This window comes from Phenylobacterium sp. (assembly GCF_016124325.1).
Classification (GTDB): Bacteria; Pseudomonadota; Alphaproteobacteria; order Caulobacterales; family Caulobacteraceae; genus Phenylobacterium.
Map to the genome: position 1 here is coordinate 56,137 of NZ_WGNY01000041.1, position 43,490 is coordinate 99,626.

Genomic DNA, 43,490 nt, shown 5'->3' on the forward strand with positions numbered 1-43,490 from the left:
GCAAGGCCCGCGCGCTCAAGGCCTATTTCGAGTGGATGCCGATCCGCGAGCCGGCCGGCGGCGGCCTGGCCGAGGCCGCCATGCGCAGCTTCGACTTCGGCGACCTCGCCACCCTGATCATGGTCGAGACGCGCCTGACCGCGCGCACCCACCAGCTCAGCCTGAAGACCGACCTGCCGGTGGTCGACGGCAAGCCCGACGTGGCCGCCTTCAAGGCCAGGCTCGACGACCCCTCGCGCCGGATGATGAGCGACCAGCAGGAGGCCTGGATCGGCGCCGAGGCCGCCCGCTCGGTGAAGTCCGGCCGCGCCTGGCAGGTGCTGGGCAACCAGGTGGTCATGGCCCGGGTCATGCCGTTCAGCCCCAAGGCGGTGCTCACCCCCGACCAGCTCGCCGCCATCACCTCGGAATATCCTGAACGCGTGAAGGCGATGGAGCAGGCCGCCGCCCTCGGCGTGCCGACCGCGCTCGACATGTGGCAGGGCTATCCCGTCGATCGCGAGCGCCTCTACCGCGCGCTCGACCAGGCCAACGCCCGGCCCATCGTGGTCTCCGGCGACAGCCACTCGTTCTGGGCCAACGAGCTCAGCGACGCGTCCGGCAAGCTGATCGCCGCCGAGTTCGGCACGACGGGGATCACCAGCCCGGGCGCCGGCATGATCGCCGGCGGCCTCAACGTCGGCGTGCCCGTCGCCAAGGCGAACCCGGAGGTGCTGTTCAACGACCAGGTGGCCAAGGGCTTCGTGCTGCTCACCCTCACCCGCGACAAGGCGCGCGCCGACCTGATGGCCGTGTCCACCATCGTCTCGCGCGACTTCACCACCGCCCCGGTGAAGAGCTTCGAGGTCACGCCCCAGGGCGCGGGCGTCTCGCGGGTGAAGGAGGTCTGAGGGGGCGTCCCGTCGACCCTCTCGCGTGTCATCCCGGTTTCCGCCGGAGGCGGAAGACCGGGACCCATGAACACCGGATCGCTGTCGGTCCGGCGCCGCGCCGCTGCGGGCCCTCTCCGCCTTCGACGTCCATGGGTCCCGGTCTTCGGCTCTCGCCGAAACCGGGATGACACGCGAGGTGAGGCGTCTACCGCCGCTCCAGCGCCAGGCGCACGCCGAAGGCCAGGAACAGGCCGCCGGTCGCCCGGTCCAGCCAGCGCACCACCGCGGCCTTCTGCAGCGCCCCGGCGATCGGCCGCGTGGCGCCGATCAGCACCGCGAACCACGCCAGCCCCATCAGCACGTGCAGCGACGCCAGCAGGATCGCGAACGGCGCCACGGCCACGCCCTGCGGGATGAACTGGGGCAGGAACGAGACGTAGAAGATCCCCGCCTTGGGGTTCAGCAGGTTGTTCAGCGCCCCGCGCCACAGCCACTGGACGCCGTGCGCCTGCGGGCCCCGGGCGGCGGCCACGTCGAACCGCTCGCGCGGGCGGGCGATCAGGTGGACGCCCAGCCAGACCAGATAGGCCGCCCCCGCCCACTTCAGGATCTCGAACGCCAGGGTCGAGGCCGCCAGCAGCGCGCCCAGGCCGAAGCCCACCGCCGCGCCCCAGCCCAGGGTGCCCAGGCAGATCCCCACCGCCGCATAGGCCGCCGGCCGCGGCCCCTCCGACGCCGCCGTCCGCAGCACCAGCGCCGTGTCCAGCCCCGGCGTGAGGGTCAGCAGGCCCGCCGCCACGCTGAACGCGATCAGCGCCTCGGGAACCGTCACCTCCGCACCAGCCGGCCGCCCTCGACCACCCGGTAGAAGCACGAGCGCGCGCCCGTGTGGCAGGCCCCGCCGTCGCCCTGCGGCCGCACCTTCAGCCACACCGCGTCCTGGTCGCAGTCGACCCTGAGTTCGTCCACCACCTGGATCTGCCCGCTGGTGGCGCCCTTGTGCCAGAGCTCGTTCCGCGAGCGGCTGAAGTAGTGCGCCTGCCCCGTGGCGATCGTCTTCTCCAGCGCCTCGGCGTTCATCCACGCCAGCATCAGCACCTCGCCGGTGTCGGCATGCGTGGTCACCGCCGCGATCAGGCCGGCGGCGTCGAAGCGCGGGCTGAGCGTCTCGCCCTGTTCGAGGGCGTCCTTGGAGGCGGCGGTGGGGAAGTGGGTCATGGGCCCCATATGGCGCCGCTGCGCGCGACGCGCACCGGGTTTTCCGCGCGACGCGCACTGGGTTTTCATCGCGTCTGCACGCGTCCTGCCGCGCGCCCGCCTAGCCTGCGCCCATGAACCTGAAGGACAGGATCAAGGCCCGGGTCCTGGCCTTCGACGCCGCCGCGCGGCCCTGGGCGGCGCGCGGGCCGCTGCACGCCTTCGCCTACGAGTTCCTGCTGTTCGGGCTGAAGCAGGCCTGGGCCTGCCTGTTCGGCGGGACGCTGGTGGCGCTGCTGATCGCCACCCGCCTCTTCTGGCCGCCCGACGCCCCGCTCGCCCGCTACGACCTGCTGGTCCTCTGCGCCGTGGCCCTCCAGGCCGGCCTGCTCGCCACCCGGCTGGAACACTGGGACGAGGCCCTGGTCATCGCCGTCTTCCACCTCGTCGGCACCGCCATGGAGGTGTTCAAGACCGCCCACGGCTCGTGGATCTACCCGGAGCACAGCCTGCTTCGCATCGGCGGCGTGCCGCTGTTCTCGGGCTTCATGTACGCCGCCATCGGCTCGTACCTGGCCCGCGCCTGGCGGCTGTTCGAGCTGCGCTTCGAACGCTACCCCCCGGTCTGGACCACCTGGGCCCTGGCCATCGCCGCCTACGTCAACTTCTTCGCCCACCACTACGTCATGGACGTGCGCCTCGCCCTCTTCGCCGCCTCGTTCCTGATGTTCGCCCGCGCCAGCTTCGTCTTCACGCCCGACCGCACGCCCCGGCGGATGCCCATGCTGCTGGGCTTCCTGCTGGTCGCGGTCTTCATCTGGATCGCCGAGAACGTCGGCACCTTCACCGCCGCCTGGCGCTACCCCAGCCAGCACGACGGCTGGCGCCTCGTCCCGCTGGGCAAGCTGGGCGCCTGGTACCTGCTGATGCTGCTCAGCTTCGTCCTGGTCTCGGCCGTCCGCCGCCCCCGGCCGCCGGGGGAGGGCGAGGCCACCAATCCGCTGACGGCGCCGCGCCCTGGCGGGCCGTCCCACCCGCGCGAGCCGCCCCAGTCGCGCGCTCAGTCGCGCGCCTCGCGCTCCAGCTCCCCGGTCGCCGGGTTGCGCAGATAGGCCACCACCTTCGTCGTTCCGTCGGCCTGGGTCTCGCGGCGGAACTCGCGCATCTGGAAGATCACCTGCGTCGGCCCCCGCGCGCCCGCGGCCCCCGCCGCCTCGGCCTCCAGCGGCCGCACGCGCCCGAACCGGGCCGGCGCCAGCGCCGCCGCCGTCCAGCGCAACTGCGACAGCTTCACGTGGGTGGCGTAGGCGTCCTTCGGCGTGATCCGCTGGGCGATCTCCCAGCCCAGGTCGCACATCCGCTCGGCCTGCGCCTGGCGCGCCAGCTCCAGGTCGGCGGCGAACTCGGGCCGCGCCGAACGCCACTTGTGCACCAGCGACAGCGACGGCATGTCCGGGTCGGCGCAGATGGCGCTCATCGTCTGGCCGTCGGCGATCCGCGAGCAGACCTCGGCCGCCAGGTGCGGACACCAGCGCGGCTTCCGCCCGCCCTCGCCGTGCCACCCCGCCGCGCGCCTCGCCCGCCCCATCGCCTCGGCGAAGGCCGGCAGGGTCCGGGCCCAGGCCTGCACGCTCGACCGGTTCGGCATGGCCGCGTCGCGGCAGATCGCGCGCAGCGTCTCGCCCGCCTCCAGCCGCGCGCAGACCCGCCGCGCCACCACCGCCGAGAACCGCACCGCGTTCGCCGGCCCGCCCAGCCGCCGGATCCTCGCTTGAGCCGGCCGCCGCTGCGCCGCCCGCTCCCCGTCTGGCCGCGCAGCCACGCTCCGTCCCTCGCCCATGGACGCCCTCCGCTCGGATTGTCTGGAATGGAATTTCTGGAATGGAAAAGGGCCCGGCGCAGACCGCCGGACCCTGACCAAAACCCTACCAGAACCCCGCGCCCCGCGCAAGAACAAAATAGGAACCAACCCGCTCATCCCGGCGAAGGCCGGGACCCAGATGGAAGGTCTCGGCCGCGCCCGCGATCCCCGCGGCGGCTAAGAGCGTCTCCGCCGACGCATGGCGGCGATTGTTCGCCGGCGGGTCTCCAACGAGTCGTCTTCGCCGGGCGCGCCGCCGCCGGCCTCCTCGCGCGGGGCTGCGGCGCTCAACGGAACGACCCCGAGTTCGCGCCACGCGAGACCGCCGCCGGGGCCTGCGAGCCCCACCTGCACGGGCGGCAATTGCTTGATGGCGAACCATGTGCGCACGGCGTCCGGCATCTGCTTTTCTTCCGTGCTCTCCAGCCGCAGCCGCGTGGCGAGCCGATGCGGGGTTCGAGCGACGAGGTAGGTCGCCTCGACGATGAGGTCAGCCACCCGTTCCGCGGTGGAGCAGGCGTAGAACAGCCAGGCGCGCATGAGGCGTTCGGGGATCAGGCGCTCGAAGGGCCGATCAGGGGGGAGGGACCCGATCCTGAGCTCAAGCCCCCGAAGCGTCGTGTGAGGTCGGGATTCCGGGGTGAGGTTCCAGAGAGCGCCTTCCAGGCCAATCTCGAACCAGTCCCCGAGATCGCGCGCCTGCAATTTCCCGGCGGCCGTCAGACCGAGGTCGATCCGCGGCGGATTTCGCCGATCAGGCCCGCCCGACAGCGTCTCGATCTGAAGGCTCAGCCGCACCTCGGTCGGCTCATGATCGCCCCAACGCCAGATCGCGACGTTGCTCGTGTGGGCCTCCGGCATCTCGAACTTGCCCTGAGACGCGGCGCAATGGAGCTCGTACGGCGTGGTCAGGCGAAGGCTGACGTGTTCATCGGTCTTGACGAAGCGCTTCGGCTCCCAGGCGTTCCAGTCACCGAAATCAGTCGGGCCGCCTACGCCCATGGCGGACCCTCCGGGCCGGAGCCGCGCGGCAGCGCTCGCCACGCCTGACGACGTCGGCGCTGCTCGGCGGATCGACTGGACGGGGACGGTTGGGCGACGTCAATGATGCGGCTCTTCACAGGCGTTTCTCCTTAAGGAGCGCCTGTTGGCGACTGAGCGCCGCGCCAGACGCCTTCATTGACCATGACTGTGCACCAAGGCCCACGCCATTCAAAGGAACTTCATATTTCAATATCGAAACATAGATGGAGTTTAGAGTGTCGATCGGCTCACAATGAAGCCTTCCGGCATGCCGTGTGTGTGGAGATACCTGATCGACCCAAGTATTGACGCCTGAGCGCCAGCGCGCTGCAACTTGGGTGCAGTTGGAAGTTGAAGTCCCCTGTCTAAAAGATGTCACAATTTTCCATTTGTTCTCGGTTTGAGCTTTGATTCTAGGGGCTTCACGTCGCGCAAGTCTGACGTCTTGTCGCTCTGGCCGACAACACGCTGAGTCACTTGCATAGGTCTGCGGCTTGGCGGAAGTCGCTGGCGGGCGCGTCGGCTTCCGCTCGCTACGCGCCCTCGTCCACGTCGACGAGCGCAGCCGCCTTCCTGGCTTGCGGGCCGCCATCTGACCGACTTCGCGCCCTCTCGACGCCCCAGGGCGACCGGTGGGTGGACGTGGCGGGAAATGCTCGCTTAAGCTGAGAGAATCCGGCGTTTTCGGACTTGGGGCACTGGGCGTTCAGCGTTCGCGAGAGAAGGCGCCGGTGGCGGGTCTACAAGGGGGGGAGAGCCATGGCGCGGAACGGCGCGGGGAGTAGGCTGCGTTCCGTCGGGGAAGACCCGCGGCCGCGCGCTCGGACGGATCTCGCAGGCCGCGGCGCTTGACCCGGATCATCGCTCTCGCCACCGCCTGGGGCTCGGCGCATGGCGGGATCAACGCGTTCAACACCGATCTCTGCGTCGGGCTCGCCCAGGAACTGGGGGACGCCGGCAAAGTCTATTGCGCGGTTATCGCGGGCGAGGGCAAGGCGGGCGAGGACGAGTTCAGGCTCGCGTACGAGGACGCCGCGCGGCAGGGCGTGACCCTGGTGCCGATCACGCGTCCCGACCGCGGCCAGGCGTTCGATCCCAGCTGGGCGCGCGAGGTCGCGGCCTGGCTCGAAGCGCATGGGGCCGAGGGCCATCCGAGCTACTGGATCGGCCACGATGTGAAGTCCGGCGAGGCGGCGCTGTTGGGCGCCCAGCTCACCAATGGCTCGGCCGCCCTGGTGGGCCACATGGCCTATCTGCTTTACGGCGGCCACAAGCGCGACGACGCCACGACCAAGCAGCATCAGGACCAGATGCGCACGTTCCGGAGCCGCGCTCACGTGTTCGCCGTCGGTCCGCTGCTGCGAGATTGGCTCAGTGAAAGGCTCGATCGGCCGGTGACCATGCTGGTGCCGGGCTTCCCCACCCGGACCGAGCGGCCGCGGGCGCGGCGACGCCTCGCCGGCATCACCTTCGGCCGCCTGGGCGTCGACGACGACCGGATCAAGCAGGGCCGGCTCGCGGTGCTCGGCTTCGCCAACGCGATCAAGGTGCTCTCCCTGACCCCGACGCACGCCGACCTGGTCAACGGCCACTTCTTCATCATGCTCGGCGTGGACAACGCGCGTCCCCAGGTGGAGGACCTCAAGCGGCGGGCGTTCGTCGAGGCCGGCCGTTCGGTGAACATGTTTGCCGAGCCCTATCAGATGGTCCGGCGCGACGTGTTCGACCGTGTCGCCGGCGCCAGTTTCGCGATGATGCTCTCGGTTCACGAAGGCTTCGGCCTCACCGCCTGGGAAGCGATCGGGCTCGGCGTGCCGGTGATCCTGTCGCGCAACAGTGGCGTTTTCCAGCTGCTCCAGGAGGCCGGCAGCGCTGCGGCTTCACGGGTTCGGGACATCAATGTACAGGGCCCTGGCGACGCGAGCGGGGAAAACCACACGCGATCCGATATCGAAGCCGTCTCCCGTGAGATCCAGGGGATCGCGCTCGACTTCGAACGCGCGTATCAAGACGCAGGCGAGCTCTACGGAATCCTCCAACAGAGGTACGGATGCACGTGGTCGGGAACCGCCCGGGCCCTGCTGGACGCGATGGCGGACGCGAGCCTGGCCGAGCCGAACCCCGAGCCGAATCCCGAGCCGGGCCGGCCGCCGTCGAGTTCCGGGCAGGCCCGCGGCCGCGACGCCGCGGTCGTCGCGGAGCGTCCCTGGAACGCCCATGCGGACCTCCTGGAGCTTGGCTTGAGCATCATGCAGGGGAGTGATCGGAGCCGCTTCGATCTAATGCCCGAGTTGCGGTGCACCGTGCTGTCTTTCCCGATGAGCGGCGAGCGCCAGGCGCGTATCGGCCTCACCGGTGTTCGCGTCAGCGTCCGGTGCGACGGGTCTGTGGAGATACTTCCGGGCAATCGTCTCGGAGACGATGGCGGGGCAAGCGACGTGGTGGCGTGGTCCGGCGGTCGCTGGGACATCAGTGGTCCATGCGAGGAAGGCTTCCTGGCGCATCGTGTGCTGGGCCGGGACCGTCTGTGCGAGCTCGGCGCGCGTGACCACTTGCCAGGCGACGCAGCGGTCGAGGTCACCGCGGCGAAGGCCGAATTGGATGTCCGGCTATATGACCGGGATGGGCGGCGGCTGGCCCTGCCCGACGACACCCAGGCCGCACTGGGGCTCGTTCTCGGAAAGGGCCTGGGCGGAGGAAGCCGAATCCAGCTCGCCCGCGCGGGCGTGTCGGTAAAGGGAGCAGATGATGGTCCTGCCTGAGAAGACGCTGTCGGCCATGGAGGCCATCCTGAGGGCCGGCCCGGCCGACTTCATGACTCTGTGCCGCATCGCCGACATCGATCCGCGCGTGGATTTCGCCCACGCCAACCTGCGGAACGTGGACTTCCGCGGCGGCGATCTGACGGGTTGCGACTTCACGGGGGCCGATCTCGAGAACGCTGACTTTTCCCGCGCGCGACTGGTCGATTGCCGGTTCGTCGGCGCCAACCTCAGGGCGGCGCGGCTTCTGGAGCGGGCGTTGCGGGAGAACGAGTTCGACGGGAACGCCGACGAAGACGTGCAGGTCGTCGCCCCGCCTGGCATCAGCGACCTGGGCCGCCTCAACCCAGACCTGCTGTTGGGCGAATGGGTGACCTTTCCCCGCGAAGGTCGCGGCCGGATTCACGCCATCGAAAACCGCCCGATCGGCAACGATGAGATCAAGGTGCTGATCATAAAGCTCGAAAGCGGCGACCCCGACCTGCCGCTCCCGCTGGCCCGCGCCGATGAGATGGGTCTCAAACGCATCGCCGCCCCGCCGGATCGGCTCGAGGATGCGCTGGCGGAGCTCGGCCGGCCGCCGCTCGGACCCGTCGACGCCACGGTGCTCGAGGATGTTCGTTCGAGGCTGACCTCTTCCGACCTGCTGGACATGGCCGTGGCGGTGCGGATGCTCTCCGGCCCGCCCGCGCGACCGATCCTCGCGGGCATGGTCGAGAAGCTGCTCGGGGTGGTGCTTGAACGGCTGGAACAGCTCGTCGCTCACCGGGCGGGCCTGGAGCAATCCGTCGCCCGTGGCCTCATCGAACGCCGGCGCCGAGGCGGCCGCGACGACGCGCCCACCGCCGGCCGGTAGGCTCCCCCGCCGAGACGGCGCGAGGCCCCGGGTCGCGTCCCGGCTTCCGAGCCGGCCGGGAACGAGCCGCCTCCAGCTGGACGGCCTCGCCACCCCGACGGGGTTCGGCGGCGAGCCCAACGCTTCGCGACCCCCATCTATCGTCGAGCGTCTGGTCCGAGCTCGCGGCCCAGCACGCGCTGTTGCCCTCGGACGAACGCCCAGCTTTCGCGCGGGCGCCCGGTGATCTCGGCGTCGGGCGACACGACACCCAATTCCGAAGAAGAATCGGTTCCCCTTCCGTTCGCTCCCGCCCGCCGCTAACCTCGCCTGCGTGACTCTCCCCCCGCAGACTCAGCAGCTTTCCCTCGCCCCGGCGCTGGTGGTGCTTCCCGGGCCGCGCTGCGCCATCGCGCCGCCGCAGGGGCCGGCGCAGCTCGTCCGGCCGCCCGACGCGCGCGACCTCTTTGAGACCGCCCCGGTGCTGGTGGCGCACGCGGCCATGACGGCGCGGCGCCTGGGACTCAACGCCCCGCCGCGGGGCCCGCGCCTGTTCGACGTGCTGGAGCTGTTCGCCTTCGTCCGCCCCGCGCGCTTCTGCGCCCCCTCGGCGGCGGGGCTGGCCCAGGCGCTGGGCCTGGCCGAGCCCCACGGCCCGGCCGAACAGGCCGCGGTGCTGCGCGAGGCCGCCGCCGCCCTGCTGGACGAGCTGGCGGCTGCGCCCACGCCCAGCCGCGAGGAGGCCCTGGCGGTGGCCGAGACGCTGGCGCGCGGCGGCTGGGCCTGGGGCGTCCCCGTGCTGGGCGCCCTGCGTTCGGCGCCGGCGGGTAACCAGTTCCGCTCCTCGGGCCTCGACGTCTGGACCCGCATCGCCGAGTGGGAGGCCGAGGCCCCCGTGGGCGAGCCGGGCGGCAAGCCGCTGGCGCCCGGCGAGGCCGAGCGGCGCCTCGCCTCGCTCCTGCAGACCGCCGGCCTCGACGAGGCGCGGCCCGCCCAGCGCGACTACGCCGCCGAGGCCGCCTACGTCTTCCAGCCGCGCGACCACGAGGGCGAGCCCAACATGATGCTGGCCGAGGCCGGCACCGGCGTCGGCAAGACCCTGGGCTACCTCGCGCCCGCCTCGCTGTGGGCCGAGCTGAACGGCCCGGCCGTCTGGGTCTCCACCTACACCCGCGCGCTCCAGCGCCAGATCGAGCGCGAGAGCCGCGCCGTCTGGCCCGACGACAAGGTCCGGGCCAGGAAGGCGGTGGTGAGGAAGGGGCGCGAGAACTACCTGTGCCTCCTGAACTTCCAGGACTTGGCCAACGCCGCCCAGCTTGGCGGGGCCGACCTGGTGGGCATAGGGCTGGCGGCGCGCTGGGCTCGGGCCAGCCGCGACGGCGACATGACCGGCGGCGACTTCCCGGCCTGGCTGCCGGCCCTGTTCGCCGTCTCGCCGGCGGCCCAGGCCAGCCCCGCCAACCTCGTCGACCGGCGCGGCGAATGCGTCCACGCCGGCTGTCCGCACTACCGGGCCTGCTTCGTGGAGAAGGCGATCCGGGGGAGCCGGCGCGCCGACATCGTCATCGCCAACCACGCCCTGGTGCTGAGCCAGGCGGCGTTCGACGGGGCGCGGGCGGCGCGCGGCAGCAAGGGCGATGCGGAGACCACCCAGCTGCGCCGCATCGTCTTCGACGAGGGCCACCACCTGTTCGACGCGGCCGACAACGCCTTTTCCGCCGCCCTGTCGGGGCAGGAGGCGGCCGAGCTGCGCCGCTGGATCCGCGGGCCCGAGGGGCGCGGGCGGCGCGGGCGGGGCTTGGAAGCCCGGTTGAGCGACCTGCTGGGCGACCGCGAGGAGGCGCGCGGCGCCCTGGGCGCGGCGCTGTCGGCGGCGGCGGCGCTGCCGGGCGAGGGCTGGAGCGGCCGCATCGCTCCGCCGAACGGGGAGGTGCGCCCGGTGGGCGAGGTCGAGGCCTTCCTGGTGGCGGTGCTGGAGCAGCTGCGCGCCCGCGCGGCGCCGTCGGAGGTGGGCATGGAGTGCGCGGCCCGCCCGGCGCTGGACCTCGTGCGCGAGACCGCGCGGGCGGCGGCGGCGGCGCTGGCCCGGGTCGAGGCGCCGCTGCTGGCCCTGGCGCGCGCCCTGGAGGACGTCTTAGACGTTGAATCTGAACATCTTTCCGGATCGGAGCGGGCCCGGATCGAAGGCGCCCTGCGGGGCCTCGACCGCCGCGCCCGGATGCAGCTGCCCGCCTGGCGCTCGATGCTGGCCGCCATCGACGAGGACGCCGAGGACGACCCCGACTTCGTCGACTGGTTCGACGCCAGCTTCATGTTCGGCCGCGTCGTCGACGCCGCCTGCCGCCGCCACTGGGTGGACCCCACCGAGCCCCTGACGAACGCCGTCATCGCCCCGGCGCACGGCGTGCTGGTCACCTCGGCGACGCTGGCCGACCCCACGCTGGACGACCCCTTCGCCCTGGCCGAGATGCGCACCGGCGCCGCCCGCCTGCCCGACCGCCCGAAGACGCTGAAGCTGGCCTCGCCGTTCGATTACGCCGCCCAGTCCCGCGCCTTCGTGGTCACCGACGTCTCCCGCGACGACCCGCGCCAGGTGGCGGCCGCCATGCGCGAGCTGTTCCTGGCGGCGGGGGGCGGGGGCCTGGGTCTGTTCACCGCCATCCGCCGGCTGCGGGCGGTGCACGAGCGGATCGCCGCGCCGCTCGCCGACAAGGGCCTGGCGCTCTACGCCCAGCACGTCGACCCGCTGGAGGTGGGCGCGCTGGTCGACATCTTCCGCGCCGAGGCCGACGCCTGCCTGCTGGGCACTGACGCGGTCCGGGACGGCGTCGACGTGCCGGGCCGCTCGCTCCGGCTGCTGGTGTTCGATCGCGTGCCCTGGCCCCGGCCCGACATCCTGCACAAGGCCCGCCGCGCCCGCTTCGGGAACAAGAGCTACGACGACGCCATCGCCCGCGCCCGCATCGCCCAGGCGTTCGGGCGTCTGATCCGCCGCGCCGAGGACAAGGGCTGCTTCGTCATGCTGGACGCCAGCTCACCCACCCGCCTGTTCTCGGGCCTGCCCGAGGGCGTGGAGCTCCAGCGCGTGACGCTGGTGGAGGCCATCGAGGCCGTCGGCGAGTTCCTGATCCGATAGTTCGTGCTTTGTTCTTTACCGCTGCCGCGGTCGCGGCTATGCTTCGCCGCAGTCTGGACCGGAGGGGGTGTGGCGTGCGGCTTCGGATGCTCGTTTTCATGATTCTGGCGACTCTCTCGTCGGCGGTCAGCGCAGCGGCGGCGACGCAAAAGCCTGGCGGCTGGTCCGTTGAAGTTCAGAAGAGCGGCGACTGCCTAGGCGAAATGGCGACAAGGGACGGCGGCAAGTTCATCCTGCTGGCTTCGCGTGGCGAGCTAACGTTCGCCGTCCAGTCAAAGTCCCCCTTGCGACCCGGCAAGGCGGGCGCGCTGGCGACCGAAGCCTACAGCTTCGATTTCGAGCCCGCCCTCAGCACGGAAGACAATGTCATCTACACGGTGCGCAACCTGACGACGCGCGAGGTGGCGGCATTGCGGTTGGCGCGCAAGGTGCGGGTCAGCGTGGACGGCGTGACGATCCTGGAGGCCGACATGGTCGAGGCTGGCCTCGATGAGGTGCTCGACGGATTGGCCGCCTGCTCAAACGGCGAAGCGGGCTGGTGGGGGCAAGGCGTGGCGCGCGCCCCGGCCGAGGGGCCGGCCTATAACGCCGAGGGGGTTTGGGCCCTGGAGGCCGGCAAGGAAGGTCAGGTCTGCATCGCACACGCCCTGGTCGGCGAGGACCGGCAGCTCCAGGTGATTGCAGTGCTCGGTCAGATGGGGCTCGCCGTCGGCGCTCTGGACGGCAAGCTGCCGCGCGGTCGGCGTGGAAAGGTCGAGACGGACGCTTACAGCTTCGGGTTCAAGCCCGACTATTCGTCAGACGTCTACATGAGGCTCGACGATCCGCTGGACAGCCAGGCGCTCTTCACCTTGCGCCGCGCCAAATCGATCCGCATCACGGTCGACGACAAGCTCCTGGTCGAGGCTTCGCTGGAGGGATCCGGCTTCCCGGAGCTTCTCAATTCGGCCGCCGCCTGCTTCATGGGCCAGGAAGGTTGGTGGGGCTTAGGCGCGCGGCAGCCCTAGGGCCTTGCCAGGACTGGATTCCGTGTCCCCGGTGCGCCGCGGGCTCACGCTGCCGGATCCTTGGCCAAGGTGGCCTCCAGGGCGCCCAGGATCATCGTCCGGCCCAGGGTCGAGGGCTCGACCATTCCTCCGGCGTGTCGACTGGATGAGGCTCACTTCGCAGCCGCCTGGCGCGGGCGCGATCTCGACGCGGGTGTAGCCCGGATCCAACTGCGGCGCCGCGGAGGTGAACACCAGCCGCCGCGGCCGGTCGATCTCGAGGTGTTCGCCGGTGCGCAGCCCCTCGCCCATGTCGACTCAGCTGGCCTGTCGCATCCAGCCGGCGAGGCTCTCCGCGCCCGGGTGGGGCGCCCGGCGCTGATCGCGGGGCCGAAGGCCCAGCTGCCCGCGCGCCTCGTCCATGCGCAGGCGCCAGATCGTTTCCCAGCGCACGCCGAGCAGCGGCGGGCTGTCGCGCCCGTGCACCCAGCCCGAGAACACGATATCGAGCAGCAGCCCGGCGCCCGGCGGCCGTTGCAGCGCCGCCATCGCCAGGACCAGGGCGACGAGCAAGGCCGAGAACTGGTGGCCGAACTGGCCCATCTGGAACGCCGCCAGAGCGACATCGTCCAGCTCGGTGTCGCCGTAGCCCGCGGCGAGGCGCCAGAGCGTGTGGCATTGCAGGATGCGGGTGTTGACGTAGTCGAGCGGCGGCGGCAGGTCGTCGAGGCCGAGCGCCTCGCGGTCCAGGATCTCCAACTCGGAGGGCTGACGCACGGCCCGGCGATAGAATTCGGCGCCCAGGGAGCCCGCCGGACAGCTCTTCAAGTCTCCTAGTTCGAACCGCCCAGGCAGGCCATTCGCGGCGGCCTCGCGCACGCCGGCGAAATCGAGCGTCGCCTCGGCCACCCGCACGTTGAGCGCTCCGGGCAGCAGGCCGGCGAGCCGCGCCGTCGCGCCGGCGAACGCCACCTTGTCGCGCGCCTCCGCGGGCAGCTCGACCAGCGCCCAGAAAGCGTTCCAGAACTCGGGCGACAGGTCGAGGCGCTGGCCGAGGTGGCGCGGCGGCCTGACCGAGAGGACCGGCTTGCCGAGCCACCCCCCGGCCGCATTGTCGTAGACTTCCATGAGACGCTCCGGGGCGACGACCGCCACATGGAGCGTCTTGGCCGCCAGGGCCCTCAGGCCCAGGCCCGTCGCGTCTCGCCGCAAGCCGATCGCAAGCGCGGCAGGATCCCCGCCGCCTGCGATGGTCATGGCCTCAAAGGCTTCGCGTACACCCGGACCGACCATCCGAATCCCCCCCAGCCGGACGGGGCCGATGCGCGGTCCAGCATGTCACGGAATCTTCAGATAGATGGCAGCGCTTGTCGACCCGGCTGCGACGGAAGGCCTCAGCGGGCTCCGCCCTGGCGCATCTTGGCCATGGCGGCCTCGAGTTCGGCGGCGGTGACCTTGCCGTCGTGGTTCGCGTCGACGAGCGCGAAGCGTTCCGCGGGGCGGCCGGCCGCGACCCACTCGTCCTTGCTCACGGCGCCGTCGCCGTTCGCGTCCCACGCTTTGATGATGTCGGCAGGCGCCGGCATCTGGGCATGGGCGGCGCCGGATGCGGCGACAAGGCCCGCCACGCCTGCGGCGATCAGAAACCTGTGCATGTGGAATATAGCTCCCGTGGTGGAGCCGCGGACTGAGCGCGCCGACTGTAACGGACGTATTTCGGGAATGTGGCCGATCAGTGCTTGCCGCGATCGCGACCGAAGTTCGGCTCCGCGCTCTCCTGGCCGAGCGCCACGATCCCGCGGCGGATCTCTCGCGTGCGGCTGAACAGCTCGAACAGCTTGTCGCCCTCGCCCCAGCGGATCGCGCGGCTGAGGGCCTGGAGATCCTCGCTGAAGCGGCCCAGCACCTCCAGCACCGCGTCCTTGTTGGTGAGGAAGACATCGCGCCACATGGTGGGATCGGACGCGGCGATGCGGGTGAAGTCGCGGAACCCGCCGGCCGAGTACTTCATCACCTCGGCCTGGGTGACCTCCTCGAGGTCGGCGGCGGTGCCCACAATGTTGTAGGCGATCAGGTGGGGCAGGTGGCTGGTGATCGCGAGCACGAGATCATGGTGGCGCGCGTCCATCTGCTCGACGTTGGCGCCCAGCGCCGTCCAGAAGGCGGTCAGGCGCGCGACGGCGCCGGCATAGGCCTCGTCGGCCCGCGCCTCAGGCGTCAGGATGATCCAGCGGTTGCGGAACAGTTCGGCGAAGCCGGCGTCGGGGCCGGATTGCTCGGTGCCGGCGATCGGGTGGCCCGGGATCACGTGGACGGTCTCGGGGCACGCCTTGGCCAGGGCCGCGGCCACATGGGCCTTCACCGAGCCGACGTCGGTGACCGTGGCGCCGGGCTTGAGGCCTGGCGCGGCCGCTTCGGCGGCGGCGCCCATCGACATCACCGGCACGGCGAAGACGACAAGGTCGGCGTCGGCGACGGCCTCGGCGGGGTCGGCGGTGAGCCGGTCGGCCAGGCCGAGCGCGGCGATCCGCTCGCGGGCGGAGTCCGATGTCTCGCCGACGGCGATCTCGCCCGCGGCGCCGGCCTCACGGGCCGCTCGGATCACCGACGAGCCGATCAGGCCGCAGCCGATCACCGCCACCTTCGCGTAGACCGGAGTGGCCATCGGGGTCAGGCCTTCATGAAGGCGGCCAGCGCCTCGACGAGGGCGCGGTTGTGCTCTTCCAGTCCGATGGTGATCCGCAGGTGGTTCGGCAGGCCGTAGTTGGCGACGCCGCGCACGATCAGGCCGCGCCGGGCGAGGTGCGCCTCGGCCTCACGGGCGGTGCGGCCGGGCGTGTCCGGGAAGCCGACCAGGACGAAATTGGCCTGCGAGGGCACGACCTCCAGGCCCATGCCCCCCAGTTGCTGCGCCAGCCAGGGCCGCCAGTCGGCGACGAGATCGCGCGAGCGTTGCTGGAACTCGGTGTCGGCCAGAGCCGCGATGGCGGCCTGCTGGGCGGCGATGGAGGTGTTGAACGGCGCGCGGATGCGATCCAGCGCGTCGGCGATCGGCGCCGGGCAGTAGGCCCAGCCGATACGCAGCGCCGCCAGCCCGTGCAGCTTGGAGAAGGTGCGCGTGACGATGACGTTGTCGTGGCCGCGGGCGAGGTCCAGCCCATCGTCGAAGCGGGGGTCGGTGGCGAACTCGGCATAGGCGCCGTCCAGGACGAGGACGACGTTGGCGGGCAGGGCGGCGTGCAGGGCGCGCAGTTCGTCGCCGGTCATGAAGGTGCCGGTGGGATTGCCCGGCTGGGTGATGAAGACGAGGCGGGTGCGTTCGTCGACCTGCTCGACCACCTTCTCGACGGAGATCTGGTAGCCCGGCTCGTCGGCCAGCCGGACCTCGCCCTGGCAGGCGCGTGCGCCGATCGAATAGGCGGAGAAGCCGTACTGGCCCATGACGATGTTGTCGCCCGGCTCCAGGAAGACCTGGTTGATCAGGTGCAGCACCTCGTCGGTGCCGTCGCCGAACACCAGCCGCTCGGGCTCGAGGCCGAAGTGGGCGCAGACCGCCGCGCGCAGTCCGCTGGCCCGGCTGTCGGGATAGATGTTCAGCGTGTCGGCGGCCTCGATGAAGGCCGACCGCGCCTTGGGGCTGCTGCCCAGGATGTTCTCGTTGGACGACAGCTTTATGGGATGAGCCACGCCGTCCGCCTGCGACTTGCCCGGGACATAGGCCTGGATGTCGAGGATCCCCGGCTTGGGCATGGGGCGCGGCGCACGGGCGCGGTCGAGGGTTTCGGTGGTGTCAGGCATTCGCAGACAGAAGACTGGACGGGGCCGGGTCGGCCGGAGGCGACCTCTTACACGTCCAGCGGCGCGGGCGCAGCCCCGATGACGCCCGTCAGGCGGCCGGGCGCACGGGCCAGGCGTTCGTCCTGCGGCTGATAGTAGCCCGCCAGCATCAGCAGTCGCAGGCCGCCGCTCTCGGCCACGATGTCGCCCGCCACGCCGTCACGGCTGAGCGCGTCGAGGATTCCGGCGCCCGGGCCGGGGGCGTCGGTCACCCAGAATGTGCGGTCGTCGCCCGTCGGCTCGACATCGACAGCCGCCACCGCGAGGGCCGTCATGGGCCCCCAGGCGGCCAGGCAGGGCAGGGCGGCGAAGACCTTGAGCTGGGGCTCGGCGAGCAGCCGGCCCCACCAGGCGCTCTCGGCGCCCAGCGCGCAGATGGCGACCCCGCCCGGCGTCTTGGCCTGGGCGATGGCGTCTTCCGGACGGGCCAGCTGGCTGAGCGGCGGAGCGGCGCCGAAGCGGTGGCGGGCCAGTTCGACCGTGCGGCCAGGATCGCGACCACCCCAGACGGCCAGGTGGAACGGCCCCTGGACCGAAAGGCTGTCGCCGATCAGCTCACGCCAGATCCTGACAATGAGCGCGGGGCTCGCCGCGGCGCGATTCGAGGCGATGAGGCGGCGCAGGATCGCGGCCTCGCGGCTGGGGCGCAGGGCGAAGCGGCCGGCGTCGCCCGCGGCCGCCTTGGCGTCGGCGACGATCCGCGCGAGGCCCGCGCGCTCGTCCACCAGGCGCAAGAGTTCGGTGTCGAGCGCATCGATGCGCTGACGCACGGCCTCCAGTGAGGGCGCCCCGGACTTCGCCTGCGACATAAATCTCCCCGAAACAGGAGCTCGCGACCTAAGGGATTGCCGAGGCGCGCGCAATAGCCCCGCGCGCGGCAAGAAAGTTGCGTTTGAAACGGATCAGGCCGCCGCGGCCGATCCGGACTCCTCAAGGGCCTGCTGAAGGGCCGCCAGAAGCTGTTCCGGCTTCATCGGCTTTTCGACGACGCCGTTCATGCCGGCCGCGAGATAGGCTTCGGCGTCATCAGGGTCGGCGTTGGCCGTGAGCGCGATGATGGGCGTTTCGCCAACCCGTCCGGGCAGGCCGCGGATCGCGCGCGTGGCCGCCACGCCGTCCATGCGCGGCATCTTGATGTCCATGAGGATCAGGTCGAAGCGGCCCGTCCGCACGGCTTCCACCGCCTCCTCGCCATCCTCGGCGGCCTCGCTGGTGCAGTCGAACATCTCGACAAGCGACTGGGCGACCATGCGGTTGGTGGCGTTGTCGTCGACCACGAGGATGTGGGCGGCGCGGCCCGGCTCCTGGACGACTTCCTCGACGGTGTCGGGCAGGAATTCGAGGTCGATCTCGAACGTCGCGGTGTCGGAGGCGCCGGCGTTGGCTTCCTTGCGCAGGCGGCCGCCCAGGCCCTCCAGCACGCGGCGGGCCAGCATGGCCTCGAGCGCGACCTCCAGCCCGAACCGCGCTTCGATGCTCCGGATGCGGCTCTCGAAGTCCTGCGCGTCCCACGAGGCGTCCCGAGGGCCGCGCACGCGCCCCTCGACCCTGACGCCGCCGGCGGTCGCGCGGGCGGTGAGGCTGGCCTCGACGGCGCCGCGCGCCTGGGCGCTCACGGCCTCGCCGATGAAGCCGTCGAAAATCTGTCGGAGGCGCCGCGCGTCGCCGAGGGCCGCGGCTTCGGGATCGCCATCGTAGGAGACGAGGAGGGTCACGCCCGCGGCGGCGGCGCGCGGATGCCAACGGTCCTGAATGTCGTCCATGAGTTCGCGCAGGCGAACCGGGCCGATGTCGAGGACCAGGCCGTCAAAGGCGACGGCGCGCAGGTCCATCGCCGAATCGATGATGCGCTGAACGCCCGCGGCGGCCTCGGAGACGCCCGCCACGCACGCTTCGCCGTCCGGAGTCAGCCGCTGGCGCGCCAGCTGCTCGGTGAGCGCCAGGACGCCCTCCATCTGCTGACGGACCTCGGCCGTGACGCGTTCGGCGAAGAACTGGGGAAGCGACATGGACCTATGCAATCGCAGGAACCTTCCCGGCATTGTGGCTGCCAGCACTTGCGTAGAGGTTAAACTGCACGCGAAGGCCGTTTCGGAATTGACGTCGCGTCGAAAAGAAGCGGGCGGCGGGCCGTGCAGCCCGCCGCCCGGAAGTCGGCGCTAGGGCTTCGCCGGGTGGAGCGGTGTCCGCTTCACCCGGGCCGGCCCTGGGGAGGAAACGCGCCAATCAGAACCGGTATTGCAGTTCCACGCCGTAGGTGCGCGGGGCGACCAGGCCGCGGGTGATCGCCGTGCCGGTCTGCGCCAGATAGGGGACGCCGTTCACCGTCAGGCCCGGGTTGGGGACGCCGAACACCGCCGTCGGGTTGGTCGAGCCGGTGGACGTGTAGCCCTGCTTGTCGAAGGCGTTCTTGATGAAGGCGATGACCGTGTAGCGGTCCTGGGCCTCACGCCAGATCGCCCGGAAGTCGGCCGTGCCGTAGGACGGCACCTCGAAAGCCGGGTCGGCGAACGGCTGGTAGATGGTCTTGTCGGTCCAGGTGTAGGTGCCCGAGAAGGTCAGCGAGCCCGGCTCGAATTCGAAGGTGTAGTTCGCATTGAGGGCGAACTTGTTCTTCGGCGACTGGTAGAGCGGCGAGCCCTTCAGGTCCTGGAACACCAGCAGCACGTTGTTCGTGACCGCCGTGCCGCCCGACGGGCGGGCGCTGGGAAGCAGGGCCGACGGGTCGGCCGGATCGTAGAAGCAGCAGCCGTCGGTGATCTTGGTGTTCAGGTAGCCGTAGCTGGCGTTGATCTGCAGGTGGTCGATCGGCTGCCAGACGGCCTCCAGCTCCAGGCCGTAGGCGCGGGCGTCGACGTTGACGAAGTTGTTGGCCGACGCCGTGCGGGCGGCGTTTAGCTGCTGCAGGTTGATCTGCAGGTCGTTGTAGTCGTTGTAGAACACCGCGCCGTTGATCTGCAGCGTCCGCGCGATGGTCTTCTTGGTCCCCACCTCGAAGGCGTTGACCGTCTCCTTCTTGGCTTCCGGATCGGGCGCGAGCGTGCCCAGCAGGAAGCCGCCCGACTTATAGCCGCGGCTGTACTTGGCGTAGACCAGGGTGTCGGAGTCCGGCGTCCAGTCGAGGTTCAGCGTGCCCGACAGCGCTTCCCAGGAGTTGGAGAGGCTGCGCGAGTTCTGGACGCCCGCCGTGGTGGGGTCGAGGTCGGTGGAGACGTCGAACGCCAGGGCGCCGCCCAGCGCCGGGCCGAACGGGCCGGCCGGGGAGTAGAGGACCAGGCGCTGGCTTTCCGTGCCGTCCTTCTTGTCGTGGCTGTACCGCAGGCCGGCGGTCACAGCGAACTGCTCGTTGAGCTCGTACTTGGCCTGGCCGAACACCGCCCAGGCGTCGGACGTCAGCGAGGCGTTCTGGTCGGCGAAGTCGCGGGTCGGGTTGGCCGCAGCCGGGATCAGGATCGGCGCGCCCGTCGTCGGGTTGATGCCGCCGAAGTAGTAGGGCGACGCGAGCTGGACCTGCTGCGGGTCGCCCAGTTGGATCCGCTGACGGTACTTCTCGTGGTACTGGTAGAGGCCCAGGATCCAGGTGAGCGGGCCGTCCGACTTCGAGGTGAGGTTCACCTCGTTGGAATAGTAGCGCTTATGCTCGTCGAAGTCGGTGGTGTAGTCCACGTAGACGCCGGGCACGCCGGCCACCGTGATCGGTCCCGTGCGGCTGGTGCCGTCGTAGTCGCCGCCCGTCTGGTAGTTGTACTTCTGGAAGCCGCCGATCCACTTCACGTCGGCGAAGCCCAGGTCGTAGGTCACCTGGGCGGTCACCAGGTGGTTGCCGCGCAGCTGGCCGTAGCCGTTGCGGTTGGTGTTCTGGACGTAGGGGTCGCTGGCGCCCGGATTGGCCGTCGTGTAGCCGAACGCGGGGCTGGTCACGAGGCCGCCGATCGGCTGGAAGGCGCGGGTCGTGTCGTAGGGCGTGATCAGGTTGGCGAGGCGGTCGCCGACGCCCAGCGTGTCGTCCCAGGTGGTGCGGCTGTAACGCACCCAGGCCGTCGACTTCTCGGAGAGTTCGGCCTCGGCCTGGAACTCGAAGTAGGTGCGGTTGATGGTGGCGCCTTCGTTCGCGCTGCCGATGTTGTTGATGTAGCCCTCGGTCTGCTTCTCCTTGCTGCCGCCGATCTTGAAGCGGAGGTTGTCGGCGACCGGGATCGAGACGACGCCTTCGACGCGGTAGCGGTCGTAGTTGCCGTAGACGCCGCGCACTTCGCCGCCGAACTCGCGCGCCGGGTGCTTGGAGATGGTGTTGAGCGCGCCGCCCATGGCGTTGCGGCCGTACAGGGTGCCTTGCGGGCCCCGCAGGATCTCGGTGCGCTCCACGAACAGCGGCGACTTGAAGAGCTCGGACGAGCTCGCCGAATAGAAGCCGTCGGTGTAGCTCGCCACGCCCGGGTCGTTGCCGATGTAGAAGGTGTTACGGCCGGCGCCGCGGAGGCTGACCCGGTCGGTGCCCGAATAGTTCATGCCGGGCGTGAAGTTCACGAAGTCCTGGATGCCGGTCATGCCGACGATGTCGCGCTTGGCCGAGGTGTAGGCCGAAACCGCGACCGGCACGTCCTGCAGCGACTGCTCGCGCTTTTCGGCGGTGACGACGAGTTCCTCGACCGTGTTGACGCTGTCGGCGTCGGTCGACTGGGCGAAGGCGGGCTGGGCGAAGGCGGCCAGGGCGAGGGCGGAAGCGCCGACGGCGAGAAGCGCCCGGCGCGGGGCGGAGTTGCGAGACATGAAGGTCCTCCCGGGGTCCGGCGGGATCTCCGCCGGCCTCGTGCGTTGCGTCTTGTTGGAATGGGCGCGGGGAGGCGCCCGGGGCGCGGACCCTCAAGCGCAGCCGGCGCAAACGTCAACTGGACAGCGATAACTTACGCCGTAACCCGCGCCGCTTTTTTCCGAGTGTGGCGAAAGTACCGCATTTTAGAAATGTCCCGTTAAAATCGAACAATGGTCACCGATCCCTTGTGCAGTAAGGGTTGGCGCAACGGTGAAATCCGAACGTTGGCATACCGGTGAGTGAAAAGTGTCGCCTCGCGACATGAAAAAAGGGGCGGCGGATTGCTCCGCCGCCCCCGAAAGGCGTCCTGAGAGGTGTCGACTACCAGCGCTTGGTGACCGAGACGCCGTAGGTGCGCGGCTCGGTGTAGAAGGCGTTCCGGTAGAGGCCCGACGAGTCGTCGGTCAGGTAGAAGTCAGTGATCGCCTTCTCGTTGGTGGCGTTCTTCACGAACCCGGCCAACTCCACGCCCAGGTCGCTGTTGGTGACCGTCAGCGTCAGGTTGACGTTGTCCCAGCTTTTGATCCGGTCGGCGCTGGAGTTGTAGATCCGCGCGAAGGTCTGGGACTGGTGGTAGTAGTCGCCGCGCAGCGTGGCGTCCCAGTCGCCCAGGATCCACGTGTACTGGGCGCCCAGCGAGACGGTCCAGTGCGGCGAGTTCGGCAGTTCGTTGCCGCTCAGGTTCACCGGGACGCCCTCGCTGACCAGCCCGCCGAAGGCGTTGGTGCCGGCCGCGAGCGCGCCCGACCCGGCGATGTTGGTCCCCGCGCCGGCCGCCGACACCAGGGTGCAGACGCCCAGCAGATTGTAGGGGTTGGTGGCGTTGGCGATGGTCAGCGCCGTCGCCGCATCGGCCGTCGAGACCACGCAGTTGGACGCGCTGCTCGACTTCACGAGCGTCAGCAGCGAATTGCCCTGCGTACGGTCGAAGGTGTCGATCGAGCTGGCGTTCTTGATCTTGGAGTCGAGGTAGCCGACCGAGGCGTTGAAGCGCAGGCCCTGCAGCGGCTGCCAGATCGACTCCATCTCCACGCCCTTCACCTCGGCGTCGATGTTCTCGTTGATCGAGGTGCGGTTGATGATCTTGGAGACCTGGTAGCCCTTGTAGTCGTAGTAGAAGCCGGTGAGGTTCAGCTGCAGGGTGCCGTCGGCCAGGGTGTTCTTGGTGCCGACCTCGAAGGAGTTGATGAACTCCGGCTTGAAGATCGGCGAGGTGGGCACAAGACCGATCCCCGGGCTGAAGGCCGGGTTCAGGCCGCCGGCCTTATAGCCGCGCGAGTAGAACGCGTAGACCAGGGTGTCGTTGGTGAAGTCGAGCTCCGGCTTCCAGTCGAAGCCGAACCGGCCCGTGGGCTTCTTGAACTTCACCTTCAGGTCGCCGTTCGGCGTCGGGCCGATGCCGGGCGTGCCCAGCGTGACCGAGTGCGAGCGGACGCGCTTGTCGTCGACCGTGTAGCGCAGGCCGGCGGTCCACTTGAACGTCGGCGTCATCTGCCAGTAGAGCTCGCCGAACGCGGCGTACGACAGGAGCCGGTAGGGGCCGTAGTTGTCGTAGTAGGCGTGACCGCTGCGGTTCGGGTCGGCGTTGGGGTCCACGCTGATGCAGGGCGCCGCGCCGACGCAGTTCGGGTTGCCGGTCGTGAGCAGGTTGTTGATCTGGTAGTAGCCCGTCCCCGTGTTGAACATCACGTAGTAGTCGCCGTCAGAGCGGTACCGGGTGATGAAGCCCCCGACGTTGAAGTTGAACGGCCCGTCGAAGCTCGACTGGAACCGGATCTCGTGGCTCCACTGATCGGTGTAGGCCGACGAGATGTCGCTGGTGGCGAAGCGGTTCAGCGCGCCGTTCTGCGGGTCGCTGATCACGCCGTTCGGGAACAGCGACGGATAGATCGCGGTGGCGTAGCCGGGGACCCCGGCGAACGCGTTCACCGGGTTCGGCGTGGTGTTGAAGCCGGTGCTCGGCGTGTAGCGGTTGTAGTCCTGCCGCGTGTAGAGCTTGTAGTAGGTATAGGCCGACAGCCAGTTCATCGTGATGTTGTCGGTGACATCGTACTCGGCGTTGAACTCGTAGATGTCGGTCTTGGACTTGTAGATCGGGTCGAAGGTCGACTCGATGTCGCGGATGTTCGGCGTCTGCATCTTGCCGGCGTAGGCGTCGCCGGTCTGGAAGCCGCCCAGCGCGCCGAACAGGCCGCCCAGGGTGCCCTGCGAGTTCACCGTGCCCAGCACATTGGCCGAGTAGAGCGAGGTGGACGAGCAGCCCTGGCTGAAGAGGCCGCGCTCGATCTGGCCGATCAGGCCGCCGGCGGCGGTGGAGTAGCCGACGCCGCCGACGTTCGCGGGCCCGTTGTCCTTGGTGCAGAACTGCTTGCCGATCCGCGAGCGGTTGTCGTCTTCCTCGAAGTGATCGAACAGCAGCCAGGTGCGCAGCTTGTCGGTCGGATGGAACGCCAGCGTCGCGCGCATGCCGTAGAGGTCGCGGTCGTCGGCGTCGTTGCCGGTGACGAGGTTGGTGCCGAAGCCGTCGCGCTTCAGGTACGAACCCGCCAGGCGCAGGGCGAACATGTCGCCGAGCGGCACGTTGACCATGCCCCGCAGCTTCTTGGTGCTGTAGTTGCCGTATTCGGCGCGGACATTGGCCTCGAACACGTCCTTGGGCTTGGCGGTGATGAGGTTCACCACGCCGCCGGTGGCGTTACGGCCATAGAGGGTGCCCTGCGGACCGCGGAGCACTTCGACGCGCTCCATGTCGTAGAATTCGGTCTCGAACAGGTTGTTGGCGATCAGCGGGGCGTTGTTCAGGTGGATGCCGGTGCCGGCGTCGCCCGAGGCGGCCACCAGCTTCGAGCCGATGCCGCGGATCTGGAAGTTGTAGCCCGTGAAGTTCCCCTTGGAGAAGTTCACGTTCGGCACGGCCAGCACCAGGTTCGGGCCGCCGTCGATCTTGGATTTCTCGAGCGCGTTCTGGTCGAAGGCCGAAACGGCGATCGGCACGTCCTGGAGGGCTTCCTCCTTCTTCTGCGCCGTGACGACCAGTTCCTCGATGACGTTGCCGGCCGAGGCGGCCTGTTGCGCCATCGCCGGCGTGGCGAAGGCGGCAAGGGCGCTCAGCGAGACGCCAACGGCCAGCAGGCCGCGCAAACTGCGGGTATCAGACATCTGTTCCTCCCAGGGCGCCCGGGCTCTTGTGTCTGGCCCGTGATCGCCGTCACGCCGCGAAACGTGCGCCTGCGGGGAGGCGGCGCGGCCCCCCGTTCAGCGAGCCGTGAAGCTCCGCCTGTGACTATCGCGTGTCAACGGAATCCGGGGTGGCGTAAGGGATTGCGGTCAAGGTGTGGCGCCGAAAACAACGAACCTGACGTTGCGTCCGCTTCCCCTGTGGCGCCCCGCAGGCCATATGGGGCCGATGAACGAAGGCGCCCTCGTCCTCTTTTCCGGCGGCCAGGATTCGACCGCCTGCCTGGCCTGGGCCCTGCACCGGTTCGACCGCGTCGAGACCGTGGGTTTCGACTATGGCCAGAAGCACGCCGTCGAGCTCGAGGCGCGGCGGCATGTGCGCGCGCGCATGGCCCGGGAATTCCCGGCCTGGGCGGGCCGCCTCGGCGATGACCACATGCTGGACATGCGCGGCTTCGGGGCCGTGGCCGACTCGGCGCTCACCCGCGACCGCGAGATCGAGATGACCGAGCGGGGCCTGCCGTCGACCTTCGTGCCCGGACGCAACCTCGTGTTCCTCGCCTACGCGGCGGCGCTCGCCGACCGCCGCGGCCTGAAGGCCCTGGTCGGCGGCATGTGCGAGACGGACTTCTCGGGGTATCCCGACTGCCGGCGCGCGACCCTGGACGCCATGCAGACGGCGCTAAACCTGGGCATGGAGCAGGACTTCAGCGTCGAAACCCCGCTGATGTGGCTGACGAAGGCGCAGACGTGGGCGCTCGCCAAGGGGCTGGGCGGCGAGCCGCTGGTGGCGATCACCGTCGAGGACACCCACACCTGTTACCTGGGCGAGCGCGGGACGCTGCACCCCTGGGGCCATGGCTGCGGGGTCTGCCCGGCGTGCGAGTTGCGTGCGCGCGGGTTCGAGCAGTGGGTCGCCGAGGGCCGCCCGGAGCTGGCGCCTTGAGCTACGCGGTCAAGGAGATCTTCCTGACCCTGCAGGGCGAGGGCGGTCAGGCCGGCCGCCCGGCCGTGTTCTGCCGCTTCGCGGGCTGCAATCTGTGGAGCGGGCGCGAGGCCGATCGCGCCTCGGCGGTCTGCACCTTCTGCGACACTGACTTCGTGGGCATGGACGGCGCGGGCGGCGGCCGCTTCGCCGATGCTGCGGCGCTGGCGGCGGCCATCGAGGCGGCCTGGACGGGCGGGCAGGACGACCGGCTCACCGTGCTGACCGGCGGCGAACCGCTGCTGCAGGTGGACGACGCCCTGGTGGCGGCGCTGCATGCGCGCGGCTTTTCCATCGCGCTGGAGACCAATGGCACGCTCCCGGCCCCGGCGGGGATCGACTGGGTTTGCGTCAGTCCCAAGGCCGACGCGCCGGTCGTCCAGACCCGCGGGCAGGAACTGAAACTGGTCTATCCGCAGCCGGGCGTCGATCCGGCCGCCTTCGAGCACCTCGACTTCGAGACGTTCCGGCTGCAGCCGCTGGACGGGCCCGATCGCGCCGCCAACACCGAGGCCGCCATCGCCTATTGCCTCGCCCATCCGCGCTGGCGCCTAAGCATGCAGACGCACAAGTACCTCGGCATCGCTTGACGCAGCGCATGGCGCGCGCCGGTTGAAGCGTGTAAGAGCGCCGCGCGCCGGACGGGCGCCGCTTTTCGACGACCCATGACGACTCCTATTTTCGAGATCACCAAGGCCGCGACGTTCGATGCGGCCCACTACATCACCGAAGGGCCCGAGCACCGGCCCTATACGAACCTGCACGGGCATTCGTTCCGCGTGGAGGCGACCGTGCGCGGCGAAGCCCAGCCGGTGGGTTGGGTGGCCGACCTCGCCGACCTGGATTCGGCCCTGAAGAGCGTGGCGGGCGAGCTCGACCATGGCCTGCTCAACGACAAGCCGGGCCTCGAGCGTCCGACGCTCGAGCACATCTGCCTCTATTTCGCCGAGCGCCTGAGGCCGACGTTCCCGGGGCTGTCGCGGGTTGTGGTTTCGCGTCCCACCATCGGCGAGAGCTGCGCGCTGAGCCTTTGAACGACTAGCGGTCGTTGGCCCGGCGGCGAGGCCCCTTGTAGGTGGGATCGTTGCGACGCCGCCGATCGGGCCCGAAATAGTCGGCGCTGCGGATGTAGGGCCGTGGATGTTCGATGGCCTGGTGCAGGCGCTCGATCACGCCCCGCGCCGTCAACGGCTTGGCCAGGAACTCGTTCACGCCCGCGTCGCGGGCCTCGTTCACCCGGGCGAAGGTGGAATGGCCCGTGACCATGATCACCGGCGCCATCTGGTTCGGGCTGTCGGGCGAGTTGCGCAGCAGGCGGACGAAATCGATGCCGTCCAGCGGCTGCATCGACAGGTCGGTCATGACGATGTCGATGTCGTGGTCCCGCATCATCTGCAGACCCTGGGCGCCGTCATTGGCCTCGTAGATGTGCGTCACGCCGATCGCACGCAGGATCTCGGCGAGGAGAACCCGCATGTAGTGGTTATCGTCCACGAGAAGGATCTTCAGCAGGTCGTAACGCACGAAGTCCGATCTACCGGGTCGGTTCAGGCGGGGCGACTCATCTCTGCACGAGGCGCTGAGCGAGGGTGGCGCTGATTAAGGTGACCCACGTTACCCGGTCAATCGAATATCGGGGTTGCCAAATCGGAAACGCTCATTGCGATCAGAGGTTTGCCGTCCCTCGGACCGTTCGGTTGAATCCGCTCAACTGCCGGATGGTCCCGGGCGGAACGCCCCGCCGCCGGCCTGGCCGCGGTGGCGCAGGAAGGCGTCGGCCAGCACGCAGGCGGTCATCGCCTCGACCACGGGCACGGCCCGCAGGCCCACGCAGGGGTCGTGGCGGCCCTTGGTGCGAAGCTCGATCTCCTCTCCGGCCTCGTTCAGGCTGGCCCGCGGCGTCAGGATCGAGGAGGTAGGCTTGAAGGCCACCCGCGCGGTCACCGCCTGGCCGGTGGAAATGCCGCCCAGCACCCCGCCCGCCTTGTTGGACAGGAAGACGGGCCCGTCGTTGCCCATCCGCATCTCGTCGGCGTTCTCTTCGCCCGAAAGGGCGGCGGCGGCGAACCCGGCGCCGATCTCGACGCCCTTGGCCGCGTTGATCGACATGAGCGCTGCGGCGAGCTCGGCGTCGAGCTTGCCGTAGATCGGCGCGCCCCAGCCCGCGGGCACGCCGGTGGCTTCGACCGCGACGACGGCGCCGGTGGACGAGCCGGCCTTGCGCACCTTCTCCAGATGGGCTTCCCAGACCGGCACGATTTCGGGGTCGGGCGCCCAGAATTGGTTGTCGCCGGTCACGTCGAAGTCGATCCGCCCGGGCTCGACCGCGTGCGGGCCGATCTGGACCACGGCGCCGCGGATGGTCACGCCTTCGAGGATCTTGCGGGCGATGGCGCCGGCGGCCACGCGTGCGGCGGTCTCCCGCGCCGACTGGCGGCCGCCGCCGCGGTAGTCGCGCACGCCGTACTTGGCGAAGTAGGCGTAGTCGGCGTGCCCGGGCCGGAACGCCTGGGCGATCTCGGAATAGTCGCGGCTGCGCTGGTCGACGTTCTCGATCATCAGCGAGATCGGCGTGCCGGTGGTGACCTGGCCGCCGTAGCGGGCCTTCACCTTCTCGTCCTCGAACACGCCGGAGAGGATGCGCACGGCGTCCGGCTCCTGGCGCTGGGTGACGAACTTGCCCTGGCCCGGACGGCGGCGGTCGAGCCACGGCTGGATGTCGGCCTCGGTCAGCGGGATTCCAGGCGGGCAGCCGTCGACCACGCAGCCCAGGGCCGGCCCGTGGCTCTCGCCCCAGGTGGTCACGCGGAAGAGGTGGCCGAAGGTGTTGTGGCTCATGGCCCCGCGCTTCTAGCCGAAGCGCGCGCCGCCACCAATCCTAGGGCGCGCCCAGCGTGCGGCCGAAGAAGTCGAGCGCCATGTCGATCGCCGCCTGGTGGGTCGGGTCCTGGGGCGGCTCGTCGCGGCAGAGCTCCGTGACGGCGCGCCCGGCGTCGGTGCAGGTCGACAGGAAGTCGTAGTGCTTGACACCCGGCAGCTCCCTGACCTCGGCGCCGGGGATCATCCGCGCGGCGACGCGGCCGTTGGTGTCCGGCGGCGCGACGGGATCGGCGTCGCCCAGCAGGATCGCTGTCGGGACCTTTATCGACGCCAGGCTCTCGGGCGTCAGGCCCTGGACGATGGCTGGCGCGATGGCGAAAGCCGCCTTCACGCCTGGAATCCGGTGGTCGTCACCCGCGTGGGCGACCGCGCCGGCCAGCTCGGGCGACTTCAGGGCCTTCTCGGCGTCGTCCATGCTGAGGGCGTATTCTTTCTGCGGCCGGCAGACCCCGTCCTCGGGATGCCGCCGGCAGAAAGCGACGAAGCGGAACATCTCCGGCCGAGCGCCCGCCGAGACAAGGGTCGTGAAGCCGCCCGCCGAGAAGCCCGACACGCCCACCTTCGCGCCGTCGATGCGCGGGCCGATCTCGGGATCGGCCTTCGCCGCCCCAAGCGCCGCGGCCAGATCGTCGGCGCGGGTCCAGGACAGGATCGCGCCGGGCGTCGTCATCTTGTCGAGGCCGTTGTTGCCGGGATGGTCGACGGCCACGACCACGTAGCCCGCCCGCGCCAGCGGCACGCCGAACCAGCCCATCATCCGGGCGGTTCCGCCGAAGCCGTGAGAGAATAGGATCACGGGCCGCACCTTCGCGTCGGCGAAGGGCGCGTCGGGCGCGACGGCGCCGACGACGAACAGAGGCTTGCCTGGCGGGCCGAGGTCGATGCGCTCTTCCTTCGCGCCCTCAGCGGCCGGGTACCAGACCGTGACCCGCACGGTCGTGCGGTGTTCGGCGTCCCGCAACGCCGCCGTGGCATCTGACGCCTGCAGGTGGCGCTCGCCCACCGGCCCCGCCAGCGCCCCGAACGCTACGCTCAGAGCGGTCGCTATCACGCTCGCGGCCAGGGATGCCCGCATCGCCTCCCCCCTCTCGTTCCGATTTTCCGCGATGTTAGCCGCGCTGCCCCGGGGTCGCCGCTTAAATCCCCGTCATGCGGCCCAGGCGGCGGCGAAGCGGCGCAGGAGCGTGAGCGCGGCGCTGTCGGTCGCGCCGGTCCTGGCGGCGAGCCGCACGAAGAGGTGGCCGTGGGGCCGTCCGGCGCGCGCGGGCAGGCCCTGGCCGTCGATCCGCGCCAGGCCCCGCTCGGCGGCCTTCCGGTCGATCCAGACGCTGCGGCGGCCCATCGGGGTCTCCAGGCTGATGCGGCCGCCCTTCCTGAGCGTGGCGGGCGCGACCTTGGCCGTGATCCAGAGATCGTCGCCGCGGACCAGCATGCCGTCCTGGGCGCGGATATAGACGGAGAGTTCGGTCCCCGCCGCGCGCACCTTGTCGCCCGAACGCAGGCCGGGAGGCAGGGTGAGGCGGATCAGCCGGCCGTCTGCCAGGCGGTGGTCGGTCTCGCCGCCCTCCAGGGCGACGCGAGGCGAGATCTCCAGCGAGCGCTCGCGCGGCTTGCGCGGCCCGGCCTGGGCGACCTCGGTGTCGACGTCCGGTCCGTCCTGCAGCCGGCGATAGGCCTCGACCACCTGGCGGAAGGCGCCTTCGTCGCCGCCGGCGTCGGGGTGGGCGCGCTTGGCGGCGTCGCGAAAGGCCTGGCGCACCTCGGCCGGAGTGGCGGCGGCGGTCACGCCCAGCACCTCGCGGGCGAATTTCGGCGTCATGTCGGGAAGCGCCCGAGTCATGAACCGCGACGTTAAGGTGAACGACCTCAACACACCGTTAAGCCTCGCAAGGCAGGCGCACGCCGCGCTATAGGGCCGGACGTGACCGAGAAGACCTTCATCCCGCCGTCGCCCAGCGAGGACGACTACGTGGCCCAGGTGGCCGCCGCCGGCCCGCCGCCGCAGCTCACCGAGGACGATCCCTTCGTCCTGTTCCGCGAGTGGCTGGCCGAAGCCCTGCAGAAGGAAGCCAACGACGGCAACGCCATGGCGCTCGCCACGGTGGACGAGAGCGGCCTGCCCGACGTGCGCATGGTGCTGCTGAAGGACGTCGATCCGTCAGGCTTCGTCTTCTACACCAACCTCGGCAGCGCCAAGGGCCGCCAGCTCGCGGCCAATCCCAAGGCGGCGCTGCTGTTCCACTGGAAATCGCTGCGCCGGCAGGTGCGGGTGCGCGGCGAGATCAGCCGGGTGACCGACGCCGAGGCCGACGCCTACTGGGCCACCCGGGCGCGGCCCGCCCAGCTCGGGGCCTGGGCCTCGGCCCAGTCGCAGCCGCTTCCCGACCGGATGGCGTTCGAGAAGAAGATCGCCGAGTACGGCCTCAAGTTCGGCCTGGGCAAGCCGCCGCGGCCGCCGCACTGGTCGGGCTTCCGCCTTGCGCCGCTCACGATCGAGTTCTGGCGCGACCGGCCCTTCCGCCTGCACGAGCGGCTGGTGTTCGAGCGGGCCGGCGACGGCTGGTCGACGCACAGGCTGTTTCCTTGAGCGACGCCGTCGAGGACGAAATCGTCGCCTGGCTCACGCCGCTGAGCGATCGGCGGATCGACACCGCCTGCGCCCACGTGTTCCTGCAGCCCGACCGGGTGCTGAAGGTGAAGCGGCACGACGACCTGGGCTACGCCGACTTCTCCACCGACGCCCAGCGGCTCTGGGCCCTGGAGCGCGAGCTGGAGTTCAATCGGCCCGCCGCGCCCGACATCTACCGCGCCGTTCGCCGGATCACCCGCGAGGCCGATGGTTCGCTCGCCATCGACGGGGCCGGCGAGACGCTGGACCACGTGCTGGAGATGCGGCGCTTCGACGAGACCTGGGTGCTGTCGGCCCGGCCCGAGGCCGTGGACGGCGAACTGGCCGAGCGGCTGGGCCGCGCCATCGCCGGCTTCCACGCCACGGCGCCCCTGCGGCCGGCGGGCGGCCTGACGGCGCTCGCCTGGACCGTCGGCTCCAACGCCCAGCTCCTGCGCAACACCTGCAAGGGGCTCGACCAGGACCGGGTGGAGGTGATGATCGCGCTGACCGAGACGGCGCTGGAGGAGCAGTCGGCGCTGCTGGCGCATCGCTCGGCGACGGGCTTCGCGCGGCGCTGTCACGGCGACCTGCACCTGGGCAACATCCTGCTGGAGAACGGCCAGCCGATCCTGTTCGACTGCATCGAGTTCAGCGACCTGCTGTCGGATCTCGACGTGCAGTACGACCTGGCCTTCCTGCTGATGGACCTGGACTTCCGCGACCGGCGCGACGCCGCCGTCCGCGCGCTGTCGGCCTATCTGGACGAAGCCGCGCGCAGCTTCCCGGCCGAGATCTGGCGGGGCATGGCCGCGATGCCGCTGATGCTGTCGGTGCGGGCGGCCGTCCGCGCCCATGTGACCGCCCACTCCGGCGAAGTGGAGACCGCGCGGGCCTATGTGGAGGCGGCCATCACCCACCTGTCGCCGCCGCCGCCCGTGCTGGCGGCCGTGGGCGGGCTGTCGGGCTCGGGCAAGTCGACCTTCGCCCGCGCCATGGCGCCCGGCCTGGGCGCCTCGCCCGGCGCGGTGATCCTGCGCACCGACGAGGTCCGCAAGCGGCTGGCCGGGGTCGCGCCCACCGAAACCCTGCCCGCCGAGGCCTATGCGCCGGAGGCTCAGGCGCGCGCCTACGACGAGATGTTCGCCAACGCCGCCGACCTGCTGCGCGCCGGCGCCTCGGTCGTGCTGGACGCCACCTTCATCGACGCCGGGCTGCGGACCCGCGCCGCGGCGCTGGCGGACGATTGCGGGGTCGCGTTCCGCCCCGCCTGGCTGGAGGCTCCGGTCGAACTGCTAGCCGCGCGCGTGGCCGGCCGCTCGGGCGACGCCTCGGACGCGACGGTCGACGTGCTGCGCGAGCAGGCCTCGCGCCTGGGTGGCGAGATCGGCTGGACGAAGGTCGACGCCGCGGCGCCTACGGCGGCGGCGGTCGCAACCTGGAACCGCGCGAAGGCCTGATCTCGTTGCGGAAACGGCCTCGGCTGACTAAGCCTAGACGCCAAGTAACGATCGATAACCTGGGAGACGCTCGCCCATGCTGGGCCTGATGCAGAACTGGCCGCTCACGGTCGACAAGATCCTGGACCACGCCAAGCACTGGCACGGTGACCGCGAGGTGGTCAGCCGATCGGTCGAGGGGCCGATCGTGCGCACGACCTATGCGCAGATTCACGAGCGGGCGAAGAAGCTGTCCAACGCCCTGCGCGGCCTGGGCGTGCTGCCGGGCGACCGGGTGGCGACGCTGGCCTGGAACACGGGCCGCCACGTCGAGGCCTGGTACGGCATCATGGGGATCGGCGCGGTTTGCCACACGCTGAACCCGCGGCTGTTCGCCGACCAGCTCTGCTACATCATCAACCACGCCGAAGATAAGATCATCTTCACCGACCTGACCTTCGTGCCGGTGCTGGCCGAGAACCGGGCCCGGATGCCGACGGTCGAGCACATCGTGGTGATGACCGACCGGGCCGGAATGAAGGGCGTCGACCTGCCCGGGGCCCTCTGCTTCGAGGATCTGGTCGAGCGGAGCTCGGCCGAGTGCGACTGGGGCGGCTTCGACGAGAACACCGCCGCGGGCCTCTGCTACACCTCGGGCACGACCGGCAATCCGAAGGGCGTGCTCTACTCCCACCGTTCGAACTTCCTGCACACCCTGGTGACCCTGGGCGCCGACGTCATGGGCCTGTCGGCCCGCGACACCGTGCTGCCGGTGGTGCCGATGTTCCATGCCAACGCCTGGGGCCTGGCGTTCAGCTGCGCGGCCGTGGGCGCCAAGATGGTGATGCCGGGCCAGAAGCTGGACGGCGCTTCTGTGCACGAGCTTCTGGAGACCGAAGGCGTGACCTTCTCGGCCGCCGTGCCGACCGTCTGGCAGATGCTGCTGGCGCACCTGCGCGAGACCAAGGGCGAGCTTTCGACCCTCAAGCGCGTGGTGATCGGCGGCTCGGCCGTGCCGGAAGCGATCGTGCGCGGCTTCCGCGACGAGTACGGCGTCGACGTCACCCACGCCTGGGGCATGACCGAGACCTCGCCGCTCGGCACCCAGGCCACGCCCAACGCCGCCATCGCCGCCATGAGCGAGGAGGAGCAGCTCCGCTACAAGCTGAAGCAGGGCCGCCCGCCGCTGGGCGTGGAGATGAAGCTCACCGACGACCAGGGCGCCCGCCTGCCGCACGACGGGACCACCTTCGGCAAGCTCAAGGTGAAGGGGCCGTTCGTGGTGGGCGAGTACTTCAAGGGCGAGGGCGGGGCGATCCTCGATCCCGAGGGGTTCTTCGACACCGGCGACGTCTCCACCATCGACGACCAGGGCTTCATGCAGATCACCGACCGGGCCAAGGACGTGATCAAGTCCGGCGGCGAATGGATCAGCTCCATCGAGATCGAGAACATCGCCGTCGGCCACCCCAAGGCCGCCCTGGCGGCGGTCATCGGCGCCTTCCACCCCAAGTGGGACGAGCGGCCGGTGCTGCTGGTCAAGCTGGAGCACGGCGTCGAGGCGGCCAAGGAGGACTTCCTGAAGTTCCTCGAAGGCAAGATCGCCAAGTGGTGGATGCCCGACGACGTGGTCTTCGTCGACGACATCCCGCTGGGCGCCACCGGCAAGATCGACAAGAAGGTCATCCGCGAGCGGATGAAGGATTACGTCCTGCCGACGGCCAAGGCCAAGGAGAACGCTTGATTTCGGGGCTCCACCCTGAGCGCGATCCGCAAAAGTGGAGACCGGTTTTGCGGTCAGATCGCGCTCAAACTCTTGGATTCGAGCCCCTTTAAGGGCTCTGGGCTTTGCCGGGGCATGGACGTCGAGCTGAAACCGGCCGCCGAGGCCGACTATCCCGCCATCGTGGCCCTCACCAACCGCGCCTTCCGCCAGACCGGCGAAGGCGCGAGCTGGAACGTCGAGGACGTGATCGCGGGCGACCGCATAACCGAGGGCCTGCTGCGCGAGGAGGTCGCCGGCGCGCCGGACGGGCATCTGCTGATCTGGCGCGACGCGGCGGGCGAGCACCTGGGGCATGTGCGCCTGGAGCCCATGGCCGACGGGGCCTGGTATCTCGGCATGCTGACCGTGCGGCCCGACCGCCAGGACCAGAAGCTGGGCCGCCGCCTGCTGGCCGCCGCCGAGGACTTCGCGCGCGGTCACGGCGCGGACCGCATCCGCATGACGGTGGTGAACGTCCGCGACACCCTGATCGCCTGGTACGAGCGCCGCGGCTACGCGCGCACCGGCGAGACCGAGCCCTTTCCCTACGGCGACGATCGCTTCGGGACGCCGACGCGGGACGACCTCTGCTTCGTCGTGCTTGAGCGGGGGCTGTAGGCGCCTGCGGCGAGACGGGAAGAGGGCGACCGACGGCCCGACCGTCGCGCCAGGCCGGCGTTTCGTCGCTGCGGCCTTGAAATCTTCCAGCCGCTCCAATGGTCTGGCCCGCCCATGGCGCGGCGCCGCGCCCGGGCGTCCAGGAGTTTCGAATGCGCATACGCCGACAGGCCGTTCCGGCTGCGGGAAAACCGGCCGAGCCGCGGCGTAGCCGGGCGCTCTCCCGCCGAAACGTCCTCGCCTTCGCGCCGTCGCTGTTGGTCGCCTCCGGAGCGGCGCGCGCCTGGGCGGCCACGGGCGCCGTCTCGCACTGGCGGCTGCGCATGCCCCACACCGCGTTCGGCCCGCTCGACCTCCTCGTCGAGATGCGGCGAACCGGCGACGAGAGCTTCACGGTCGTCAGCAGCTCCGGCGCGATCGACCTCGTCCGGCGGCTGCCGGGCGCCGCCGCGCCGCCGACGGACATCGCCGACGGCCTCTGGGCGTTCGCCTTCACGCGCGAAGGCGGCGGCTGGCGCGGCGTTTCGCTGGCGTCGCGCAAGGGCGACGAGGCCCGGATCACGCGGCTCGATCCGGAGGCGATCGAGGGCGAGATCGCCAAGGGCTGGTTCCGAGGCTCCTTCTCCGCCGCCCCGGCGCTGGGCAGGGCCGCCCGCTTGCGGGACTATCCGGCCGCCGCCGCCGGGCTTCGCGAGGTGGTCGCCGCCAGGCTCTTCGATCCGCATCTGGCCCGCGGGCCGGAGTTCGGGCGGTTCCTGTCGCGCCTCGATGCGGTCGCCGCCCGGGCCCGGGACGACCTCGACCTTTGCCTCGCCGCGCGCTGGGCGTGGGACGGCCGGCCCGCCGCCTCGCACTTCGAATTGCGCCGGTCCGACGTCTCGGCGGCCGACCTCGCGGCCCGGTTCGAGACCATGAACGCCGGCGGCCGGGGCGCCGAGCTGAGGTTCGAAGACGATGTGGCGATCCTCCGTGTCTCGACGATGATGGGCGGCGACACCCTGCAGCAGATCGAGGCCGCCTGGCGCACGGTGGCCGAGCGGCGTCCGCAGGCGCTGATCATCGACCTGCGGGGAAATCCCGGCGGCGCGTTTGCGATCAAGCCGCTCACCGCGCCGCTCCTGACCGCGCCGCTGGACGCGGGCGTCTTCGCCTCGCGTCTCTGGCGAAGGGACCATTCGGAGGCGCCGGGGCGCGCGGCCATGATGGCGGCGCCGGCCATTGAGGGAACCTCGCTGATCGCCTTCTGGCGCACGGTGCAGGCCCAGCCCCTCACGCGCGTGAGGATCGATCCCGAGCCGATCGGCTTCGAGGGGCGCGTCGATGTGCTGGTCGACGGGCGCACGGCCAGCGCCGCCGAGATGGCCGCCGACGCGCTCCGGCGCACGGGCAGGGTCCGTCTGGTGGGCGAGCCGACGGCCGGGCAGATGCTGTCGGGGGCCTATTTCGACCTGCCCGAAGGCTTCCAGGTCTACCTACCCGTCGCCGACTACTTCGCTGGCGGGGACCGCCGCCTGGAGGGCGCTGGCGTGATCCCGGATGTCCGCGCGGCCAGCGGCGACGCCCTGGAGGTCGCGAAAGGGGCGGCCTGAGCCGGGCGAGAGCGCGTCAGGTCCGCGGGTAGAGGATCACCTGGGTGCAGCGGAACGCCGCCATCAGCCGGCCGGTGGCCGCGTCGGTGACGGCGGCGTCCCAGACCTGGGTCGTGCGCCCGCCGTGCAGCAGCGTGGCGGTGCAGATCGCCTCGCCTTCCCGCAGGATGCCGGTGAAGTTGCACTTGACCTCGGCCGTGGTGAAGCCGCTCGCGCCCTCCGGCCACGCGGTCGAGACGCCGTAGGCGCAAAGGATGTCCGCCACCGACAGCACCGCCCCGGCGAGGAGATAGCCGGTGTGGGCCACGAGGTCGGGCCGCGCGCTGAAGCGTCCGACCACCCGCCCGTCGGCGACCTCGGTGATCATGAGGCCGAGATGCTCCGGCAGCTTGCCGAGGTTGGCGCGGTTCAGGTCCTCGACGCTGGTGTGGTTGGCGGTCTTGGGCACGACGGTCAGGCCAGCCGGTAGATGCTGTCCGGGCCCGGCTCGCCGTCGGCCTTCAGCGTCCCGTTGCGCACCATATGGATCATGCCGGCCAGCATCGAGCGGGCGGCCGCCGGATGCAGGCGGGCGTCCACGTCGGCGTAGAGGCGCGGGACGAGGTCGCGGATGCGGGCCGGGCCGGTCTTGAGCGCGTCGGTGATCTGGTCGAGGCGTTCCTGGCGGTGGTCCGCATACGCCTGGATGAACGCCTCGACCTCGCGGATCGGCGGGCCATGGGTGGGCCAGAGCACCTCGAACTTCCTCGCGCGGATCGCCTCGAGGCTGGCGAGATAGTCGGTCATGTCGCCGTCGGGCGGGGTGATGACCGTGGTGGACCAGCCCATGATGTGATCGCCGCTGAAGCAGGCGTTCTCCTCGGCCAGGGCGAAGCACAGGTGGTTGGAGGTGTGGCCGGGCGTGGGGATCGTCTCCAGCGTCCAGCCGGGCCCCGACAGGGTTCCGCCGGCGCACAGGCTGACGTCGGGCTGGAAGGACAGGTCGTGGCCGGCCTCCATCTTCACCCCGCCGTCGTCCTCGTCGTGGGCGGCCACCGCGCAGCCGTAGATCGTCGCCCCCGTCGCGGCCTTCAGCGGCCCGGCCAGGGGCGAGTGGTCGGAGTGGTGGTGGGTGATGACGATGTGGGTGATCCGCTCGCCCTCGACGGCCGCCAGGATCGCCGCCAGATGCGCCGGATCGTCGGGCCCCGGATCGATCACCGCCACCTCGCCGCGGCCCACGATGTAGGTCCCGGTGCCGCGGAAGGTGAACGGGCCGGGATTGTTGGCCGTCACCCGCCGGATCAGCGGCGAGACCTGGTCGCAGCGGCCGTATTCGATGTCGATCTCGCGGACGTAGGGGATCATCCGCCCAGGGGCCCCGAAAGGTCGTAGCCGGCCGCGCGGCCCAGGCCGACGAGCTCGCCACGGCTCCTCGCGCCCGACATGGCCTGGCTGAGCGACCAGGTGACGATCGACCGCGTGCCCGACCGGCAGAAGGCCAGCACCGGGGCCGGCGCGTCGGCCAGCACGTTCAGCGTTTCGGTCACCTGCTCGGCCGTCGGGCCGCCGCGCACCGGGATGTGGACGTAGACCAGCCCCGCGGCCCTGGCGGCCGCCTCGATCTCAGCGCCCGCCGGCTGGCCCGGATCCTCGCCGTCGGGGCGGTTGTTGATGATGGTGCGGAAACCCTGGCCGGCGGCCTCGGCCACGTCGGCCACGCTGATCTGCGGGCTCACGGAAATGTCGTCGGTGACGCGTCGGAAGTCAGACATGGGGCTCCACGGGAACTGGTTTGGCCGCTTCGTTGACATCATCGGGGGTGGGTGGAACTTTCGCAACGGCCGGCCCCCGAAAAGGCCCGTGTGGAAGAGGCCCTTTCCCGCCCATGTTGCGTTTCATAGGCCGGCGGTTGCTGGTGGCCATACCGACCCTGTTCCTGGTGATCACCGTCGCCTTCTTCATGATGCGCGCGGCGCCGGGCAGTCCGTTCGACATGGACCGCAAGCTCTCGCCCGAGATCGAGGCCAACGTCCTGGCCAAGTACGGCATGAACAAGCCGCTGCCGGAACAGTACGTCGACTACCTGGCCGGCGTGGCCCGGGGCGACCTCGGCCCGTCGCTGAAGTACCGGGACAAGACGGTCCTCGACATCCTCCAGCAGAACTATCCGGTCTCGCTCCGGCTGGGCCTGTCGGCCATCGCCATCGCCTCCATCGTCGGCGTGAGTCTGGGGGTGATCGCGGCGCTGCGGCAGAACGGCCCGGCGGACAATCTCGTGATGGCCGTGGCGATCCTGGGCGTGTGCATTCCCACCTTCGTCACCGCGCCGCTGCTGGTGCTGGGGATCGCCTCCAAGCTGGGGTGGCTGCCGACGGCGGGTTGGAACAACGGAGCCCTGCCGAACCTCGTGCTGCCGGTCACCGTGCTGGCGCTGCCGCAGATCGCCATCATCTCCCGGCTGACCCGGGCGGGCATGATCGAGGTGCTGCACGCCAACTACATCCGCACGGCGCGCGCCAAGGGGCTGTCCGAGACCACGATCGTGCGCAAGCACGCCTTGCGCGCCGCGATCCTGCCGCTGGTCAGCTACCTGGGACCGGCCTGCGCGGGGCTGATCACGGGCTCGCTGGTGGTGGAGAAGATCTTCAACTTGCCGGGGCTCGGGAAGTTCTTCGTCGTATCGGCCCTCCAGCGCGATTACACGGTGGTGATGGGGATGGTGATCGTCTACGCGGCGCTGATCCTGCTGCTCAACCTGGTGGCCGACCTGCTGTACGCGGCCCTCGATCCGCGCGTGAGGCTGGCATGAGCGTCTTTGTCTCGGCCTCCGGCGACCGCGCCGACCTAGCCGCCATCCGCGGCCGCAGCCTGTGGGATGACGCGCGCCGGCGCCTGATGGCCAACCGCGCCGCGGTGGCCAGCATGATCGTGCTGGGCCTGCTGGTGGCGCTGGCCGCCGTCGGGCCCTTCCTCACGCCCTTCCCCTACGATCAGGTCAACAAGCAGGACGTCTGGGTCCCGCCGCTGACCCACGGCCACCTCCTGGGCACGGACGCCCTCGGCCGCGATCTCCTGGCCCGGCTGCTCGTGGGCCTGCGGGTCTCACTGGCCATCGGGGCGGTGGCGACCTCGGTGTCGCTGGCGATCGGCGTCGCCTGGGGGGCCACGGCCGGCTACCTCGGCGGCGCGGTCGACGAGGTGATGATGCGCTTCGTCGACGTGCTCTACTCGCTGCCCTTCATCTTCTTCGTGATCCTGCTGATGGTCACCTTCGGGTCGAACATCGTGCTGATCTTCGTGGCCATCGGCGCGGTCGAATGGCTGACCATGAGCCGGATCGTGCGCGGCCAGACGCTGACGCTGAAGAACAGGGAGTTCGTGGAGGCCGCCCGCGCGGCGGGCCTGGGGCGCACGGCCATCGTCGCCCGTCACATTGTGCCCAACCTGTTGGGGCCGGTGGTGGTCTATGTGACGCTGACCATTCCCGCGGTGATCCTGGCCGAGAGCTTTCTCAGCTTCCTGGGGCTCGGCGTTCAGCCGCCGATGGCTTCGCTGGGCACGCTAATCGCCGGCGGCGCTCAGGATATGGAGCTGGCGCCCTGGCTGCTCGTCTTCCCGTCGCTGGTGATGGTGGCGACGCTGATGTGCTTCAACTTCATCGGCGACGGCCTGCGCGACGCCATCGACCCCAAGGACCGGTAGCGCCTACTCGACCCGCTTCACGCGCACGGCCCGCTGGTTCTCGATAATCATCAGGAAGCTGCCGAGCGACGCCTTGCGGACCCTGACCGCCATGCCGGGCTTGGGAGTCTTGAACAGCTCGTTGTGGTCGATCTGATCCCAGACGGCGCCATCCTCGAGCTTGAAGCGCCACTGGCCCGTCGCCAGCCGCCCGGCGCTCGCGAGCTTGCCGGAGACATTCTCGAGCTCCTCCTGGGTCTCGCCCTTCTCGAAGAGCGAGATCGAGGGAAGGCTGAAGCCGAAGGCCTGGCGGCGGACCTTCCGCGCCTGGTCGCGGTCGACGACCACGATGTCGCCCTTGGTCTCGGCCTGGTCGAAGGCCGCGGCGGCCTTGTCGTAGCAGGCCAGCCGGGCCGAATCGTCGGTCAGCTTGCGGCAGTCGGACAGGGCCTGGACGATGGCCGCGCGCTCCGGCGCGGCGGGCGCGGCGAGGGCGGGCGAGCCGGCCAGCGCGGCGGCCGCGGCCAGAATCATCGTGTCGCGCGGTGAGATCATGATGCGGCCCCTCTGTTCGTCTCCGCTCCCATACGCGGCCGCTCTGTCTAGGCGCAATGGTGCGGCTGGATTGCGGCATGAACGTATCAATCGCGACCGGCGTCCATTCGCTTCGTAGGGGACAGTTGACGAAACCTTGCCCGGTTTCGTGGGGGGTGCGGCAATCTGTGACCAGAATGCGACAGGTGGGCGCCCGAAACATTGCGGATCGCTAATGTTCGTTGACCAGCCGTCTCTGACACCCGTAACTCCGCCGTAACCGGAATCCATCGGGTTCCGGGACCGATCTCTTTTTGTGGGGAGCGGCCGCCCGAGGGCAGGACCGCTGGAGGATCAAGACCGTGAAATTCAAGTCCATGCGGGAACGCCTTCTGGCGTCTTCAATGATTTGCGGCGCAGCTCTCTTCGGGGTCTCGACCCAAGCGGCCGCGCAGGAGTCCGTGTCGGAAGTGGTCGTGACCGGCACGCGCATTCCGTCGCCGAACCTCGAGAGCGTCAGCCCCGTGACGGCCGTCAGCGCCCAAGAGCTGAAGGCTCAGGGCGTGACCCGCGTCGAAGACATGCTGAACACCCTGCCGCAGGCCTTCGCGGCGCAGGGCGCGGCGCTGTCGAACGGCTCGACGGGCACCGCGACGGTGAACCTCCGCGGCCTGGGCGCGACCCGGACCCTGGTGCTGATCGACGGCCGCCGCCTGATGCCCGGCACGCCGAACACCTCGGGCGGCGCGCTGGCCGCCGACATCAACTTCATCCCCTCGGCCCTGGTGCAGCGCGTTGACGTGCTGACGGGCGGCGCCTCGGCCGTGTACGGCGCCGACGCCGTGGCCGGCGTGGTGAACTTCATCCTGCAGAAGGATTTCGAAGGCGTCCGCGTCGACGCCCAGTACGGCATCTACCAGCACAACAACAACGACGACTTCGCCCAGGGCGTGGTCTCGGCCTCGGGCGCGGCCTCGGCCACGCCGCAGTTCTACCAGCTGCCGAAGCACAACGTCCGTGACGGCGAGCAGACCGAAGTCACGCTGACGATCGGCGTCAACGCGCCGGACGGCAAGGGCAACGTGACCGCCTACGCCGGCTACCGCCACGTCGAGCCGATCCTGCAAGGCAACCGCGACTATTCGAGCTGCACCTTCTTCTCCGGCACGCCGGACTTCTCGCAGTTCGGCTGCGGCGGTTCGGGCACGGCCTTCCCGGTGCGCGTCGGCTCGCAGATCGTCGACACCAACGGCCCGGGCAACACCTTCCGCACCCGGACCGGCGCCGACGTCTACAACTACGGCCCGGCCAACTACTTCCAGCGTCCGGACGACCGCTACATCATGGGCGCCTTCGCGCACTATGAGATCGCGCCGTGGGCCGAAGCCTACGCCGACCTGATGTTCATGGACGACACGTCCACCTACCAGATCGCGCCGGGCGGCATCTTCGCCGGCACCTGGTCGATCAACTGCGCCAACCCGTTCCTGTCGGATCAAGAGCGTGGCCTGATGCCGGTCGCGGCCGGTTCCGGCGGCGGCACCTGCCTCAGCAACCCCGGCACCGACGCCTCGCCGAACTACTTCCGCGGCACGGGCTCCCGCCGGAACATCGAAGGCGGCGGCCGTCAGGGCAAGACGGAGCACACCCAGTACCGCTACGTCGTGGGCCTGCGCGGCGACATCGCCGACAACTGGAACTACGACTTCTACATGCAGTATGGCCGCGTGAAGTTCAGCCAGGTGCAGACGGCGTTCTTCCGGACCGCCGCCATCAACAACGCCCTGGACGTGGTGAGCGTCAACGGCGTGCCGACCTGCCGCTCGGTGGTCAACGGCTCCGACCCGGCCTGCGTGCCCTACAACCTGTTCCAGCTCGGCCAGGTGACCCAGGCCGCCCTCGACTACCTGCAGACCCCCAGCTATTCGACCGGCAACACCTATGAGCGGGTGGTCAACTTCTCGGTCGGCGGCGACCTGACCGACTACGGCATCAAGAGCCCGTGGGCCGAAGAAGGCGTCGGCGTTTCGTTCGGCGCGGAATACCGCCGCGAAGGCCTCGACTCGGCGGCCGACTACATCTCGGCTTCGGGCGGCCTGAACGGCGCGGGCGGCGCTTCGCCGCCGGTCAACGGCAGCTACGACGTCTACGAACTCTTCGGCGAAGCGCGCATCCCGCTGATCCAGGACGCGCCGTTCGCCAAGCGTCTGCAGATGGAGCTGGCCTACCGCTACTCCGACTACTCGACCGGCGTGACCACCGACACCTACAAGATCGCCGGCGACTGGCAGGTCATCGACGATCTGCGGTTCCGCGCCAGCTACCAGCGCGCGGTGCGTGCGCCGCACGTGCTGGAGCTGTTCAGCCCGCAGAACGTCGTCCTCGACGGCACGCAGGACCCCTGCGCCGGCCTGTCGGCGGGCGACCCGCTGGTCGCGGCCTGCGCCCAGGCGTTCAACCTGACCACGGCCCAGGTGCTGGCGATCGAAGCCAACCCCGCGCCGCAGTACAACGGCCTGACCGGCGGTAACCCGAATCTGAACCCGGAAACCTCGGACACCATCTCGTTCGGCGTCGTCCTGACCCCGACCTTCCTGCCGGGCTTCAACTTCTCGGCCGACTACTTCAACATCAAGGTGAAGGACTACATCTCGGGCATCGGCGCCGACGTCATCATCAACCGGTGCCTTTCGACCCAGGATCCGTACTTCTGTAACCTGATCCACCGCGACGCCGACAACTCGCTGTGGCTGTCGAACGACGGCTACATCGTCGACACGACGCTGAACACCGGCGCCCTGCGCACGAAGGGCATCGACTTCAACGCGTCGTACCGGACCGACCTCGACATGATCGGGATCGAGAACGGCGGCGGGATCAACATCAGCTTCGTCGGCACCTGGCTCGACA

At 70.1% G+C, this 43,490-nt stretch carries 37 protein-coding genes (1 of these 37 running past the window's edge); 17 read left to right on the top strand and 20 right to left on the bottom strand.

Annotated elements, in window-relative coordinates:
* A protein-coding gene (locus tag GC203_RS21025; protein WP_293458558.1) for an alkaline phosphatase D family protein crosses the window boundary here: on the top strand, window positions 1–890 show its 3' portion. 766 nt of this gene lie to the left of the window's left edge; the window shows 890 of its 1,656 coding nt (coding positions 767–1,656); its start codon lies off the left edge, out of view; the stop codon is at window positions 888–890.
* Between the two features lie 187 nt (window positions 891–1,077).
* Here GC203_RS21025 and GC203_RS21030 read toward each other — a convergent pair whose 3' ends face one another.
* Both GC203_RS21030 and hisI read right to left on the bottom strand, forming a co-directional pair.
* On the bottom strand, window positions 1,078–1,704 hold the full coding sequence (locus GC203_RS21030; protein ID WP_293458560.1) for a LysE family translocator: 627 nt from the start codon (window positions 1,702–1,704) through the stop codon (window positions 1,078–1,080).
* Window positions 1,701–2,090, bottom strand: coding sequence for a phosphoribosyl-AMP cyclohydrolase (hisI, locus tag GC203_RS21035; RefSeq protein ID WP_293458562.1), 390 nt, complete (start codon window positions 2,088–2,090; stop codon window positions 1,701–1,703). Before hisI ends, GC203_RS21030 begins: the two co-directional genes overlap by 4 nt.
* 113 nt (window positions 2,091–2,203) lie before the next feature.
* On the opposite strand from hisI, the gene GC203_RS21040 reads away from it, so the two are divergent.
* The gene (locus GC203_RS21040) at window positions 2,204–3,181 is read left to right on the top strand and encodes a DUF817 domain-containing protein (protein WP_293458564.1); all 978 of its coding nucleotides are present in this window, start codon (window positions 2,204–2,206) and stop codon (window positions 3,179–3,181) included.
* On the opposite strand, the gene GC203_RS21045 is transcribed toward GC203_RS21040, so the two are convergent.
* Window positions 3,130–3,909 (bottom strand): hypothetical protein, encoded by a 780-nt coding sequence (locus tag GC203_RS21045; RefSeq protein ID WP_293458566.1) that lies wholly within the window; start codon window positions 3,907–3,909, stop codon window positions 3,130–3,132. The genes GC203_RS21040 and GC203_RS21045 overlap by 52 nt on opposite strands.
* Window positions 3,910–4,107: 198 nt before the next feature.
* Window positions 4,108–4,932: a hypothetical protein gene (locus GC203_RS21050; RefSeq protein WP_293458568.1), complete on the bottom strand. Its 825-nt coding sequence runs from the start codon at window positions 4,930–4,932 to the stop codon at window positions 4,108–4,110.
* Between the two features lie 869 nt (window positions 4,933–5,801).
* Between GC203_RS21050 and GC203_RS21055 the strand changes: the two genes are divergently transcribed.
* The 4 genes from GC203_RS21055 to GC203_RS21070 all read left to right on the top strand — a co-directional run bounded on the left by GC203_RS21055 (window position 5,802) and on the right by GC203_RS21070 (window position 12,693).
* A complete protein-coding gene (locus GC203_RS21055) occupies window positions 5,802–7,715 on the top strand; it encodes a hypothetical protein (protein WP_293458570.1) in 1,914 nt (637 codons plus the stop codon).
* Window positions 7,716–7,731: 16 nt separating this feature from the next.
* Complete coding sequence (locus GC203_RS21060; RefSeq protein ID WP_293458572.1) at window positions 7,732–8,571, top strand: pentapeptide repeat-containing protein; 840 nt, start codon at window positions 7,732–7,734, stop codon at window positions 8,569–8,571.
* Window positions 8,572–8,884: 313 nt separating this feature from the next.
* Window positions 8,885–11,686 (top strand): ATP-dependent DNA helicase, encoded by a 2,802-nt coding sequence (locus GC203_RS21065; protein ID WP_293458574.1) that lies wholly within the window; start codon window positions 8,885–8,887, stop codon window positions 11,684–11,686.
* Window positions 11,687–11,760: 74 nt separating this feature from the next.
* Window positions 11,761–12,693, top strand: coding sequence for a hypothetical protein (locus GC203_RS21070; protein ID WP_293458576.1), 933 nt, complete (start codon window positions 11,761–11,763; stop codon window positions 12,691–12,693).
* 297 nt (window positions 12,694–12,990) lie between these two features.
* Here GC203_RS21070 and GC203_RS21075 read toward each other — a convergent pair whose 3' ends face one another.
* The 8 genes from GC203_RS21075 to GC203_RS21110 all read right to left on the bottom strand — a co-directional run bounded on the left by GC203_RS21075 (window position 12,991) and on the right by GC203_RS21110 (window position 24,481).
* On the bottom strand, window positions 12,991–13,929 hold the full coding sequence (locus GC203_RS21075; protein WP_293458578.1) for a Coq4 family protein: 939 nt from the start codon (window positions 13,927–13,929) through the stop codon (window positions 12,991–12,993).
* A gap of 137 nt (window positions 13,930–14,066) precedes the next feature.
* Window positions 14,067–14,327 carry an EF-hand domain-containing protein gene (locus GC203_RS21080; protein WP_293458580.1) on the bottom strand — a complete coding sequence of 87 codons (261 nt, stop codon included), beginning with the start codon at window positions 14,325–14,327 and terminating at the stop codon, window positions 14,067–14,069.
* 77 nt (window positions 14,328–14,404) lie between these two features.
* The gene (locus GC203_RS21085) at window positions 14,405–15,337 is read right to left on the bottom strand and encodes a prephenate/arogenate dehydrogenase family protein (RefSeq protein WP_293458582.1); all 933 of its coding nucleotides are present in this window, start codon (window positions 15,335–15,337) and stop codon (window positions 14,405–14,407) included.
* Window positions 15,338–15,342: 5 nt separating this feature from the next.
* Window positions 15,343–16,470, bottom strand: coding sequence for a histidinol-phosphate transaminase (hisC, locus tag GC203_RS21090; RefSeq protein ID WP_293458584.1), 1,128 nt, complete (start codon window positions 16,468–16,470; stop codon window positions 15,343–15,345).
* Window positions 16,471–16,517: 47 nt separating this feature from the next.
* The gene (locus GC203_RS21095; RefSeq protein ID WP_293458585.1) at window positions 16,518–17,318 is read right to left on the bottom strand and encodes a chorismate mutase; all 801 of its coding nucleotides are present in this window, start codon (window positions 17,316–17,318) and stop codon (window positions 16,518–16,520) included.
* Between the two features lie 93 nt (window positions 17,319–17,411).
* Entirely contained in the window at window positions 17,412–18,518 is a 1,107-nt protein-coding gene (locus tag GC203_RS21100) for a response regulator (RefSeq protein WP_293458586.1), read from the bottom strand.
* Between the two features lie 217 nt (window positions 18,519–18,735).
* Window positions 18,736–21,279 (bottom strand): TonB-dependent receptor, encoded by a 2,544-nt coding sequence (locus tag GC203_RS21105; RefSeq protein ID WP_293458588.1) that lies wholly within the window; start codon window positions 21,277–21,279, stop codon window positions 18,736–18,738.
* Between the two features lie 364 nt (window positions 21,280–21,643).
* The gene (locus tag GC203_RS21110; protein WP_293458590.1) at window positions 21,644–24,481 is read right to left on the bottom strand and encodes a TonB-dependent receptor; all 2,838 of its coding nucleotides are present in this window, start codon (window positions 24,479–24,481) and stop codon (window positions 21,644–21,646) included.
* Window positions 24,482–24,719: 238 nt separating this feature from the next.
* Between GC203_RS21110 and queC the strand changes: the two genes are divergently transcribed.
* The 3 genes from queC to GC203_RS21125 all read left to right on the top strand — a co-directional run bounded on the left by queC (window position 24,720) and on the right by GC203_RS21125 (window position 26,518).
* The gene (queC, locus tag GC203_RS21115) at window positions 24,720–25,445 is read left to right on the top strand and encodes a 7-cyano-7-deazaguanine synthase QueC (RefSeq protein WP_293458626.1); all 726 of its coding nucleotides are present in this window, start codon (window positions 24,720–24,722) and stop codon (window positions 25,443–25,445) included.
* Window positions 25,442–26,074, top strand: a complete 633-nt coding sequence (gene queE / locus GC203_RS21120; protein WP_293458592.1) for a 7-carboxy-7-deazaguanine synthase — start codon at window positions 25,442–25,444, stop codon at window positions 26,072–26,074. The genes queC and queE overlap by 4 nt, the downstream gene beginning before the upstream one ends.
* 75 nt (window positions 26,075–26,149) lie before the next feature.
* A complete protein-coding gene (locus GC203_RS21125) occupies window positions 26,150–26,518 on the top strand; it encodes a 6-carboxytetrahydropterin synthase (RefSeq protein WP_293458594.1) in 369 nt (122 codons plus the stop codon).
* A 4-nt stretch (window positions 26,519–26,522) separates the two neighbouring features.
* On the opposite strand, the gene GC203_RS21130 is transcribed toward GC203_RS21125, so the two are convergent.
* The 4 genes from GC203_RS21130 to GC203_RS21145 all read right to left on the bottom strand — a co-directional run bounded on the left by GC203_RS21130 (window position 26,523) and on the right by GC203_RS21145 (window position 30,183).
* Window positions 26,523–27,008 carry a response regulator gene (locus GC203_RS21130; protein ID WP_293458596.1) on the bottom strand — a complete coding sequence of 162 codons (486 nt, stop codon included), beginning with the start codon at window positions 27,006–27,008 and terminating at the stop codon, window positions 26,523–26,525.
* Between the two features lie 183 nt (window positions 27,009–27,191).
* Window positions 27,192–28,322 carry a chorismate synthase gene (gene aroC / locus GC203_RS21135; protein ID WP_293458598.1) on the bottom strand — a complete coding sequence of 377 codons (1,131 nt, stop codon included), beginning with the start codon at window positions 28,320–28,322 and terminating at the stop codon, window positions 27,192–27,194.
* A gap of 40 nt (window positions 28,323–28,362) precedes the next feature.
* Complete coding sequence (locus GC203_RS21140) at window positions 28,363–29,415, bottom strand: prolyl oligopeptidase family serine peptidase (protein ID WP_293458600.1); 1,053 nt, start codon at window positions 29,413–29,415, stop codon at window positions 28,363–28,365.
* Window positions 29,416–29,511: 96 nt separating this feature from the next.
* Window positions 29,512–30,183 carry a J domain-containing protein gene (locus GC203_RS21145; protein WP_293458601.1) on the bottom strand — a complete coding sequence of 224 codons (672 nt, stop codon included), beginning with the start codon at window positions 30,181–30,183 and terminating at the stop codon, window positions 29,512–29,514.
* Between the two features lie 102 nt (window positions 30,184–30,285).
* Here GC203_RS21145 and pdxH point away from each other — a divergent pair, with 102 nt between their 5' ends.
* The 5 genes from pdxH to GC203_RS21170 all read left to right on the top strand — a co-directional run bounded on the left by pdxH (window position 30,286) and on the right by GC203_RS21170 (window position 36,383).
* Window positions 30,286–30,951: a pyridoxamine 5'-phosphate oxidase gene (pdxH, locus tag GC203_RS21150; RefSeq protein ID WP_293458602.1), complete on the top strand. Its 666-nt coding sequence runs from the start codon at window positions 30,286–30,288 to the stop codon at window positions 30,949–30,951.
* Window positions 30,948–32,432 carry a bifunctional aminoglycoside phosphotransferase/ATP-binding protein gene (locus tag GC203_RS21155; protein WP_293458604.1) on the top strand — a complete coding sequence of 495 codons (1,485 nt, stop codon included), beginning with the start codon at window positions 30,948–30,950 and terminating at the stop codon, window positions 32,430–32,432. The genes pdxH and GC203_RS21155 overlap by 4 nt, the downstream gene beginning before the upstream one ends.
* Before the next feature lie 76 nt (window positions 32,433–32,508).
* The gene (locus GC203_RS21160) at window positions 32,509–34,155 is read left to right on the top strand and encodes a long-chain-fatty-acid--CoA ligase (RefSeq protein WP_293458605.1); all 1,647 of its coding nucleotides are present in this window, start codon (window positions 32,509–32,511) and stop codon (window positions 34,153–34,155) included.
* Window positions 34,156–34,269: 114 nt separating this feature from the next.
* Window positions 34,270–34,794, top strand: coding sequence for a GNAT family N-acetyltransferase (locus tag GC203_RS21165; protein WP_293458607.1), 525 nt, complete (start codon window positions 34,270–34,272; stop codon window positions 34,792–34,794).
* Window positions 34,795–34,946: 152 nt separating this feature from the next.
* On the top strand, window positions 34,947–36,383 hold the full coding sequence (locus GC203_RS21170; protein ID WP_293458609.1) for a S41 family peptidase: 1,437 nt from the start codon (window positions 34,947–34,949) through the stop codon (window positions 36,381–36,383).
* Between the two features lie 16 nt (window positions 36,384–36,399).
* On the opposite strand, the gene GC203_RS21175 is transcribed toward GC203_RS21170, so the two are convergent.
* The 3 genes from GC203_RS21175 to GC203_RS21185 are packed head-to-tail and all read right to left on the bottom strand — an operon-like array spanning window position 36,400 to window position 38,137.
* A complete protein-coding gene (locus GC203_RS21175; RefSeq protein WP_293458611.1) occupies window positions 36,400–36,831 on the bottom strand; it encodes a PaaI family thioesterase in 432 nt (143 codons plus the stop codon).
* A 5-nt stretch (window positions 36,832–36,836) separates the two neighbouring features.
* Complete coding sequence (locus GC203_RS21180) at window positions 36,837–37,730, bottom strand: MBL fold metallo-hydrolase (protein WP_293458613.1); 894 nt, start codon at window positions 37,728–37,730, stop codon at window positions 36,837–36,839.
* Window positions 37,727–38,137, bottom strand: a complete 411-nt coding sequence (locus GC203_RS21185; RefSeq protein WP_293458614.1) for a TIGR01244 family sulfur transferase — start codon at window positions 38,135–38,137, stop codon at window positions 37,727–37,729. The genes GC203_RS21180 and GC203_RS21185 overlap by 4 nt, the downstream gene beginning before the upstream one ends.
* A 113-nt stretch (window positions 38,138–38,250) precedes the next feature.
* Here GC203_RS21185 and oppB point away from each other — a divergent pair, with 113 nt between their 5' ends.
* Both oppB and GC203_RS21195 read left to right on the top strand, forming a co-directional pair.
* Entirely contained in the window at window positions 38,251–39,174 is a 924-nt protein-coding gene (oppB, locus tag GC203_RS21190; protein ID WP_293458616.1) for an oligopeptide ABC transporter permease OppB, read from the top strand.
* A complete protein-coding gene (locus GC203_RS21195; protein WP_293458618.1) occupies window positions 39,171–40,067 on the top strand; it encodes an ABC transporter permease subunit in 897 nt (298 codons plus the stop codon). The genes oppB and GC203_RS21195 overlap by 4 nt, the downstream gene beginning before the upstream one ends.
* A 3-nt stretch (window positions 40,068–40,070) precedes the next feature.
* On the opposite strand, the gene GC203_RS21200 is transcribed toward GC203_RS21195, so the two are convergent.
* Window positions 40,071–40,601: a hypothetical protein gene (locus GC203_RS21200; RefSeq protein ID WP_293458620.1), complete on the bottom strand. Its 531-nt coding sequence runs from the start codon at window positions 40,599–40,601 to the stop codon at window positions 40,071–40,073.
* 440 nt (window positions 40,602–41,041) lie between these two features.
* Here GC203_RS21200 and GC203_RS21205 point away from each other — a divergent pair.
* Window positions 41,042–43,490 (top strand): TonB-dependent receptor (locus GC203_RS21205; protein ID WP_293458622.1); only part of this gene is annotated, 2,449 nt, incomplete at its 3' end.

What these genes read in the sequence shown, in the direction of transcription:
- hisI (WP_293458562.1), bottom strand. Translation starts at nt 2,090, where the DNA reads ATGACCCACTTCCCCACCGCCGCCTCCAAGGACGCCCTCGAACAGGGC.
- GC203_RS21040 (WP_293458564.1), top strand. Translation starts at nt 2,204, where the DNA reads ATGAACCTGAAGGACAGGATCAAGGCCCGGGTCCTGGCCTTCGACGCC.
- GC203_RS21045 (WP_293458566.1), bottom strand. Translation starts at nt 3,909, where the DNA reads ATGGGCGAGGGACGGAGCGTGGCTGCGCGGCCAGACGGGGAGCGGGCG.
- GC203_RS21050 (WP_293458568.1), bottom strand. Translation starts at nt 4,932, where the DNA reads ATGGGCGTAGGCGGCCCGACTGATTTCGGTGACTGGAACGCCTGGGAG.
- GC203_RS21060 (WP_293458572.1), top strand. Translation starts at nt 7,732, where the DNA reads ATGGAGGCCATCCTGAGGGCCGGCCCGGCCGACTTCATGACTCTGTGC.
- GC203_RS21075 (WP_293458578.1), bottom strand. Translation starts at nt 13,929, where the DNA reads ATGACCATCGCAGGCGGCGGGGATCCTGCCGCGCTTGCGATCGGCTTG.
- GC203_RS21080 (WP_293458580.1), bottom strand. Translation starts at nt 14,327, where the DNA reads ATGCACAGGTTTCTGATCGCCGCAGGCGTGGCGGGCCTTGTCGCCGCA.
- GC203_RS21085 (WP_293458582.1), bottom strand. Translation starts at nt 15,337, where the DNA reads ATGGCCACTCCGGTCTACGCGAAGGTGGCGGTGATCGGCTGCGGCCTG.
- hisC (WP_293458584.1), bottom strand. Translation starts at nt 16,470, where the DNA reads ATGCCTGACACCACCGAAACCCTCGACCGCGCCCGTGCGCCGCGCCCC.
- GC203_RS21095 (WP_293458585.1), bottom strand. Translation starts at nt 17,318, where the DNA reads ATGTCGCAGGCGAAGTCCGGGGCGCCCTCACTGGAGGCCGTGCGTCAG.
- GC203_RS21100 (WP_293458586.1), bottom strand. Translation starts at nt 18,518, where the DNA reads ATGTCGCTTCCCCAGTTCTTCGCCGAACGCGTCACGGCCGAGGTCCGT.
- GC203_RS21105 (WP_293458588.1), bottom strand. Translation starts at nt 21,279, where the DNA reads ATGTCTCGCAACTCCGCCCCGCGCCGGGCGCTTCTCGCCGTCGGCGCT.
- GC203_RS21110 (WP_293458590.1), bottom strand. Translation starts at nt 24,481, where the DNA reads ATGTCTGATACCCGCAGTTTGCGCGGCCTGCTGGCCGTTGGCGTCTCG.
- queC (WP_293458626.1), top strand. Translation starts at nt 24,720, where the DNA reads ATGGGGCCGATGAACGAAGGCGCCCTCGTCCTCTTTTCCGGCGGCCAG.
- GC203_RS21125 (WP_293458594.1), top strand. Translation starts at nt 26,150, where the DNA reads ATGACGACTCCTATTTTCGAGATCACCAAGGCCGCGACGTTCGATGCG.
- aroC (WP_293458598.1), bottom strand. Translation starts at nt 28,322, where the DNA reads ATGAGCCACAACACCTTCGGCCACCTCTTCCGCGTGACCACCTGGGGC.
- GC203_RS21145 (WP_293458601.1), bottom strand. Translation starts at nt 30,183, where the DNA reads ATGACGCCGAAATTCGCCCGCGAGGTGCTGGGCGTGACCGCCGCCGCC.
- GC203_RS21160 (WP_293458605.1), top strand. Translation starts at nt 32,509, where the DNA reads ATGCTGGGCCTGATGCAGAACTGGCCGCTCACGGTCGACAAGATCCTG.
- GC203_RS21165 (WP_293458607.1), top strand. Translation starts at nt 34,270, where the DNA reads ATGGACGTCGAGCTGAAACCGGCCGCCGAGGCCGACTATCCCGCCATC.
- GC203_RS21170 (WP_293458609.1), top strand. Translation starts at nt 34,947, where the DNA reads ATGCGCATACGCCGACAGGCCGTTCCGGCTGCGGGAAAACCGGCCGAG.
- GC203_RS21180 (WP_293458613.1), bottom strand. Translation starts at nt 37,730, where the DNA reads ATGATCCCCTACGTCCGCGAGATCGACATCGAATACGGCCGCTGCGAC.
- GC203_RS21185 (WP_293458614.1), bottom strand. Translation starts at nt 38,137, where the DNA reads ATGTCTGACTTCCGACGCGTCACCGACGACATTTCCGTGAGCCCGCAG.
- oppB (WP_293458616.1), top strand. Translation starts at nt 38,251, where the DNA reads ATGTTGCGTTTCATAGGCCGGCGGTTGCTGGTGGCCATACCGACCCTG.
- GC203_RS21195 (WP_293458618.1), top strand. Translation starts at nt 39,171, where the DNA reads ATGAGCGTCTTTGTCTCGGCCTCCGGCGACCGCGCCGACCTAGCCGCC.
- GC203_RS21200 (WP_293458620.1), bottom strand. Translation starts at nt 40,601, where the DNA reads ATGATCTCACCGCGCGACACGATGATTCTGGCCGCGGCCGCCGCGCTG.